This window comes from Congregibacter sp., from assembly GCF_965662665.1.
Classification (GTDB): Bacteria; Pseudomonadota; Gammaproteobacteria; order Pseudomonadales; family Halieaceae; genus Congregibacter.
In genome coordinates this window covers 1-57,082 of record NZ_CBFIIF010000009.1, presented here as the reverse complement: position 1 = coordinate 57,082, position 57,082 = coordinate 1, and the positions used below count along the sequence as shown (strand labels likewise).

The window sequence follows — 57,082 nt, the reverse complement described above, 5'->3', positions numbered from 1 at the left end:
GCCTTTGGCTATCAAAACCTGCGGGTAGGTTTGCAACGGGCAGTCCGGGAATGCTGCCGGGGATCACGACTTCCATCCAACGATGGTAGGTATCCATTGTGCGACCACCAACTGTCGTGGGCCAATGCACATTCTTGTCGAAGGGAAAGACCTGCGCACTCGGCAGTAGAATAAAATCGTAAGCTTCAAACAAGCGTTGGAGTTCGGTATACCAGCGCGACCGCGTTGCCTTGGCCCTGCTGATGTCTTCGGCGCTCAATGTATAGGACTGCTCGATCTCCCATTGCAGTTCGGGTTTAAGGAGTGGCCGCTTTTCTGGATCCTCGTACCACTCCCGCATACCCACGCGCGACAGATTGCGAAGCGTCAACCAACAGTCCCAGAGATCAGCCATATCGAACCGGGGGGTTACCTTCTCGATAGTAGCCCCCGCATCACTAACCTTTGAAAGCGCAGACTCACACAAGGGGAGAACGCCAGACTCCATAGCGAGATAGCCATCGAAGTCACCTAACCAAGCTAGCTTAAGATCCTTGAACCTCAGACGAGCCGGCGCTGCTACGTTTTCTGCAGCGGACCACAGAGCCTGGGGTGCATCGAGCCCGGGCTTTGGCATGATGGTATTGAGCAATCGCACGGTGTCGCGCGTGTTCCGTCCCATGGGTCCCACCGTGGCGAGGTCGCGAGTAAAGGCATTGCCGCTTCCCATTAAACCAGCACTGGGCCTAAACCCGATGACATTGTTAAACGCACCCGGATTGCGAAGAGACCCCATCATGTCGCTGCCGTCTGCTACCGGTAGCATATGGGTGCCTAAACCGGAGGCTGCGCCGCCGCTGGAGCCCCCGGCAGTGAGATCCGGGTTCCAGGCGCTTCCGGTTGAGCCATAAACCGGGTTGTAAGATTGCGAACCGAGTCCAAATTCAGGTGTATTGGTTTTACCGATAAAAATAGCACCGGCGCGGCGGATGCTGGCTGGAAGAGGGTCATCTGCCTCGGCGATATAGTCCTCAAACAGCGGGGAGCCATAGCTCACGGGTAGCCCTTTTACCGCTTCCAGATCTTTTATCGCGTGGGGCATACCGTGCATCCATCCGTGATAAATGTGCTGAGCGAGTTCTTGGTCTGCGGTCCGTGCTGCCTCCAACAGTAGATCGTCCTCCTGGAGCGCGACAATCGCATTGTAAGTCGGGTTGTAACGATGAATGTGCTTTAGATACGCCGCCATGACTTCTTCACAGCTCAGCAGCTTCATACGTATCGCCAAAGAAAGTTCAGTGGCACCAAGGTCTGTGATTTGCGCGGGAAGACTCGCTGCGAAGGACTGGGCAAATACCTTGCCGGGCTGGGCTGTTAAAGCAAAGAGGCTCGCACTACGGGCTAAAAACTGTCGTCGTTTCATGGTAGTGCCTCTTTGGAAATATCGAGCCTACAGTTCAACAATCTGCTGAAAGCCGCCATAGATAAGTCGGCTACCATCGAAGGGCATCGGGTTCTTTTCAGTATTCAATCGATCGTCCTGAAAATCGTCCGCCATCATCGTCGCCATTGCGGTTTCACGCGTGTCTTTGTCTGGCCACTCGACCCAGGCGAACACGATGGATTCTTCTGCTTCCGCGTGAACCGCTTTTCGCATATCCGTCACGCTTCCCTCGGGGACATCGTCACCCCAGCACTGAACGACGCGCGTGGCCCCCATTTCGACAAAGATGCTGTCGCTGGATTGCGCGTAATCGATATAAGCTTGTTTGTTTGCAGTAGGCACTGCGATTAGATAACCGTCGATATAGCTCATGGGCTTTTCCCTAACTCTGGCTCTTCGAGCAAACCTTGTATTTCTTCAATGGCCTCCAGGACGTACCGGTACTCGTCCAGCGTATGGTTCATGTTGGCATAGCGATACTCAAGGGTCGTACAGTAGGCCCGATCTTTGAATAGCAGGGTGAAAGCCTCGGAGTTCGGGTTTGAGGGCTTTGTTGCTATGGGCCAGGGAGTGCCGCCCTTGTCGGTATTGCCATGGGCTAACCCTATTCCGTGCTTCGCGTAGTAGGGCAGGAGTTGGTTTCTTACGAGATCAGCGCTATCCAACTGAGTATCTGTTAGCTCGTCAAGATATCTGTCCCAGTCGGCGAGCTTCTTACGCAGTTCAACGTTGCTGATGATTTCGATTCGTCCAGAGTTGATCAGGGAATCGCGAACGCTGGACCCAAGATCCGTAGTCACCGGTACCAGGGAGGCCCACACGGCGTCGTCGATGCTTACTCCTGCCTCTTCATAGCTGCCCACAGAGCAAGCTCGGAGCAATGTGGCGATACCCCCAAGAAGCTGTTCGTGAAAGTCTATCTGCCAGCTAATGTCTTTGTAATGTTCGTCATACTCTGCCTTGAGTCCCAGCAAAGTGTCTTGCTCGTAGCGCCGTTCTTTGCGCTCGTCCCACCAGGCATCAATGGCAAACGCAAGGAGAATGCTGGCGACAATCGCGGCTGATTCCGCTAATAGCTTTGGCCACTTGATGGGCTCTGATTTGCTCACGCGGATTTGAGTACCGCCGGTTCAGCCGCTTGACCCATCGCTTGAGCGAGTAGCTCATAGGAGCGCACCCTTGCACTGTGATCCCAGATTGCTGCCGAGACCATAAGCTCGTCAGCAAGCGTTGCCTCGACCAAGGGCTGGATTTTTGCGCGAATCGTTTTCGGAGATCCATAAAATGAGCAAGCCAGCATCGACGAAACCTGTGCTTTCTCGGCGCTCGACCAGAAGGTTTCGATGTCGTCGATGGGCGGTGGAAGTTTGCCTCTGCCCCCTCGCACCATGCGGGTGAAGGTTTGCTGCGATGAGGTGAATAGCCGCCTTGCCTCGTCATCAGTGTCGGCAACGATGGCGTTGCAACTCACCATCACCTGGGGTTTGGCAAGTTGCGCGGACGGTTCGAAGCGCTCGCGGTAGATCTTTATAGCCTGGTGCAGCGCCTGCGGTGCGAAATGCGAAGCAAAAGCATAGGGCAGTCCCAGCATGGCGGCGAGCTGTGCGCCAAAGAGGCTGGACCCGAGTATCCATAGCGGCACGTTTGTGTTTTCGCCGGGTATGGCATGCAAAGATTGACCTTCTTGCGGCGGGCCCAGCAAGGCCTGTAATTCCAATACGTCCTGGGGAAATTGATCCGATGAGTTCGCACTGCGACGCATTGCGCGCATGGTGTTTTGATCTGTGCCCGGCGCGCGGCCAAGGCCGAGATCGATGCGATCCGGATACAGGGTCGCGAGGGTGCCGAATTGTTCTGCAATCACCAACGGCGAATGATTGGGCAGCATCACGCCGCCCGCACCTACCCGAATGGTGTTGGTGCCACCGGCAACATGACCGATGCACACCGCCGTGGCGGCGCTGGCAATGCCATCCAGATTGTGATGCTCGGCAAGCCAAAAACGATGATAGCCCGCTGCCTCCGCGTGCTGTGCCAGGTCGAGAGCGTTGGCAAGCGCATCTGCGGGAGTAAAGCCTTCGCCGATGTTGGCAAGGTCGAGTACAGAAAGTTTAGTCATGCATGGAGTCTAGCGCAGGCGTGGCCACAGGTCAGGAAGATTGTGCCCCGGCCTGTTTAATCAGCAGTGGGTCTCAAAGCCAGAGAAAGCTAGGGCTGTAGGACTGTCAACTTAGACCGCCAATTCTCAGAGTGAATACGGCTATCAGCACGTAAGCTAAGGGAAAAACAAACCTGCACACGCCGTCGATACTGTAGGCAAGAGTATCGGTTCGACTTTGAGCCAGCCGCGATGTGATCACCACTTCGAGGAGCGCCAAAAACACCAACATAGTCGAGCCGAACAGGAACAGGTCCATACGCGTTAGATAGGGAATGTCGGGTAGCTTGCCTGACAGTGCAATGTGATACGCGATGAGCGTTAGCGCTGCGGTGACAGCGACGCTGAGCTGGCTGCCACTTTCCTTGGGGTCCATCCAGAAGACGATCCAGGACATCATCACGATCAGCACCAGAGGAATAATGAACTTAATGACGTGGTGGTCGTAGTAGCGTTTTGCGTGAAAGGAAAAAACAAATCCCGGGCCCGCGTCGCCGGGAGTGAGCTGTATCTCACTGGCCTCTGCAGTCCACTGCGTGATCTCCCAATCCGCCACGGACAACTCACTGGATATTAAAGAGCTTGCTTCGGTGTCAAGCGCCATGGGGACTGGCCCGCCATCCGGGTAAAGCGCCAGAGTCGGGATCGAAAAGGTATGGGCGTCGAAGGGGAAGTCATCCAGGCGCAGCGGTTGTGAGAAATCTCCCCAAAGACGCTGTCGAAAGGTCGCCTCTCCATCGGGGGATATCTCCACTACGTCGAGTAAGCTGGACCAGGCACGCTGTTGATTGATCAGCAGGAAGCGTGGCGCAACAATGAATCTGCGGCTTGAGCGCTTGTTGCGGAGCACAGGAGTCCTACAACCAGCGAAAGAGCAAGAATGGATAGCTGTAACCCCGCGCTCAAGCAACGGCTAGCTGTGGCGAATTTCAACATGCTCTGGTAGCCATTAAGCGAATGCCTTGTCACTTCCTGAATTTGTCATCAAAACATATAGCCGAATGATGACTCCAGTTATATGTTCTTGCATAGCTCAGTTTAGGGGAAGCTCGGAGGTCTGTTTAATGGTCTCCATGACGAAGCTGGCAGTGACATCGAATAGATCTGCCTTGATCAGCTGTTGATAGAGGGCGTCATAACCCGGCATGTCTGGGACCACAGCTTTGATGAGATAGTCGACGTCGCCACCTAAACGATGTACCTCCATTACTCCCGGGATCTCTTCTACAACTTCTCGGAACTGTGTGGCCCACTCAAGGTTGTGCTGGTTGGTCCGTACAGAGACAAAAACGGTGAGAGTTAGCCCCAGAGCCACAGGGTCCAGCAAAGTGACACGCCCGCGAATAACCCCCGACTCTTCCAGCTTTTGAATGCGTCTCCAGCAGGCGGACTTGGAAACCCCTACCTGATCTGCAAGGTCTCCCACCGATACAGACGCGTCTTTTTGGAGCCGCGTTAGAAGCAAACTATCAATTCTGTCCATTTCCAGTGGTCCTAAGCCAGTGCCCGCAGGATAGAGCTTTTTGAAACAATATCCCAATAAAAAGAATTATTGTAGAACATTTTGTCATTTTTAAGCGATATAGCGCTCTATATAGGCACCAATTTTCTCCTTGATCAGGATACTATTTTTCGCAGTTATCTAAGGACTGCGACAATGAACCCGCTCATTAACAAGATCAGAAACTCTGTCATTGGTGCGCGCCAGCCAATCAGCACGCCCTTTGGACTTAAGCCTCTGATTTATGCGGATTACACGGCGTCCGGTCGTTCGCTGACGTTCATTGAGGATTACATCCGATCGCAGGTGCTGCCGTGGTATGCCAATACGCATACCGAGACCTCCTTTACCGGCGCCCAGACCACGGCATTGCGCGAGCAGGCGCGGGACGAAATCCGTAAGGCGGTAAATGCAGGAACCGATGATCAGGTGATCTTTTGCGGCCCTGGCGCTACCGCCGCGATCAATAAGATGATGGACATATTGCAGATGCGTCTGCCACGGGATCTCGATGACCGTTTCCATCTGAGTGAGCAGATTCCCGCAGGCGAGCGGCCAGTGGTTTTCATTGGACCTTACGAGCATCACTCCAACGAGTTGCCCTGGCGTGAGTCCATCGCGGATGTTGAATCTATTCCGCTCACCGAGGCGGGTCAGTTGTGTCTGAAAACGCTAGAGCACAAGTTGAAGGAGTACGGCGAGCGACCCCTAAAGATTGGGAGTTTCTCGGCGGCCTCCAATGTCACCGGTATAAAGACTGACATCAACGCGGTGACGCATATGCTGAAAGACCATGGCGCCCTGTCGTTCTGGGACTATGCAGCGGCGGCGCCTTATGTCGGCATCGATATGAGCGGGTCCCCAGCCATCGACGCGGTATTTATTTCTCCTCACAAATTTGTGGGCGGCCCCGGAACACCGGGGGTTTTGGTGGCAAAGCAGCAAATTCTCACTAACTCAGTTCCTGCAGTCGTCGGTGGCGGTACCGTGAAGTACGTAACCCCCGAGGATCATTGTTACACCGAGGATCATGAACGACGAGAGGAAGGGGGCACTCCTGCGATTGTGGAGTCGATCCGCGCGGGGCTGGTATTCAAGCTTCAGCAGGCAGTGGGAACCCAAGAAATAGAGCGTCGTGAAGCGGACTTCATGGAGCGTGCTGTAAGGTTTTTTAGGGATTGTCCGAATATTGAGATTCTGGGCGCTGCCGATACCCCCCGCTTGTCCATTATGTCTCTGCGCTTAATGCATGGAGATAAAGACCTCCACTATGGTTTTGTTGTGTCCTTACTCAATGATCTGTTTGGAATACAGGCTCGCGGTGGATGCTCCTGTGCCGGGCCTTACGGGCACAGCCTGCTCGATATGGACATGGATTACAGCCGAGCTATCGAGGCCGAAATTCAAGGCGGCGCCATGATCCTGAGACCCGGCTGGGTACGACTTAACTTCAACTACTTCATCGATGAAGCGGAGTTCCAGTATTTGTTGAATGCTATTGCCTTGGTTGGCGAGCACGGCTGGCGCATGCTGCCCTACTATTACTTTGACGAAGCGCTGGGTGTTTGGCGTTATCAGGGTCAGGCTATGAACCTGCCGGCGGATATCAGCCAGTACAATTTTCTTGAAACTGTCCCAGAGGCAGATTTGAGTGTCCCCCTGGCATTCGATGACCTCTTAGCCGCGGCTCGGAGAGAGCTTCTTCGTGTAGATCGGAAGCGGGTTCCCGCCGAACTACTACTCAATCCGTCTGCGGAAAAACTTCGGTGGTTTGTGCTGCCGCAGGAGCTGGGTGCTGGAGAGTATCAATGGCGAACCCCTGCTGGATGCAGGGCTTAAGAGTAAAGTTCCGGAGCTGGATTTTGGTGGACCGAACTACACCGGCAGGTGAAATCGCCGTTGCTGGTTCGTTTCACACTAGAGCCAGAGTCTAATTCACAGTGTGAGAATAGCGCGTACGCCCACGATCCAGAGATCGTCTTCGTCTGGTAAGCGAACGGGATTGGTAATCCACTGGATATCCGGTGTCAGCGAGAAGTGCCGCGTCAGTTGAATTTTGTAGGATGCTTCGACCACCCATTCGTCATCGAGTCCAGCGCCATTGGTGTCTGCATTAGGTTCTGACCAGCCCACACCAAAGGCCACGCTGCGTTGCTCCCAGGCTTGATAGGTGAAGCCGGCGCTTGCCGATGCGTCCGCCGCGACACCAGCACCACCATCCGATGCACCGGCCCGAATGAAGGTGAGCAAGTTATCGTTCCATTGTGAGGTGGCGGAAGCTGCCCAGCCCGAGCCAGAGGAAACACCCGCCAGCTCGCGCTCGTCTTTCTCCCAGTAGGTGAATTGCACGCGATCCTTGCCGCGACGGGCAAATTCCGGTGTCCAGCCGATTTCGACGGCTTTTAAAAACTCCCCCTCTTCAATGGTGTCGAAATCAAACTCCCCGTTAGCGGCATTGGCATCATAAATTTGCGCGCCAACCCATACGTTGTCGGTGACAAAGCCTTTGGCAACGGCACCCAGGGCGCCTATCCCCGTCGTTCCAAGGGCCGGGCTATAAACGAAGGCCCGATTGAGGAATCCGCCGTAGGGCGTTTGCACCGCCGAGGGGTCGAGATACACGTCAAAAGCTAAGCGTCCCACCGCATAACCCCAGCGGCTTTTTTCGAAGGTTTGTTTCCAATTAATGATGGCAAGATCGGTTTTGAAGTTATCGCCGTAGGGGAAGCCGGTGTTATTAGTGGCGGTGTAGCCGCCACCCAAGGACTGCGGGGCTACGAGGCCACCCAATTGAGATCGGTGCTCGACCCTAAACTCAACCTTGCCCGAACTGCTCTCATTGGAGAAAGCATCCCAGCTGCCCTGAAAGCGGTATATACCCCCTGCTGCCTTGTCGTCTCCGCCGGCGTTGTCGTCAGATGCCTGGTTGATAGGCCATCAATACGTTAAGCCCTAGTTTGATTCTATTCTTTTGGTTGAGCTCACGTTTCCACGAGCGCCAAGGTTCTAATAGACCGTCGAAACTCCCGGGTTCCAGCAGCTCATCACGATAATCCCCCTGAGATTCAAGTTCCTGGCTAACGCCACTGGGGCCGCCTAAGGTGCCATCTGACGATGGGCTCGAGGGTTTGGCAGCGTCGCTATTTACATTTGCCGCCACTAGAGAAACGCAAATAAGAGCGCCTAGCATTCCGGTAGCACGTCGCCTCAAGCGCGTTTTTTCGATCATCGATTTCTTACTTGAGTGGTGCGTTTTAGCTGCAGGCCAAAAAGCCATAGCACCTCTTCCTCAGGGGTTTATCGGTGGGGATCTTTTACAAATTTTAATATAACAGCTGTCCGCGTAATAGTTGTTAGCGCTTTGTATCGCGGACTCGGACTCGCAAAAGCAATGGGTTTAGACAATAGCGTAAGCTGTAAGTGTGGCTTTGTTCCTGAGCAGCTCGCTTTGTCGCAGACTAACAGCTGGTTCGCGTGAAGCTTATGCACTTTAACAAGAGGGTCTCAATACAGTGGGGATAAAAAGCGGCAGCTGGTTTTCCAGTCTGAGAGAAGGCTTGGTTATCGTTGGCTCCATACTGCTCGCCTTTGCTCTTGATGCCTGGTGGGGCGACATGAGTCGCAAAAATGAACTCAGCTTGCAGCTTACCGGCGTGGCAAGTGAGCTGCAGTCGACGCGCGCGAGCCTGGCAAGTGTCCGGCGTGCGCACGAATATAACGTTGAGTTGACTGAGCGCCTGAGAGCCACACTTGCTTCGGTGGAGGAAGGAGCTGAAGTGGTTGTGAGCGACGAATCTCTGGGCCCATTGCTTCCGCAGGTCACTGCAGATGTCACAACGAATTCTCTCAGTGCTTACATTGCTGCGGGTGGCCTGGAGCTGATCAGTGACCAGGATTTACGCGCCGAATTACTCGCCTGGCCCGCCCAGATTGAGGATCTACAGGATGATGAAATCTACCTCAGGAATTTTGCCGCCGCGGACCTTTCCCGGTGGCTCAGAACGCACGCGGATGTGAGCAACGCCGAGGTCTATAGCGTTCCGGTGGTGCTGGGTCACTTTGGTGTTGCGCCGCCACCCGATCCCGCGCTGCTCGGCACGGTTGTGCTACGACGCGACCGAGAGCTTATGAATCTTATTGCAGCGCGAGAGTCAGGCGAGCGTGCAGTGCTCATTAATATAGAGCAGCTGTTGGTGGTGGTTGACCGGCACTTGGATGCGATAAAGCGTTCACACTAGGCGTGAGGCTACCTGAGGTGTGAGTCCCGCACTGCCTTAGTTGGCCGGCGCTATGTCGCTGGGCCGCCAGCTCTGATCAATCCAGGCTCGCCGAGGGCTGTACATCCGCAGGATGGTAAACCAGCTCTTACCGGGGATCGTCTGTACCCAGTTGTTCTCGTATCCCAGAGGCGATTCCGGAGAGACGCTGCGCCTCGCGGAGAGCAAAACTTATAACTCCTTAGCCGTATGCTCCAGAGGGAGAGCTGTGCGCTGTATGACCCGTCGCAGGACAAAGCTTGAATGCACGCCGGTGACGCCGGGGATTCGCGTCAACTTACCCAACAGAAAGCGCTCGTAATATGCCATGTCAGGCACCACAGCCTGCACGAGATAGTCGGAGTTTTGGCCGGTTACGACGTTACATTCGACAACTTCGGGGTAATCGCTGACCGCCTCTTCAAAGGCCTCAAAGCGGTCAGGGGTATGGCGGTCCATGCTGATACTGATAAACGCCGTGAGATTCAGGCCGAGCTGTTGCTGATCCAGAAGCGTGACGTGGGCTCGAATGAGTCCGCTTTCTTCCAAGCGTCTTACCCGACGGGCGCAGGGTGTTGGCGATAGCCCAATGGCAGCGGCCAAATCCAGATTGCTGATACGAGCATCTTCTTGCAAATGCTGGAGAATGCGTCGGTCAAGGCGATCGAGCTCGGGAGCAGGCAAAGGTGGACCTCCACTAATTGACAGTTAAATAGATAGTTCAGCTATTTATACATTATATCGAAGTGATATTCACTATAAAATGACCAATACAGGCCTTAGTTTGCAGTAATTCCCTAAGGGAAGAGGCCTATACTTTGTCTCTCTGGTGCAAACGTTGTCCCGCCGCTTTCGAGTTACCTCTCAGATCGCGTCGGCGACGCTCACAAGGTATGCCTGCCGGGCAACGTCGCCAGCCTTCGCTTCACTCCCTACTCTGGGTTTGAGGGTTTGCAGTGTTTACGGGCTTGGCAGCGTAGCTGCCTGGCGCTGTTAAAATACCGAAGCAGCCCCGGGCTGCTTATAAGCTTCAACTTGCTAGCCACACTTGTTTGTCACAACGTTTTTGGAATTGAACATGAGCCGCTTTGATCACCGCCGTTATCCTGCTTTTGCCCCAGTCCCCATGTCCTCCCGGCGCTGGCCCGATCGCCAGATCTGCCGTGCGCCGGGCTGGTGTAGCGTGGATTTGCGCGATGGTAATCAGGCGCTTATCGAGCCCATGACCGCCGCGCAAAAACTGCGCATGTGGGACTTGCTGGTAAAGCTTGGTTTTAAAGAGATCGAAGTGGGCTTTCCCTCAGCATCGGGTCACGATTTTGACTTTGTGCGCACTCTCATCGAGGAGAATCGGATTCCCAAAGATGTGACGATTCAGGTGCTCACTCAAGCCCGAGAGGAGCTTATTGCCAGAACTTTTGAGTCGCTTAAGGGCGTCCCCCGCGCAATTGTGCACGTGTACAACTCCACTTCGACCGTGCAGCGGGAGCAGGTGTTTGGTCTGGATCGCGAAGGGATCAAAGCTATTGCAGAGAACGGCGCGCGTCTGGTTAAAGACCATGCAAGTCGATATCCGGATACCGACTGGACCTTTGAGTACTCACCAGAGAGCTTTACCGGCACTGAGTTGGATTACGCCGTAGAAGTCTGTGATGCCGTTACCAGTGTCTGGCAACCCACTCCCGAGAACAAAGTCATCATCAATCTGCCAGCGACGGTAGAGATGAGTACGCCTAATGTCTACGCCGACCAGATCGAGTGGTTTTGTGATCATGTGGCGCGCAGGGACTGCATTATTTTGTCGTTGCACACGCACAATGATCGCGGTTGCGCCGTGGCGGCGGCGGAACTTGGCGTCATGGCCGGCGCTGATCGTATTGAAGGTACGCTCATGGGTAACGGTGAGCGCACGGGCAACATGGACATCATTACCATGGCCATGAATCTGTACAGTCAGGGCGTAGACCCCGAGCTGAATCTTGCGGGTATGGATGAAATTATCGAGACGGTGAAAGCCTGCACTCAGTTACCGGTACATCCCCGGCATCCCTATGCAGGCGAGCTGGTTTTCACGGCCTTTTCTGGCAGCCATCAGGACGCTATTAAAAAGTGTTTGTCGCGTCGAGAAGATGACGATAGCCAGCCTTGGGAAGTGGCCTATCTGCCCATCGATCCGGCGGACATTGGTCGCTCCTATCAAGAGGTGATTCGCATCAACAGCCAGTCCGGCAAAGGCGGTGTTGCCTACGTTATGCAGGCGGATCACGGCTACGACATGCCCCGCTGGCTGCAAATTGACTTTAGCGCCACGGTGCAGGCTTACGCCGAAGACACCGAGGGAGAAGTGGGCTCAGCAGCTATTTACAGCTTATTCCAGCAAACCTATCTACCCGACACGCCGCGTTGGCGCCTTAATGATTATCAGCTTCGTCGCGCCGATGGTGTGGATAATCTGGAGCTGACGATCCAGGACGGCTCGCAGTCACGACAACTCACGGGCACGGGCAATGGTGTTGTAGCCGCATTTGTGGACGCCCTCGAGGGATTCGTGGGCAAGTCTATTGTGCTGGTGGAATACAGTGAGCACGCTCTTTCGCAAAGCGCGGATGCAGAGGCTGTTTGTTACATCCAGCTCAATATTGAAGGCGATCGCAGCTGTGGTGTTGGGCGCAGCCACGATATTGTGCAGGCGTCTCTCCTCGCCATTTTGGGGGCCTTGAGCCGTTCCCCGGCCTTAGCTGAATCCAGCGCTGCGGCGTAACAGCGGAGCGAGGAATAGAGTGAGGAGCAGGGAATGTTGCTTAGCCAGTCGCTCAATAGGGGTGGCGAGCAAAGTAGTCCCGCGCCGCCGCCATGACCCGCGGGGCCAAAACCAAGGTGCTTATCATCGTCGGTATAGCCATAAGCCCGTAAGCGCCTGAGATGATATTGAAGACCATATCGATACTCACGCTGGCCCCTACAATCACCGTTCCTACAAACACCCAGCGAAAATGGTGCTGTAGATGGGCGCCAAACAAAAATCCAAAGCACTTTGCGCCGTAGTACCAGCCGGAAAACATGGTTGTCGTGCTGAGAATCAGGGTGACAAAAGCCAGCGGTATCAACCCGAAGTGGCCCATCTCGCCGACGAAGGCATTGGCTGTGAGCGTGATACCCGATAGTTCTCCGGGCACTTGCCATTGACCGGTGAGCAGAATGACCAGCGCCGTGCAGGTGCACACCAGCAAGGTATCGATCACTGGACCGAGCATCGCCACCAGACCTTCGCGAATGGGCTCGTTCGTGCGCGCCGCCCCGTGGGCCATCACCTCGGTACCAACACCCGCTTCATTGGAAAAAGCGCCACGGCTAATTCCGATTAACAGCGTACCAATGAACCCACCGCCGGCCGCCTGGGGTGTGAAGGCCTCGCTGACTATACTGGCGAGCACCTCTGGCACCATGGATAGATTGTTGATGATTACGTACAGGGTCATCAGCATGTAAATCGCCACCATGATGGGCAATACCGCGACTGCGACCTTGGCCACGCGGGGAAGCCCGCCAAAGATGACCCCCGCGACGAGGCAGGCCACGCAGACGCCGATCGCAGGGCCGCCCCAGGCTGGCATATTGCCGCTAAATACGGTGTCTCCCACAAGCGCGGTTAACTGGTTGGCCTGAAACAAGGGCAACGTACCCACGAGACCAGCGACCGCAAACAAAATTGCCAGAGGGTAAAAATGTTTGGGCAGGGCCTCTCGGATAATGTACATGGGCCCGCCCTGGAGCTTGCCCAGACTGTCTTCGCCGCGATACATCACGCCGAGGGTGCAGGTAAAAAACTTGGTTGCCACGCCCACCAATGCAGATACCCACATCCAGAACACGGCTCCCGGGCCACCCGCAACAATCGCCAATGACACGCCGGCGATGTTGCCGAGGCCCATGGTTCCAGACAGCGCTGCAGCCAGAGCCTGGCCGTGAGAGAGTTCGCCGGCTTCGCCGGGCGTATCGTGACGACCCAGCATAATGCCCAGCGCATGACCAAAGTGGCGGTAGGGAAGCGCTCGGGAATAAAAAAGAAAGAACAAGCCGCCACCGAGGAGCAGCGCCACCAGCGGGGTACCCCAAACCGCATTTACAAAACGCAGGGAAAGTTCTTCTAAACCGAGCATGTTTTGGCCATCATCAGTAAACGCCGCACATTAGCACAGGGAATTTGTCAGTAGCGGCTTCCCCTGGGCAAAAGACTCGCTATGATTCCCTAAGACAGCTTTTTTGCGCTAAATATCGAAACTGGAATTTCTATGCCAAGCACAGCCTTTCATTTAGCACTTCCTGTGGATGACCTGGATGCTGCCGAGACTTTTTACGGCCAGATTCTGAGCTGCCCGCGAGGGCGGGCGTCACCCCGCTGGACCGATTACGACTTTTATGGACATCAGCTGGTTGTGCATAAGGTCGCGAGGGAAGACCTGCCCGCCGTGGCACGTAATCCCGTGGACGGTGAAGCCGTGCCTGCAAGCCATTTTGGTGTGGTGCTGGAGTGGGACGACTGGGATGCACTGCAGGGTCGTCTGGAGGCTGCCGGTGTGGATTATGCGATAGCGCCGACCACACGCTTTGCTGGTCGGCAGGGCGAGCAGCGCACCTGCTTTGTTCGCGATCCTGCGGGCAATCACCTGGAGTTCAAGTGCTTTCGCAACCCCGAGATGCTGTTTGCCACCGAAGGCTTTGACTACGAGTAATCACGCAATGTTCTCGAATGTCAGACAAGGCCTGCGCACCTGGCGATGGTATTTGCTGGGCCCTTTGCTGCTGCTGGTTGTCGCATGCAGCAGCACAACCTTTGTCTACAATCGCCTGGATTTTCTGCTGTCCTGGTATCTCGAGCGCTATGTTGATCTGGACAGAGCCCAGTCCAAGGCCTTTGATGCGCAGCTTGAGGTGCTTCTGGACTGGCATCGCCGAGAAGAGCTGCCGCGCTATTTGGATTTTTTAAACGATGTCGAAGCCGATCTAGCGTCAGACCTGAGCGTAGTCCAGTTACAGGGCTATGCTGATCGCGCCGAGGATGCGTGGCTTCGAGTACGAGAGCCGGCTCTGGAGCAGCTCCTGCTGCTCGCCGAAGATTTGAGCGACGAGCAGCTTCGGGACTTCATGGCGGTGATGGATAAAAAGCAGCGGAAGTACGAGCGCAAGTATCTGGATCGCGATGATGAAGAAATGCGCGACGACGCGGCGGACAGTCTTGAAGACACCCTCAAAGATTATCTGGGACGATTGAACGGCGAGCAATTGGATCGTGTGCGGGCTGCAGCGAACGAGCTTAGGCGATCAGATGCCGTGTGGCTGCGTGAACGCAGTGTCTGGACCGCAGAGCTTGCTCAGATTCTCGAACGGGAGCCGGGCTGGCAGCAGCGGACCAGGTCTCTGGTTGAGGAGTGGGAGAATAATCTCGACCCCGAGGTGCAAGCTTTATATGACCACAACCAGAGGACAGTGCAGGCAGCAATTGTCGACGTGGTGAACGATCGAACTGAGAAGCAGGATGTTCGTTTACGCAAGAAGCTAGCGGCACTGCGCGAGGATTTAGAACTTCTCATCAGTGAGAGCGAGCCGCTGATCAACAGCCCGTTAGCCGCAGCCCGCTAGCATCGCCCTAGGCGTCTTGGGTCAGCGCCTTAAAAAACACCTTCGAGTTGCGTTGCAGGTTGTATAGAGCCTGACGCGCGGGAGGTAGTTGATCCAATGAGCCTTCTACAAAGCCCTGCTCAAGAAACCAATGAGCCGTTTGCGTGGTGAGAACGAAGACTTCGGTGAGACCCTGGGTCAAAGCCTCGTATTCCAGCTCCTGTAAAAGACGGCGGGCTCTTTGCTCCCCGCGATAATCCGGATGCGAGACGATACAGGCGAGTTCGGCGCTTTGTTGCTCGGCAAAGGGATAGAGCGCGGCACAGGCGATGGTGCGGCCATCGCGCTCCAGAATGCGAAAACGCCCAATCTCAGTTTCGAGTAATTCCCTCGAACGCTTGAGCAGGACGCCCGATTCCTCCAGTGGTGCTATGAGCTCCAAAACACCGCCCACATCTCCAATACTCGCCCAGCGCGACTGTTCGTAAGGACGACTGGTCACCAGTGTGCCGCTTCCATCCGTAGTGAAGAGTTCACCCAGCAAAGCGTCGGGGTTATTAAAACTTACGATGTGACTGCGGGGAACACCGGCATGGCATGCGTCGCAGGCAATACTCAGGAGTCGGTTTTCCTCGTCGTCTTGTGATGTGAGAGCGCCTTCCTGATCCACTGCGTATTGCTTGATCAATGCGCCATCGCTGTCGTGAATCCCCTCCCCGCTGGCAAGAATGATCAGCTTGTCGGCTTTTAGATCCCGCGCGGCGCTAATTGCCACATCGCCAAGGCTCAGGTTAAAGGCCTCTCCGGTGGGCGAGTAACCCACAGATGACAAAAGCACGAGGCTGCCGCTGTCGAGTAAAGACTCGATGCCCTCGCAATCGATGCGTCGCACGCGGCCCGTCAGATGATGGTCTATGCCGTCAACGACACCCAGGGGCTGCGCCATAACAAAGTTGCCTGAAGCTGCGCGCAGCTTCGCGTCCTGCATAGGCGAATTGGGCAAGCTGAGCGAAAGCAGGGCCTCGAGCTCAATCCGCTGCGCGCCAATCACCTGAAGCACATGAGGGAGTATCTCGCTATCGGTAATACGCTGATCTTTGTGGAGAGCGCTCTTGATACCGGCCTCTTCCAAGCGGCGGTTTATCTGTGGACGGCTGCCGAAAACCAGTATCAGGCGCACCCCCAGACTGCTAAGTAAAGCGACATCGTGAAGTAGACGCCCCAGAGCATTACTCTCCTGAACGGCTCCGGGGATCACGATCACGAAGGTCGAGCCGCGATGCCTGTTGATGTAAGGCGCGGTGTTTCGGAACCAGGAGATAGGTGAGTTTTGTGGGTCGGTCATGGGTAGAGGATACAGCGCTTGGGCTACAAAAGTGGAGAACGCCGAAGCGGATGGGCCTTAGCCAAAAATCCCGCGCAGGGTAAAGAAGAAAATAATCGCCAGTATGGCGCCGGCGGGGAGCGTGATGAGCCAGCTTACGAAAATGGAGCCGATGACCCGCAGGTCGATGGCCGCGATACCCCGGGCAAGGCCGACGCCCAGCACCGCCCCTACAAGGGTATGCGTTGTGGAGATTGGCAGACCCGTTGCCGAGGCAAACACGACAGTAGAGGCTGCGGCGAGTGTCGCAGCAAAGCCTCGAGAGGGTGTGAGTTCAGTAATTTTGTTGCCTACAGTGGCGATAACCTTCCAGCCATAGGTGGTGAGACCGGCAACGATGCCCAGGGCGCCTATGAGCAGAATCCAGCCGGGCATGACCGCAGTGGCGTTAACTGCCCCACCGGACTGCACAATGCTGGTGACCGCGGCGATGGGACCAATGGCGTTGGCAACATCGTTGGAGCCGTGAGCAAAAGCCATGGAGCACGCGGTAAACATCATGAGTACGCCGAAGACGCGCTCTACGCTGGCAAAGCGATTGTCCTCGTTTGGCTCAAAAGGAATTTTTCTAAGGAGTACCGCGCCAAACACCGCCACCACGAAGCCGATACCGAATGACAGGGGTATCGCGTTAGCAAATTTTGACCCGAGTCCAAAATCCAGTTCCAGGCCCAAATGCTTCAAGCCTTTGAGTAGGGTAACCATGGAGATCATGAAGCCCACGATCCACATATAGACAGGAATGAGTCGCTTTGCGCGGACAAAGGGGTCGTCGTTGTCGAGAATAAACACTTTGACGCTCATAAACAGCGCAAAAGAGATGCTTCCGGCAAGTACTGGTGAGATCACCCAGCTCATGGCGATAGTGCCTACCTGGCTCCAGTTCACCGAGTCTACGGAGATCCCGACCGCGGCGAAGCCTACGATGGCACCGACAATGGAGTGTGTGGTGGAAACCGGCCAACCTCGGACGCTGGCAATTAAGAGCCAGGTGCCCGCGGCAAACAGGGCTGACATCATGCCGTACACCAAAAGTTCAGGAGATCCTTCGAGTAAGCTGGGATCGATGATGCCCTTGCGAATGGTCTCGGTAACTTCACCGCCGGCAAGGTAGGCACCCAGAAACTCAAAAACAATCGCAATGAGAATCGCTTGACGGATCGTCAGCGCGCCAGAGCCCACGGAGGTGCCCATGGCATTGGCTACGTCATTAGCACCAATACCCCAGGCCATGAAGAACCCGGCTATGCAGGCGAGACCCAAAAACTGGGGGCCGTAGGCAGCAATAATTTCCAAGATCGAATACCCGTAGGTTTAGTTCAGACTAGCTTGCCAAGAGCAGTTCAAGCTGCTCGCCCACTTCCCCGCAAGCATCAGCCAATTGGGCTAGTGATGCAGCGATCTGATAGTAAAAAACGGCGTCCAGCACCGGAAAACTGTCTTCGGTCTTGCACAGTTGGCGAACAAGACGCTGCTGCTGCGCGTCACAGCGTCGCACCTGTCGCTCAAGGGAGTTCAGCATCTTCTCCATGATCTTGCGCTCGCGTTTGCCAAAGCCTTCGGTGATGAGCTCGTCGAGCTCCCGGATTGACGTCAGTGCCTGACCGACGGTTGCCGCGAGGAGACTGCAGTGTTTGTCGAGAATGGTCTGGAGCTGGGGTGGGAACTGCATACCCCTCAACGCCACCGGTCGGGCAATGTCATGCACGCAAACGGTGATGCGGTTTTGAATATCAAGGAGCTCCAGGAGATCCGGGCGCGGCATGGCAAGAAGCAGGCCTCGAGGCAGGTGTTGACGTATTTCTCTTAGCAGCTTACGAGCATCCGCGGTGGTACTGTCGATGACGCTATGTATCTCGGCGACGCGCGTCCAGTCCTGATCCGCACTGGCGGCCAACAGCTCACAAAGGAGCTGCACAGTTTCCTGCGCGAGCTGCATATGCTCTTGAATTGGCCGGATAGGTGACCGGCCAATCAGCTTGCCCAAAGGACTCGTCATGAAACCGAAATCTCTAGTCTCGCGAAAGCGCGAAGTATAGGTCTGCTTGCGCTGCCTGTCTTGTCTATAACGGTGAATTATACCCCCATTTTATATAAGGTTATATTGCCCTCTGGGCGAGGTCAGAGCACCGGGCTGTGATAGCATGCGCCTGCGCTATTTGCCGTGAAACTAAGGGTTTTTCGCATGCTTAAGCCGGAGAACATCGAGCCGCTCGAGGGCCGGCTCACGCTAAAAGTCCTTCTGGAGGGGCTGCTCAGAGATGGCCGCATAGCGGCCGGGGATCTCCGTCGTCTTCAGGGCCTGTCTCCCGGCGCCATTCATCCGCTGGTTTTTCTCGCCAAGCAAAAACTGAAGGACCTCGAACACCCCGAGCAGACGTTAAATATGACAGCGCTGCTGGCCTGGTTGAGTCAGCGAACTGGCCAGGCGGTGGTAGAAATCGATCCTTTGAAGATCAAGGTTGCCGAGGTTTCGGAAGTTATGTCCCGGGCCTTTGCCGAGAGACATCGCATTCTCGCCGTGGACGTCAATGATGACGAGGTGGTCATTGCGAGCGCCGAGCCCTATCAGCGCGCCTGGCAGACGAACTTGGAGCAGGTACTGCGTAAGCAGATTCGCCGCGTACTGACAGATCCCCGCGACCTTCAGCGCTATACCGCCGAGTTCTACACCATGGCGGGATCCGTACGCGGTGCTCGGGATGCAGGTAAGGGCGGCACTGCGGGCAATATCGGCAATCTGGAGCAGATGCTTGAACTGGGCTCCATGCGCGAGCCCGACGCAAACGATCAACATATCGTGAGTATTGTGGACTGGCTTTTGCAATACGCTTTTGAACAGAGAGCGAGTGACATCCACATTGAACCCAGACGCGATGTTGGCAACGTGCGCTTTCGCATCGACGGGGTATTGAACACAGTCTACGAGCTTCCTGAGCAGGTCTGCGCAGCTGTGACCAGCCGGATCAAGATTCTGGGGCGCATGGATGTCGCTGAAAAACGCCGTCCCCAGGATGGACGACTCAAGACCCGCACTCCGGGCGGTGCAGAGGTTGAGCTGCGTCTCTCCACGCTGCCTACGGCCTTCGGTGAAAAGTTGGTTATGCGAATTTTTGATCCGGAAGTGCTGCACAAGAGTTTTGAGGAGCTGGGTCTGGCCGCGGATGATCTCGCCCGATGGCATGCCATGACCGGCACGGGGAACGGCATTGTGTTAGTTACAGGGCCCACCGGCTCGGGAAAAACCACGACGCTTTATTCGACTTTGCGCCAGCTCGCGACCTCCGCGGTGAATGTCTGCACCATTGAAGATCCTATCGAAATGGTCGAGGGCGCGTTTAATCAGATGCAGGTTAATCATGGCATTGATCTGGATTTCTCCACCGGGGTGCGAACGCTCATGCGCCAGGACCCCGACATCATCATGATCGGTGAGATTCGTGATCTGGAAACCGCCAACATGGCGATTCAGGCCGCGCTTACGGGTCATTTAGTGCTGTCTACGCTGCATACCAACGACTCTCCCAGTTCGGTGTCCCGTATGCTCGAACTTGGCGCACCCGCCTATCTCGTCAAGGCGACCTTGCGCGGCATTATGTCCCAGCGACTTGTGCGAATTCTGTGTGATGACTGTAAAACTGCCAAAGCGCCGGATGTGCAGGGTTGGCGGGAACTGGTGCAACCCTTTGACGTTCCGCCGCCCGATGTAATTTATGAGCCCGTGGGCTGCAAAAGCTGCCGGGAGACGGGGTATCGCGGACGGCGTGGCATCTATGAGGTCCTGGTGAATAGCCCCGCCGTACAGGAAGAAATTGTCGCGGACATTAATACCGCCCGTCTTCGCAATGTCGCATTTAGCGAGGGTATGCAGTCTCTGCGTGTGAGTGGTGCCGCTCGTGTTGCCCGCGGCGAAACGACCGTAGAAGAGGTTCTGCGAGTTGCCCCAGCGATAAGCCAGTAGGTCTTGAGTTTGTGAATCAACATACGTCTTTGCCGGACGATCTGAAGATAATTGTTGAGCAGGCCTGGGCAGCAATCGTGGATGCGGTGGGTCCTGCCGAGCAAGCTGTGCTGGAGTCGCTGCATGAGCAGACGGGCTTTACAAAGCAGCTGGAAACGGTGCTTGCCGGCTCGCGCTACGCGGCAGAGAGCCTCCGCCGAAGACCTTGGCTCATCGTACAGCTTGTCACTGCGGGTCATCTCGAAACTCCCCTGCGGGAGGGGGAGCTGGAGTCAGAGCTGGGCGAATTACTGTTTCGCAGTGACGATGAGCCCGGCATTGTTATGCGGCGTTTCAGGCAGCGCCAAATGCTGCGCATTATCTGGCGTGATCTCAATCGACTCGCGTCCACCCTCGAAACCACGCGAGACGTTTCCTGGCTGGCAGACGCCTGTATTTCCCTCGGCCTTAAACACTGCACCGATGAACTGAAAGCTAAGTTCGGTGAGCCTATCGGCAGTCAAAGCGGTGAACCGCAAAACCTGGTCGTGTTGGCCATGGGCAAACTTGGCGCCCATGAGCTCAATCTTTCCTCGGACATCGATCTGATTTTTACCTATCCCGAGGGCGGAAAGACCGAGGGAGCTCGACGCTCTATTAGTAACGAGGAGTTCTTTACGCGAGTGGGGCGCGCGTTGATCGCGCTTCTGGATCCGGTCACTGCCGAGGGCTTTGTTTTTCGTGTGGATATGCGCCTGCGGCCTTACGGCGAGAGTGGCTCTCTCGTGCAGAGCTTTCCGGCTCTTGAGGCTTACTATCAGGAACAGGGGAGAGACTGGGAGCGCTACGCGCTGATCAAGGCTCGGCCTGTTACGGGGCGCGACGTCGATCGACAGGCGCTCATGGCATGTCTCCAGCCCTTTGTTTATCGCCGCTATGTGGATTACTCCGCTATCGAAAGTCTGCGCTCCATGAAGCAACTGATCGTGGCAGAAGTTCGCCGGCGAGGATTGCAGGGGAATGTAAAGCTCGGCTCCGGCGGTATTCGGGAAATCGAATTTATTGGCCAGTGTTTTCAGCTGATTCGCGGTGGACGAGACACAGCTCTGCAACACCGGGAGCTATCGACGGTTCTGGTGGAGTGCGGCCGACTGGGTTGCCTTCCGGAATCAGTGGTGGAGGAGCTGCAGACAGCCTATTTATTCCTGCGGGATGTGGAGCATGCAATACAAGCCTGGGAGGACCGCCAAACGCAGGAGCTTCCAGACAACCCCACAGCGCAGGTTGCGCTTGCGCACGGTATGGGGTTTGCCCAATACCCGGAGTTCCTGAGTGTCCTGGATGGGCATCGCGAGCGTGTTGCTGGACACTTCGCCGCGCTTATTGCCGAGGCAGAGGACGCTCCGGCAACCCCCGAAAATAGCAACTTATGGCAGGCAGATTGCGACCCCGAGCAGTTAGCGAGCCTTGGCTATCAGGATTCGGAAGGCCTTGCCCAGAGCCTGCGCGCGCTGTTTGAGTCCAAGCGGATACAGACGCTGCAAACAGAAGGACGGGAGCGCCTCGATCGCTTTATGCCTATGCTGGTGCAGGCCTGCGCAGACTCTGAGCACCCGGATCTGGCTCTGGAACGTGCTTTGCCTTTGGTTAACGCGGTGGCCCGGCGCAGCGCCTACTTGTTATTACTGATTGAGAATCCACCGGCACTGGCTGATCTTGCAGCACTCTGCGGGGCGAGCCCCTGGATTGCTGAGCAGCTCACCAGTCGTCCAGCGCTGCTGGATGAATTACTCGACCGCGCGAGCCTGTACACCGCACCTGAACGTGAGGTCCTGCAGTCTGAGTTGCGTCAACAGTTGGCGAGACTGACCGTTGATGACCTGGAAGGGCATATGGATGCCCTGCGCTACTTCAAGGCCTCGCAGGTTCTGCGGGTGGCGGCGAGTGAATTGTCCGGTCGTCTCCCGCTGATGAAGGTGAGTGACAAACTCAGTTTTATTGCGGAAGTGTGTCTGGAGCAGGTATTGGCACTGGCCTGGGCACAGCTATCTCTGCGCTACGGTGAGCCATCGAGAGAGAGTACCGGCCGGGGGTTTGTGGTCCTGGCCTACGGCAAGCTCGGCGGCATTGAGCTGAGCTATGCCTCTGATCTCGATTTGGTTTTTATCTACGACGCGACCAGCGGTGGCTACACCGACGGCGATCGGTCCATTGATAACGCGACCTTTTATCTCCGATTGGGCCAAAAAATGATCCACATCCTCGAGACCCGAATGGGCCTAGGCCAGCTCTATGAAATCGATATGCGACTCCGTCCCTCGGGTGCGTCGGGGATGCTGGTATCCACGCTGGCTGCCTTCGAGCAATATCAGAGGAACGAAGCCTGGACCTGGGAGCATCAGGCACTGGTTCGCGCGCGGCCGGTTGCAGGTGACGAGGTGCTGGCAGAAAAAGTGGAAGTTCTTCGGCGGATTATTCTTTGTGAGTCCCGAGACAGAGATGCTCTGGCCCAAGAAGTGGTGTCGATGCGTGAGAAAATGCGCGCTCACGCCCATGTGGGTATCGAGGACTCGGACCTGGACCTCAAGCAGGGCTTCGGCGGTATCGTGGATATCGAATTTATGGTGCAATACGCCGTCCTCGCCTGGGCGTCGCAAAATCCGACCTTGGCTGATTGGTCAGACAACGTCCGAATTCTCGAAGTACTGGCACAAAGCGGCTATTTGCAGAAGGAACAGTGTCAGGCTCTGGTACAGGCCTATCTCGAGTTGCGGAGCGCTACTCATCAGTTGGCGCTGCAGCAGCAGTCACGGACAGTAGATGCGTCGCAGTTTGCGACACAGCGGAATGATGTACAGCTTGCCTGGGAATCGCTGTTTGCGACCGTCCAGAGAGGCGACGACGAAGATATAGCACCGATGAATGCTGAGCGTCCGTTTGGGCCCATCGGAAAACACGAAGAGTGAGTAGGAGAACAACATGAATTTTGCGGATCGCGACGGCACTATCTGGCTCGACGGGGAGATGATTCCCTGGCGCGAGGCCAAGGTGCACGTGCTGACGCATACGCTGCATTATGGTCTGGGTGTATTTGAGGGCGTTCGTGCCTACAACACTCCCGATCGGGGCAGCTGTATCTTCAAGCTTAATGAGCACACCAATCGCCTGTTTAACTCTGCAAAAATCCTCACCATGGATATGCCTTTTGATCGGGAAACCCTGAACGAGGCGCAGCGCGCTGTGGTTCGGGAGAACAATCTGGAGGAAGCCTACCTGCGGCCCATGTGTTTTTACGGTTCCGAAGGTATGGGTCTGCGCGCGGACGGGCTTAAGACACACGTGATGGTTGCCGCCTGGGAGTGGCCGTCTTACATGGATCCCGAAGCCGTGGCACGGGGAATCAAAGTGCGAACGTCGTCCTATACTCGCCACCACGTGAATATCACCATGTGTAAAGCCAAGGCCAACGGCAACTACATCAACTCTATGCTGGCATTGCGGGAGGCGCTGGATTCCGGCGCTGAAGAAGCACTCCTTCTGGATAACGAAGGCTATGTTGCCGAAGGCAGTGGTGAGAACGTGTTTATAGTCCGTCGAGGAAAAATCCACACGCCGGAACTCACCTCCTGTTTGGACGGTATCACCCGAGGCACGGTGTTCGCCTTTGCACAGGAACTGGGCCTGGAGATAGTTGAGCGTCGTATCACCAGAGACGAGGTCTACGTCGCGGATGAAGCGTTCTTTACGGGCACGGCGGCAGAAGTTGTTCCTATTCGGATGCTAGACGGGCGCGAAATCGGTAGCGGCAGCCGTGGTCCCATTACGGAACAGATGCAGTCGATGTACTTTGATGCGGTGCGCGGTAATCGACCGCAGAATGCAGATTGGCTGACTCCCGTCGCCTGAGCGCATAAATCAAAATAGAGATAAAGCTATGAGTGAAAACGCCGAGCTCCCGGTAACGGAACTAAGCCTGGACAGCGGTGTTTTCTATCGCCGCTGGGATGTGGAGTCCCCTCGCGCTGTCGCACTCATTGTGCACGGCCTTGGCGAGCATAGCGGTCGCTATCAGCATGTTGCCGAGGCTTTGGCCGCACGCAATATTGCCAGCTTTGCGCCGGATCACCCTGGCCACGGCCACAGCCCGGGACACCGTTGTTTTATCAGCAAGTTTGCGGACTTTTACCCTGCCCTCGATGCTCTGCGAGACATGATAGCTATGGACTACGAAGGGGTTCCCTGCTTCATTATCGGGCACAGCATGGGAGGGTTGATTGCCGGCAATTATCTCCTTGAGAGGCCGTCCCGGTTTGCAGGCGCCGCCTTTTCTGGCGCTGCTTTCGAGGTGCCTGAGCCTCCCAGTGGTCTAGAGATTTTTATCAACAAGATTTTGGCGACCATCGTGCCAAAATTTGGTGCTTTGCAGTTGGATGCCAGTCAGGTGAGCCGCGATGCAGAGGTTGTGCGTCGCTATCAGGAAGACCCTCTGGTGCATAGCGGCAAGACCTCGGCGCGCTTGCTGGCGGAGCTGTTTGACGCCATGGGGAATCTGGAAAAGCGCCGCGGGGAAATTTCGCTGCCAGTGCTCGTGATGCATGGGGAAGGCGATGTCATGGCCGCTGCGAGGGGATCTCAGCATTTCTTTGATAGCGTAGGGAGCAGCGATAAGACCCTGCGTTTGTATCCGGGCCTTTATCACGAAATATTTAACGAGCCAGAGCAGGCCAAAGTGCTGGGCGAGCTCTGCGACTGGCTGGATGCTCACATAAAGGCGGACTAGCCATGACGCAATTTTTTGGTAGCGCTGCGTATGTCTGAGGGTCAACCCTTGAAGGTATTGGTGACGGGCGCAGGGGGGCAGCTGGGCGCCGCCTTGAGTGCGACTGCTCCTGACTCTACAGAGCTTTGCGCCCTTCGCAGGGACGACTGCGACATTTCTGATCCTGCTGCGGTCGAGGCGGTGCTCGAAGCCCAGATGCCACAGCTCGTTATTAATGCCGCTGCCTACACTGCCGTTGATCGTGCAGAAGATGAGCCAGACGCTGCATTTGCGGCGAATGCCGAGGCCCCGGGTTTACTGGCCCGAGCCTGCGCTGCTCGCGGAATTCGGTTTTTTCATGTTTCTACGGACTTTGTATTTGATGGTTCGCGCAGTGCCCCTTATCCCGTTGATGCTGTCACTGCGCCCCTGGGCGTGTACGGCGAGAGTAAGCGGGCAGGCGAGCAGGCCGTGTTGGAGTCCCGCGCTAACGCCCTGATTCTTCGCACGGGCTGGGTTTATTCTCACGACGGCCAGAATTTCATGCGCACCATGCTTCGGCTCCATGGTTCCCATGACCACATTAGCGTTGTATCGGACCAAGTGGGCACGCCGACGGATGCCTTCTCTCTAGCTGCGGCACTTTGGGCTGCGGCGGCACATCCTGCCCTCACGGGGATTTACCATTGGAGTGATGCGGGTGTTTGCAGCTGGTATGACTTTGCGCAGGCGATTGGTGAAGAAGCCATCGCTATGGGCTTGTTACAAAAAATGGCGGTGGTAACTCCCATCCGCACCGAGGACTACCCGACACCGGCATCGCGCCCGGCTTACAGCGTGCTGGACAAAACTCTGAGTTGGCGGGATTTTGAGCTTCAGCCGACGCACTGGCGCAGCCAATTGCGCGCCGTTCTCACACGACTTAAGGAGACGGATCATGGCTAAGACTCTACTGGTAACCGGAGCTGCGGGATTCATTGGATCTAATTTTGTGCATTACTGGCTCGGCGCTCACCCCGAGGATCGAGTGATTGCCTACGATGCGCTGACCTACGCGGGGAATCGCGCAAATCTTGCTGCCGTCGAAGACAAGGATAACTTCAGTTTTGTCCACGCCGACATTTGTGACGAGCCCACAGTGACAAAGCTCATGCGCAACGAGGCGGTGGATACCGTCGTGCACTTTGCCGCTGAGAGTCATGTTGATCGGTCCATTAGCGGTCCTGACGCCTTTCTCGAAACCAACATCATGGGTACCCATAGTCTGCTCAAAGCCGCGCGGAACGTTTGGTTAGAGGGCGATGGAAAACCCCATCGCTTTCATCATGTGTCCACGGACGAGGTCTATGGCTCACTCGCTCCGGATGCGCCGGGGTTTTTCGAAGCCCAGCAGTATCAGCCGAACTCACCCTACTCTGCGAGTAAGGCCGCGTCGGATCACCTGGTGCGCGCTTATCTGCATAGCTACGGATTACAGGTAAGCACCAGCAATTGCTCCAACAACTACGGTCCTTTTCACTTCCCCGAAAAACTGATTCCCCTGTGCCTGACCAATATTCTTCGGGGACGGGAGCTGCCCGTTTATGGCGATGGCAGCAATATTCGCGATTGGCTCTACGTCGAGGATCACTGCCGGGGTATCGAGCTCGTGCTGGATAAAGGCGAGGTGGGTGAGTGCTACAACATCGGTGGTAACAACGAGTGGAACAATCTGGCGATTGTGAATTTGCTGTGCGAGCGTCTGGACGCGAGGTTTGCTGCGGATCCCGATTTGCAGCAGCGGTTCCCTGAGGCACCCCAAAGCCGCGGTGAGTCCGCCGAGAGTCTTATTCGATTTGTCACGGATCGAGCCGGACATGACTGGCGCTACGCTATTGATGCGAGTCGGATCATGAACGAGCTGGGGTACTCCCCCGCCGAGACCTTTGAGACGGGTATTGAGCGCACCCTGGACTGGTATCTAGCGAACGAAGACTGGTGGCGGCCTTTAGTTCAGGCCTGAAGGCGCAGAAAGAGCAGAGACACCGGGCGGTTTACTGATGCTCTCCCTCCCTGAAACGTGAGTACCTCCCCTGGCTCGGCGAGTACGGTGTGTCTTGAGCACGCGGATCTGCGAGCGGAGATTGATCCTCGGGCGGGAGCGGCGCTCCTTGTGCTTCAGTCGCAACGCGGCGGCCATTGGCAGGATTGGCTTGTGGACGAAGGTCTCGCTGCATCAATAGGAACACCGGCGTGCTTCCCTCTCATACCTTTTGCCAATCGCGTCGCTTATGGGGCGCTTGAGCAAAGTAGTGCGAGACTTGTTGCTAATCGTCCGGACCTGTCCGCCCACCCCATCCATGGTTATGCCTGGCAAGCACCGTGGCAGGTTGATGACCGAGATGCTCAGTCACTGCAGTTAAGTTATGACGGCAGTGATGATCCCTGGCCCTGGCAGTACCGAGCAGCTTTGAGTGTCGTCCTTGCACCTCGGGAACTGCGGATACAAATGAGTCTGATAAATCTCGGCAGCGAAGCGATGCCGGCGGGCCTGGGTTTGCACCCTGCGTTTCCCAGCAAAGATTTACTCGGCGTAACGGCCGAGACCACGGCGTTTTTACCGGTGACTGACACGGGCTTGCCGGATGCCTATATGGCAGGGGCGCAGGAGTGCGCGGACCTAGCCGCTGGAGTTTTGCCTTACGCAGGTATGGATAGCGATTTCGACGGCTGGCGAAACAGCGTGCGGATGGAGTGGAGCGATCGAGTTCTTGAGCTTTCTTCGGATCCGGTTTTTGCTGCGCTCCATGTCTTCAGGCCTGTTGCTAAGCCCTTGCTGTGCCTTGAGCCTGTGACGCATTTGACCGGGGCGATGGCAACACAGCGTTTACCAGATATCCCAGCGCCGCCCATGTTAAAGCCCGCAGAGGAGTTGGCAGGGAGCATAATCTTTCGGCTTTTGCAGCCCTGAGGCTTAGCCCCAAGTTGGAACCTCCAGAAGTGCTAGCGAAGTCGCGGCGCGTCCCCAAATGACATTCCCGTTTGATCCTTTGCAGACAGTGACGGTGGCCGTCCGTCCACCAAGGGCCATTCGATAGCAAGGCTGGGGTCATCCCAGGCAATAATGACTTCGTTGCCCGGATCGTACTTGTCTGTGCATTTGTACTGAAAATCAGCGTACTCGGATGTGACATAGAAGCCGTGGGCAAACCCCGGCGGGACCCATAGCATTTGCTGATCTTTGGCATCCAGGGTGACGCCGTACCATTGGCCGAGGGTAGGTGAGTCTTCTCGGAGGTCCACAGCGACATCGTAAACACTGCCGGCGGTGACTCGCACCAGCTTTCCCTGAGTGTGCTTGGTTTGATAGTGCAGGCCGCGGAGAATGCCCTGGGCGGAGCGGCTGTGATTGTCCTGGACAAAATTCAGATCAAAACCCGCGTTCCGAAACTCTTCGGCGTTCCAGCTCTCTATAAAAAATCCGCGCTCGTCGCCAAACACTTTGGGCGTCAGTAAATAGACGCCAGGAAGACTGGTGGCCTCAAACTGCATTGCGAACCGCTCCTTCTTCGCGAAGCAGACCCATCAAATATTCTCCATAGCCACTCTTGATGAGAGGTGCAGCCAGGGCCTGGAGGCCTTCGGCATCAATGTATCCCATGCGATAGGCGACTTCTTCGGGGCAGGCGATCTTGAGTCCCTGCCGTTCTTCCACGACGCGGATAAAGTTGGCCGCGTCTAAAAGAGAGTTGTGAGTGCCCGTATCCAGCCAGGCCGTGCCGCGACTCATGACCTCGACGTGGAGATCGCCGCGTTTCAAGTAGGCGAGGTTTACATCGGTAATCTCGAGCTCCCCTCGCGGCGACGGTTGAATGTTTTTAGCGATGTCGACGACATCATTATCGTAGAAGTACAGGCCGGTCACCGCATAGTGCGATCGGGGGTTTGCCGGTTTTTCTTCGATATTGCTGGCTACTCCGTCGCTGTCAAAATCCACCACACCGTAACGCTCGGGATCATTGACATAATAGGCAAAGACCGAAGCACCGTTTTTGCGCTCTGCCGCATGACGCAGGCTTTTCGAAAAACCGTCGCCATAGAAAATGTTGTCGCCCAGTACCAGGCTTACGGGATTGTTACCCACGAAGTCGGCGCCGAGAATAAACGCCTGGGCCAGACCATCGGGGCTGGGTTGCACCGCATAGCTGATGTTAATGCCCCACTGTTCTCCGCCGCCAAGCAAATCGGCAAAGGCTTTTTGGTCCCGGGGGGTGGTGATGATCAGCACGTCGCGGATCCCGGCTTCCATGAGCGTCGCCAGGGGATAGTAGATCATTGGTTTGTCATAAACCGGCATGAGCTGCTTACTTACCGTGCTGGTAAGTGGGTGAAGTCGCGTACCTGAGCCGCCGGCGAGAATGATGCCCTTGTAGGCTGTCTCGCTCATAGTTTTACGTCCATGACTGTTATTAAGACGCTTAGTATATCCGCGACCCTTGGGGTCTGTCGTGTGAGCTGAGTCCCGGTCCCTAAAGTTTTAGTCCGCACTGGGATGCGAGTCACAGGACGGACAAATACGAGGGCCCTCGCCTGTTCTTTCAGGCGTTTTGGCAATGCTTGTACCAATGCCTGCGGTGTATACAATGCGCGGCTGTTTCAAACTTCTTCATCTCCCTCGGAGCTTCATGTCCGGTCGTTTGCACATTGCCTTGCTTGGCTATCGCAGCCAGCCCCACGGTGGGGGCCAGGGCATCTATCTGCATTACCTGAGCAAGGCCCTGGTCGAGGCAGGGCATGAGGTTGATGTCATTTCGGGTCCACCCTACCCCGAGCTCGACCCCCGCGTGCGTCTGATCCACATACCCAGTCTGGACCTGTTTACCCATGGTCTTGGCTCTTTGCGTCCGCGACACCTGCTTTCCCTAAGCGATATGATCGAGTGGATGAGCAAGCTCACAGGAGGGTTTGCCGAGCCTTATACCTTTGGACGGCGCGTAAGGAAGTACCTCCATAAAGAAGGTCGGCACTACGACCTTATTCATGACAACCAAAGCCTCAGCTATGGCGTGCTCAAGTTACAGAGTGAGGGCTTTCCTTTGGTCACTACCGTGCACCACCCGATCACCCACGACCTGCGCATTGCACTTAGAGCGGCGCGGACCTGGCATGAGCGCTTGTTAGTGCGTCGCTGGCATTCGTTTTTGACTATGCAGGGTAAGGTCGTGCGCAAGTTGCGCCATGTGATTACCGTATCCCAGCAGTCTCGCGACGACATCGCCGCAGATTTTGGATTGTCGGAAGATAAGATTGACCTGGTGTACAACGGCATCGATACGGCGGTGTTTCGACCCCATGGCGAGATACAGCGCCGTCAGAATCGCTTGATGGCCACTGCCTCGGCGGATGCCCCGCTCAAGGGCTTGCGCTACCTGCTCAAGGCCTACGCTTCACTACTTGCAGACTATCCCGATCTGGAATTGTTGGTTGTGGGTCGGCCCCAGCCCGGTGGTAAAACAGAACAACTGCTGGATCGGCTTAACATTCGGGAGCGCGTACGATTTATCTCCGGCATCAGTACGGGAGAGATGGTGCGACATTACGCCGAAGCAACGGTGGCGGTTATCCCGTCGATTTATGAAGGTTTTGGTCTTCCTGCGGGAGAAGCGATGGCCTGCGCGGTTCCCGTGGTCTCCACCGATGGTGGGGCTCTGCCGGAGATCGTCGGGGACGCGGGGGTAGTGGTCCCTAGTGCTGATGCGGATGCTTTGGCGCAGGCGATCTCAGCGCTGCTGGAAGATGCCGAGGAGCGCGAACGATTGGCTCAGGTCGGGCGTCAGCGCATTCTTGATACCTTTAGCTGGACTGTCTGTGGCGAACAGATGGTTCGCTATTATCGGGGGGTAATTGCTGATGCAAACCCTTGATCGCAATTTTTTCCCCATGCGGCCTGGGCAGCGAGTGCTGGACCTTGGCTGTGGCGAAGGGCGACATGTGATTGCTGCCTGTGCGCTCGATGGCATGGATGCGGTGGGTGTAGATCTGTCTCTCAAAGACCTCGCAACGGCCCGGGAACGCATGGCAGAGTTTCGCGGTGAGCTTGGGGAGGCGGGTTCCGAGGTAAGGTCGGAGAATTCGGCGATGTTTTTGCTTCTCGTCGGGGATGCGCTGCGACTCCCCTTTGAAGACGCAAGCTTTGATGCGGTCATCTGTAGTGAAGTGCTGGAGCATATTCCTGACTATCGCAACGCATTGGCAGAGATTTCGCGCGTTCTGAAGCCCGGTGGACGGTTTTGTGCCAGTGTGCCTCGTGCCTGGTGCGAGAGAATCTGTTGGGCCTTATCGCGGGAGTATCACCAGGTGCCTGGCGGCCATCTGCGCATTTTCGATAAGGGTCGCCTGCGCTTTGAGATAGAGAAGCACGGCTTTTCTGTCTATTACGAGCATGGGGCCCATGCACTGCACAGCATCTACTGGTGGCTGCAGTGTTTGTTCTGGAAATCGCGGGAGCGTAACTGGCTGGTGCGTCAATATCATCGTTTGCTGGTCTGGGATATGATGAGCCAACCAGCGTTTACGCGCGTGCTTGAGCGCGCTCTCAACCCCGTTCTTGGTAAAAGTGTCGTCATGTATTCTCGTAAGGGCAGCGAGTGAGCGGCCCCTATTTCACCACCGGACTATTTCCCCGGGATTTTCTTGCGCCGACCATTGCGTCGATTCGTGATGCCCAGCTGTTAAATGGAGAAATACCCTGGTCACCCGGTAACTATGCGGACCCCTGGGATCATGTCGAAGCCGCCATGGGGCTATCCATAGGCGGTGAATGGGAGGCAGCAGAGCGGGCTTATCGCTGGCTGGCCGAGCAGCAGCTTGGCGACGGCAGTTGGTGGGCCGCCTACAGAAATGGCGTGCCAGATAATCGCGAACGGCGCGAAACGAATTTTGTTGCCTATGTAGCCACCGGTGTCTGGCACCACTATCTCATCAGCGAGAACCGCGACTTTTTGGCTGAGCTTTGGCCTGTCGTGGATGGGGCAATGCGCTTTGTGATGTCATTGCAGTCCGCGTACGGAGATATCGACTGGGCGGTGGATGAAGATGGCACGCCGCGTAGCGACGCGCTCATTACCGGCTGCAGTTCGATTTATAAGAGTCTCGAATGCGCTCACAATATAGCCGTCACCATTGGCGAAGATCGACCGGAGTTTCTCGAAAGTCGCAAAGCCCTCGGTGAGGCCCTGCGCCATCGTCCTGAGCGTTTCGATCGAACCTGGGAGAGCAAGTCTCGCTACTCCATGGATTGGTTTTATCCCGTGCTTACCGGCGTTGTTACCGGCGCAGAAGCCCGAGAGCGCTTGGCCTCCCGTTGGGATGAGTTTGTAGAAGACGGCATGGGCTGTCGATGCGTAGTTGAGGAGCCCTGGGTAACCGTCGCAGAGTCCTGCGAGCTGGTGATGGCCTTGCTAGCTTCGGGGGATCGGGCGCGGGCCGCAGAACTTTACAGTTGGCTGCATCAGTGGCGCAGCGATGAGGGCGATTACTGGACCGGTTATCAGTTTGCAGAAGACCTGCTTTGGCCCAACGAGCGACCCACCTGGACTGCCGGGGCTGTACTGCTGGCCGCCGATGCGCTTACGCAGCACACCGCCGCTGCGAATCTGTTTACACAGGTGACACTGCTCGACACTGCGTCAGGCGAGTTGGTTCGTCGCGCTAAGTAAGTCAGTGGTAGATAGCCCGGGGGCGGCTGCCAGCGGGCGTTTCGACTCACAAACGAATAAAGTCAGTGCTTACTTCCCTACAAGCGCTCCAGAATTCTCAAGCTGTCCACAGCGACAATTTCTTTAAACAGGCCTGAGGCCAGCGCAAGTCGATAGACGGTGATGGGTGCCTGCCCACCGGCTTCGGCGCCGGGATATACATCGTGAATAGCTAATCGCCCTTTGGATGCAATCGAGCCAACCCAGCTTCGGTAGTCCAGCAGAGCTGCATCCAGACTGTGTCCTCCATCGATAAAGACCAGCCCTAAACTGCCCCGCCATGCTTGCGCAAACTGCGCCGAGCTGCTCAAAACCGCTATGACCGTATCATCAAGCCCGGCGGCGCTAATCGTTCGTCGGAAGCTTGCAAGGGTACTAAAGGCCCCCTGGTCATCAATGAGTGCGGAGTCGTGAAACATTTCGCCGGGTTGATGCTCCTCGGAGCCGCGATGATGGTCTACCGCGAATAAAGTGCTGTTGGTCGCCTTGCAGCCAAGACCGAGGTACACCGTTGATTTTCCGCAGTAGCTGCCGATTTCCACGGCGACCGCGCCTGACTCCAACTCGCTTGCACAGCGAAACAAGGCTTCTCCCTCTGCATGGGACAGAAAGCCTTTCACCTGGTCGATATCGATAGGCAGCGAAAGTTCGAAATGCTGGGGCACAGTTTTTAGCTCGGCTTTGTCGGGGCGTCGAAGTTACCGATAGCGGCAGTCACTGGCAAGCTGTGGTCTGCGTTGGTTTTGATCGTTATGCTGCAACTCTTTCGGGAGCCTGAGCGTCAGCTGTGATTCGTATTGCCTACAGTGCGCTGTTCATAGTGCTGCAACCCTTTATCGTGTTGCGCATGCTTCTGCGTTCGCGCCGGGCACCTGCCTATCGAGAGCGGCTCGCAGAGCGATTCGGTTTTTTTACAGCGCCGGACGATGTCAGGCCTTGCATCTGGATTCATGCGGTTTCCCTGGGTGAGACCCTTGCTGCAAGGCCTCTTATTGAGCGCGTTTTGGAGCAATATTCTGACCACCGGGTGGTGATTACAACCACTACGCCCACGGGCTCTGCACAGGTTGGGCGCCTGTTTGGGGACCGGGTTTTTCATGTCTATGCGCCTTGGGACACCCCCGGGGCCGTTAAACGGTTTTTGCGGCGAGCTAATCCGCAGTTACTCGTTTTGATGGAGACTGAGTTATGGCCCAACCTCCTGCATTACACCCGTCGATCGGGATGCAAGGCACTCTTGGCGAACGCCCGTTTGTCTGCGAAGTCCGCTGCAGGCTATGCACGAGTACCGCGGACCACCCGAGCGATGCTCGAAGCATTGGATTGGGTCGGTGTGCAAAGCGCTGCGGACGCTGATCGCTTTGTGCAGTTAGGCTTAGATCCCGGGCGTTTGCAGGTCACCGGCAGTATCAAGTTTGATGTTCAGCTTGATGAGAAGATTCGTGCGCGGGTACAGGGCTTGCGAGAACAGTGGGCGGTGTCAGAGCGCCCGGTGATTATCTTTGCCAGTACGCACGAGGGTGAAGAGCAGTTAGCCCTGTCGGCATTCGCTAATCTTCGCGGACAGTATCCCAATGCCTTGTTAATGCTTGCGCCCCGACATCCCGAGCGCTTTGAAACAGTCTATGAGCTTTGCTTGGGCACAGGGCTGCGGATAGCACGTAGATCCCGCGCAGATGCGGTTGATACAAATACTGACCTTTTGTTACTCGACTCTTTGGGCGAACTGTCCCAGCTTTTTGGCGTTGCAGATGTTGCGGTGATCGGTGGCAGTTTTATCGAAAGAGGCGGCCATAACCCTTTGGAGGCGGCCGCATGGGGCATACCGGTGCTGTGCGGGGCGTCGATGTTCAATTTTGAGGACATCACTGCTCGCCTCACGGAGGCCGGTGGACTTTGTCGTTGTGCAAACGAGGCGGAGCTCATCGCCCAGTTAGAGCTGCTGGTTTCACAGGAGAACGAAAAACGCCGCCGGGGTGCGGCGGCGCTTGCTGTCATGGAGAGTAACCGGGGCGCTCTGAACGCCCTGTTTAGCGGTTTCCAGGGTTTACTTGGGGGTCATTCCTGAGCTGGTAGGTGCGGCCGCAGCCTCAAGATAGCTATCCAGAGTGATCACGTCTTCCGGACTCAGAAGGCCAGCCTGCTCCTTAAGGAGCAGTGTATTGACGATGTAGTCATAGCGGCTGTTGGCGTAATCACGAAGCGCGCCAAAAAGGGTGTTTTGTGCGTTGAGTACATCGACAATGTTTCGAGTCCCCACCTCATAACCCGCCTGCGTGGCATCCAGAGCGCTTCTGGAAGACAGAATACTTTGCTTTCGTGCGGCAACCCTGGCCACGTCATTGACCACGGTCATGTGCAGTGAGCGGGCATCCGTGACCGTCTGGCGAGTGAGATTGATTCGCTCCTCTCGAGCCTGGTTGAACAACTGAGCCGCGCGTCTGCGCTCGGCACTGATTGCTCCGCCGGTATACAGCGGCATAGATAGTTCTACGCCCCACACGGTCTGGTCACGCTCGGAATTGGGCGGAAAGTTAAAAATGCCCGCAGGGTCCTGAAAACGCGTACCGTCGGTTTCTGACTCCAGATACTGTGCCGTGCCGCTAATGGTTGGGGCGTGGGCGAGTCGCCGCGCCTTAGCATTTTGCCGGGCAGCTTCCTCTGCATACTGCGACGCTTTCAAATTAAAGTTGTTTGCCAGGGCAAACTCTACCCAGGCGCTGCGGTCCGCAGGCTCAGGTTTGTTTACGTCAAAGGACTCGACCAGCACATCGAGTGTGTCGTGTCGCTTGCCGGTGAGGACGCTGAGATTTTCCAGAGCAACGGCAACGGAGTTTTCATCCGAGATTCTATCGACCTGAGACAGGTCATAGGCAGCCTGGGACTCATAGACATCCGTGATGGCGATGAGGCCCACTTCAAAGCGCTGTTGGTTTTGCTCAAGTTGTCGACCAAAGGCTTCTTCTCTGGCTACCGAGGCGCGGAGGTTGTCCTGCGCTCGTAACACCGCCAGGTAAGCCTGAACAACGCGAACAATGAGATTTTGCTGGTTTGCAGCGAAAGTTGCTTCAACCTGCTTTGACAACTCCTTGCCACGCTGGAAAGAGAACCAGGCCGGAAGATTGAAAATCGCCTGCTGGAGCGACACCTGATAGGTGTCCGTATCTACGTCTGTGTTGTCAAAGGTATTGCCAATAACGGGACTTCCGTTGGGATCAAAGCCAATAATGCCGGGGCTGGTGGTGTCGGTGTCCGAATTTTGCGTACCCGCGGTAGCGGTCACTTGGGGCAGGAGTACAGAAAACGCTGCGTTTTCATCCTCAAGACCGGCAAGGTACTGGGCCTGCTGGGCTTTGAGGGTCGCGTCGTTTTCCAGCGCCAGTTCGTAGATATCACGCAAGGACTCAGCGCTGGCAGGAGTACCAGTGACTGCGGTCGCAAATAGCGTCATAGAGGCGAGGAAGACCTTGCCGGGGATATGCATAATAAAATCCTTGGGTGTGCGGAATAATGCCGCGCAAATATTACCAGTTATGTCGACTGCTTCGCAGTGCTGAATTGTCACCAAAGCTGCGCTAGTCTGGGTAGCAATCTTAGGTGATACACTCGATTTAAGACTAGCGGCTCCCATGCGGCCTATCGTGTTTTAGGCGCAACTGATCGATTTTAGTGATCGTTAGCTGTCTCTTTGACAACAAGTACGTGCAAACCGCCGGCATTGGTTCAGGGCACCGCCCCAAATTAATACCGAATTTGCCGAGAGGTCGGAGAAGTTTGAGAGGTCGCTTGGTTCGGCCACATGGCATTGATGGGCGGCGCTTGGGTCCATGCGATTAGGGAATTGGTACGAGTAGTGATTAAAGGCTCTTACAAAGTGGATTTGCGCGCGTTGCATGCCCTCTGCGAAGCTAACTATGCACGGCTTTTACGCCTGTTTTCTGATTATGAGAGCTGTAACAGCAAACGCTTCTCTGTGGATGGTGTACAGGTCCATATCGAAGTACTGGAACGCAGCCGCTACACCACACTTTTTTGTTTGAAGAGTTATCGCAGTGCTGGTAGTGAAAGAGAACAAGGTGCAGCGCCGGGTTGGCTGACGCCTCTGGTCATGGAGGCTCGGGCATACCATGACGCGGGCATGATCGAAGTCGTGCGTTTTCAAACCGCGGGTAAAACTCAGGGACGCTACGCTTATCCCAATCCGTCTATGCATCAGCAGGACGAGAAAAATCAGCAAAACCGCTTTCTCACGGAATGGTTATCGCACTGTCTCCATCATGGTCAGGCAGACATCGAGGGCCTCTTGAAACCTGGGGCCGAGCACGCCTAAGGGCGGTCTAGTCATGAGTGACCTCAAGGACAGTGTTGTCGAACTGAGTGTGCAGAGCGAGACCATCCGCTTGGTGCAACTCACCGATACCCATCTCAAAGCCTTTAGCGGGGGAAAGTTGCTCGGTCTGGATACAGACTACTCATTACAAGCCATTGTCGATCTGGTTAACAGAGAGTATCCGAGCCCCGATTTTGTGCTTGGCACAGGGGATCTTGCCGATTCTGGTGCCGGAGACGCCTACCGCAGACTTATCGGCTATTTTGATCAGGTTTCCACGGAGCACTTTTGGCTGCCCGGAAACCACGATCTTCGCGACATCATGCTCGATGTTGGTGGTGCTCGGCGCCTCTCCGGCGAAATTCGTGTGGGCGCCTGGCAAATCGTTATGCTCGACTCCCAATTGCCCGGAGAAGTGGGCGGCCACCTGGGGCGCCCGGAGTTACAGCGTCTGGAAGAATGTTTACAAGCCAGCGCAGTGGCGGGTTTGCATACACTGATATGTTTGCATCATCAGCCTGTGCCTGTGGGTTGCGACTGGCTGGACGAGCAGAAGGTTTCCGATGCGGATTCGTTCTTTGAGATCTTAGGGCGTTATTCCCATGTGAAGGCGGTACTTTGGGGGCACGTGCATCAAGAGCTTGATCAACAGTGTGATGGTCTTCGGTTGCTGTGTACCCCGTCTACCTGCGTGCAGTTTCTTCCTCAGCAGGTGGATTTTGCGGTTGATGGCCGCGCGCCGGGCTATCGCTGGATGGAACTGGACCCCGACGGTTCAATTCGTACCTCTGTCTCCCGCGCAGAGTCACAAATCTTTCCCGTCGACAAAGAGACCTCCGGCTACTTGTGAGCCGTGATGGCAGCCTTGGCATCCCAAGGCTAAACCGCATAATCTGTCTCTAAGTTCTCTCTAATTGGTGTTTCGCCATGTCCGCGGTCCATCGCAATCTCCCATGTGCCCTCATGGGCTTTTTTGTCATCGGTGGTTTATTGATCGCCCAGGCGGCGAGGGCAGAAGACGCTCCAATCGAAATACGAGTAACCGTTCTCGTAAACTTTGAAGTCGGCCAGGATACGGGCGATGCCCCGGGCGAATTTCAGGCTTGGCGTGAACGCGGGCTCGACGATCAGCCTTTGGACGACTGCTTTGATCTGCCCTACAGCACCCACGCGGCCTGCGTGGATCGCGACCGAGGCTTGCTGGTTACCTTTACGGGCCTGACTCAGGATCGGGCCGCGGCCAGTGTGATGGCTCTGGGCCTGGATGAGCGCTTCGACTTTTCCAACAGTTATTGGATTATTGGCGGCATTGCTGGCATCGACCCGGCAGATGGCACCCTGGGTTCTGCGGTGTGGGGTAACTACGTCGTCAACGGTGACTGGGCTCACGAGATCGACGCGCGGGAGATGCCAAAGGATTGGAAGACTGGCTACTTTCCCTTCATGACAGGCGAGCCTTATCCACAACCGCGGGCCGATGACACCGGCAAGGTCTTTGCGTTGAATCAGGATCTTGCTGGCTGGGCATTCAAGGAGAGCGCAGGGGTTGAGCTCTTTGATAACGCAGCTGCGCAGGCCTTGCGAGCAGAGTACAAAGGCTTCCCAAGCGCCTTAGGCCCACCAAAAATCATGCGCGGCGACAACCTTTCTGCCAGCACGTTTTGGCACGGAAAGTACCTAAATGAATGGGCCAACGACTGGGTCAGCTATTGGACCGAAGGTGATGGCGAGTTTGTTACCACGGCTGTAGAAGACAGCGGGATTCTTGAAGCCCTCCGCTTCCTGGATGGTGGTGGCCGTGTGGATTTCGACCGAATCATGCTTTTGCGTACCGCGAGTAACTTCTCCATGCAGCCTCCCGGCATGACTGCAGTTGATAGCCTGACCCGGGAGACTGAAGGCTTCGGGGGTATGCTCCCTGCCGTTGAGAATCTCTGGCGGGTAGGTAGCAACGTCGCTCGTGTCCTTATCGAGAACTGGGAGCAAAGCCGCTCTGCGCCGCCGGGAAGCTAGGACAACGGGCCAGTTTTGTTGCATCAAATTGCCCCTCTCCAGGCCTATTGCTCGGTGTTTTGTGATCCTCCCGTGTACAATGCCGCGATCTATCTAATCAGGCGATTTCTACCGCAGTGAGCGATTATTCTTCTGAATCTATTGAGGTCCTAACGGGCCTTGAACCGGTGCGTAAACGCCCCGGAATGTACACCGACACCACGCGCCCCAATCACCTTGCCCAGGAGATTATCGATAACAGTGTCGATGAGGCTTTAGCGGGCTTTGCGCGGCAGATCGATGTGATCCTCCACACGGATGGCTCCCTGTCGGCCAGCGACGATGGTCGAGGCATGCCGGTGGACATGCATCCGGAGCAAAAGAAGCCGGGTGTTGAAGTAATCCTCAGCACCTTGCACGCCGGCGGTAAGTTCTCCAGCAAGAATTACCAGTTCAGCGGCGGACTCCATGGCGTTGGCGTGTCCGTGGTCAACGCGTTGTCAAAACAGCTCACGGTAACCATTCGCCGAGATGCACAAGTCCATGAGATGAGCTTTGCCGGCGGTGAGAAAACCTCAGAACTCAAAGTGATAGACAGCTGCGGCAAGCGCAACACGGGTACCACCGTGCGCTTTACGCCGGATCCCCAGTATTTCGACTCCATTAACTTTTCGGTGCCCAGACTCAAACATGTACTGCGAGCTAAGGCCGTATTGTGCCCGGGTCTGCGGGTGACCTTCCTGGATGAGAAGAAGAGCGAGAAAGAGGAGTGGTTCTACGAAGACGGTCTGACGGACTATTTGCTGTCCGCAACCGACGGTTTTCCGACCTTGCCTGCTGAGCCCTTCACTGGCAGTTTCAGTGGCAGTACCGAGGCCGTAGATTGGGCTGTGCAGTGGCTGCCCGAAGGCGGTGAGCTGATTACGGAATCCTACGTGAACCTGATTCCTACGGCACAGGGTGGCACCCACGTAAATGGTCTGCGCACAGGCTTGCTGGATGCCATGCGCGAGTTTTGTGAGCTTCGCTCCCTCTTGCCTCGCGGCGTCAAGCTTGCGCCCGATGATATTTGGGAGCGCTGCAGCTATGTGCTCTCGTCTAAATTAGAAGACCCGCAGTTCTCGGGTCAGACCAAAGAACGATTGAGTTCTCGCGAGGCCGCGGCTTTTGTGTCCGGCGTGGCCAAAGACGCATTTAGCCTCTGGTTGAACCAGCACACCGGTGACGCCGAAGCTCTTGCAGAGCTGTGCATCAACACAGCACAGCGACGTTTGCGCAGTGCTAAAAAGGTGGTGCGCAAGAAGGTCAGCGCGGGGCCTGCTTTACCTGGCAAACTCGCTGATTGTTCTGGTGAAGACATCTCTCGCACCGAGCTTTTTTTGGTCGAGGGTGACTCTGCGGGCGGCAGCGCCAAGCAGGCGAGGGATCGGGAGATTCAGGCGATCCTGCCGCTGCGCGGCAAGATTCTCAACACCTGGGAGGTGGACTCGCAGGAGATCCTTGCCTCTCAGGAGGTTCACAATATTTCCGTCGCTCTGGGTATCGATCCCGCGGATGATGATCTGTCTGGTTTGCGTTACGGCAAGGTTTGCATCCTTGCCGACGCAGACTCCGATGGTTTGCACATCGCAACGTTAATCTGTGCCCTCTTTGTTCGGCACTTCCGCGCTCTTGTTTCTGCGGGCCATGTTTTTGTCGCTATGCCGCCGTTGTATCGCATCGATATTGGTAAAGAAGTTTTTTACGCGCTGGACGAGGCTGAAAAACAAGGCGTCCTTGACCGCATTGAGGCCGAAAAGAAGCGAGGCAAAGTTAATGTGCAGCGATTCAAGGGTCTTGGGGAGATGAACCCCTTGCAGCTGCGTGAGACGACTATGAGTCCGGATACCCGACGTCTGGTTCAACTGCGGCTTGAGGCCGGTGACGAGACGAATGAAATGCTGGACATGTTGCTGGCCAAGAAACGCGCAGGGGATCGAAAGTCCTGGTTAGAGACTAAAGGCGACTTAGCTGAGGTTTTGTAGCTTTCGCGCGCTCCGTGCCCAGCCAGCAACTGGCCTAGAGCAGCCGGGTACTGCCTTCCTGCCCCGAGAGGTGAATGTCCGCGTAATCGCAACTTCCTTCGAGACGCTGGAAAATACTGTTCGCGATAAACCAAACCCGGGTGATGCGCGCCGGAGGTTCGCCCATGTATTTCTGGTAGTCCTCGTAAAGGTTGCGGCGTTCGTCCAGCCACTCTCCCAGACCTTTTTGGCCGCTGCGCACGACAACGTGGTACTCGATTCCCTGCCAGTTCGGTAGTGGGCAGTCATAGCCGTAGCCTTCGGGCAGAGTCGCGGACCAGTAGTAGGTAATGTCTCTACCGTTGTCGAACTCTACGGCTATGCTCAGGTAATCGTGGCTAGGTAGGGTGTCTTCGCGAAGAGTCGACGGTAGATTGTTCACACACCAACGCCAGCTGATTTCGCTTTCTGGTGTTAGCGGCTGATCTACGTCACGCTGAAGAATGCCAACGTCCTCGTGGGTTCGGCAATGTATGCAGGGCGTGCCATCGCCACTGCTGTGGCCGCTGCGGAAAATTTCCGCAGGTCCGACATGCCAAAGATACGTCCAACCCTCTGGCGTTGTAGCGCCCTGCTCAATACGTGACAGCTCATCGCTAAGATTCGCTTCGGTCTTGTCTCCAAGAAGCTTGCGAATACTCTCTTCGGCAGCGCCCCCCCAAACCACAACCAGAATCCGAAAAAGACCGCGGTTAGCTTTATACACATCGGTGTCGGTAGCGAGCTCGCCCTGCGGGTTTTTCCATGTGGATGGAAAATAGTTGCCGAAGTAAACCGGACCGGCGCTCTGTGCTTTAAAGCTGTGGCTGCCGCGGGTGCCCCGGAAAATCTCACCGGAATCGCCTGTTCGGCACCAGACTTGGAGGCTTGGCTGAAACCGGAGATCTAAGGGTTTGTTGGCAAAGACCTGTCCTGCAAGGAAATAGCTGACCTCATCTCCCTCATCAGCAGTGACGCCGCTATCTGTCCAGGGCGGTTGGTCTGCCGGCATATCCAGCCAGGCCATCTGTCTGATCAGTCCAGGCTCTGCCGCTTGCAGCAAGGGGTCAATGGATGAGCGAAAGGCGTCAAGGTCGGGAGCCGGCGATTGTTGGCCTTTGATACGGCGACTGGTGGCTTGCATCAGCAGCCGCGCTGCGACAGAGAGATCGGCTAATAGACCTGTCATTGGAAGCTCCTCGAAGCACTTAGTGTGTATAGAAAGTCATGGCTTGAAAACCAAGGCGATTTGGCAAAAGTACTCTAGAGGCGAATGTGCGCATCTTTCGGTCTTTTACGCGCGAATACAAGCGTAAAGAGAATCCGGTAAAAGTGGATTTGAGTACCTACTTATTGTATTTCTTGTCCCATGAGTCAGATTACATCACTGTATGTGTACAAGGTTGTCGCTCAGGCTAGTTCGGGTGTCGACGTCCGCGATTTGTTTGAGGCTCTGGATCTCGATCCCGCGGGGCCCATTGACCCCGGTCTTAGCTGGAGGACGCTCCGGGTTTCTAGCGTGGCGGATGCTGCAGCATCGCGGTCTAGCGAATCTTGGGAGTAAAGACAGTGAGCACTTACATCGTACTCCTGAGAGGCGTCAACGTGGGGGGCAAAAACCTCCTCCCCATGAAAGCCCTGAAAGCCTTGTTGGAAGGCGCCGGCTACCTCAACGTTCAGACCTATATTCAAAGTGGCAATATCGTTTTAGACGCGCCGGTACATCCGGGTGACGAGCTGGGATCGTTAATCAAGGACAGCTTTGGTTTCGAGCCGGGCATCATGTTGTTCACACAGGACGAATTTGCCGCGGCGGTAGCTGCCAATCCTTTTAGCGGGGCGGGGAACACCATCCATTTCTACTTTTGCACAACACCACCGCATTTAGATACAGCGTTGCTGGAATCACTTCGGGCCTCTTCCGAAAATTATGCGCTTGTGGGCAACGTGTTTTATCTCCATGCGCCGGATGGCATAGGGCGTTCAAAGCTGGTCGCAAAAATAGAATCTTGCCTAGGCGTTTCTGCTACGGGGCGCAACTTGAACACGGTCAGCAAGCTTCAGTTAATGCTGGATGACAAGCCCTAGTGAAAAAAACCGACAAGAAAACGGAACGAGCACTCAGCGCCGCCCTCACTCGTATTTGTGATTCGGCGCTCAAGGCTATTCCCGGCTTTGTATGGATTACCCACTTTGTTAACTACAAGGACTTTCCCAATTCGCTGGTGATCGTGAGTGTATTTGGTACCGATGACGAGTTGCGGGAGGTATGCGGCGCTCAATTGGATCTGCGCTTGTCCGCGTCGATTCAGGAGGAGTTGAAGATGCTGGATGCGCCGATCAACGTGAAAGCCCACCAGATACGCTGTGATACCGAAGAAGCCTGCGAGCGGGACAACAACGGCAACTGGCAGGAACGCTACCGCTACTCGCAGCTGCACTAAGGCTCTCAGTGGCTTAGCTTTGAGAAAGCGCCACTCCCAAGGCGATACCAATGGCGATACCGGCACCGAGGTTGCCTATTCCCGCCCCTATGGCAGCACCGAGAGCGATACCCACGGCAATGCCTGCAACTGGAGAGGGCTTCTTCATGGTCTAATTCCCAAGCCGAGTAAACATCGGTGTTCGCCAAATCCCTGTCGATACGTTATTTTCAGCGGAGCTAATTATCGCGCAAAATCTGAAACAAAGCGCGGGGCTGATATGACAGCTGTATCGAACAGCTAACAAACAGGAGAGATTTAAGTGGGTGATGACCTCAAAGCACGATTCCACGGTTTGAATTTACAGTCCCTGGCGCGATCTGTAGGTGGGGGTTTGCTCGCGATTTCCTTGTTTGCGGCCCTGCCAGCTGTTGCCCAAAGCCTTGATGACGAGGCGGTGAGCTGGCTGCAGGCCTTTCTAAAAATCGACACCATCAACCCTCCCGGTAACGAATACCGCGCCGTGGAGTTCTACAGCAAGATTTTTGATGCCGAGGGTATCTCCTGGAGCTCAGCAGAAAGTGCACCCGGACGCGGCAATATCTGGGCGCGCATCGAAGGCGGCGATGAGCCCGCTTTGATCCTTCTTCAGCACACCGATGTGGTACCCGCTGACCCAAAGTATTGGACCACTGATCCTCTGTCTGGAGAGATTCGTGACGGATACATTTGGGGGCGCGGTGCCATCGATATGAAGGGCACGGGTATTACCCAGCTTGCCACTTTCCTTAGCTTGCATCGCGCAGGCAAACCCTTGAACCGGGATGTAGTGTTTGTGGCTACTGCAGACGAGGAGGCTGGCGGACTGTTTGGCGCGGGGTGGTTGCTCAAGAATCATCCTGAAGTTTTCGACAATGCAGGTCTCCTGTTGAATGAGGGCGGCAGCGGTCGTCTGACCGCAAAAGGAGAAACCATATTTTCTGTAGAGCTGACGCAAAAGGTCCCGGTGTGGCTAAGGCTCACCAGTGTGGACAAACCTGGGCACGGCTCTATGCCTTATCCGACCTCTTCGGTTACGCGTGTCGTTCAAGCATTGGAGTTGGTACGAACCAACCCTTTCCCGGCGCGCATCATTGCTCCGGTAGATGCGATGTTTCGCAGTATTGCGCAAAGCGCGGAGCCCGAATGGGCACCCGCATTTGCAAACATGGCCGAAGCTATTGAGGAGCCTGGTTTCTTAACCCGCCTGCAAAAGTTCTCACCACCCATGCACGCGTTAACCCGTGACACCTGCTCGATCACGCGAATGTCAGCATCCAACAAGATTAACGTTGTGCCGCCTGAGTCTTGGGGCGAGATTGATTGTCGGATTCTCCCTGACAAGCCGGTCGATGAGTTTGTGGAAGAGATGCGCGAGCTGGTCGCGCCCAGCGGTGTAGAAGTCGAAGTGTTGATGGCTTTCTCGCCAGCGATTACCGATACAGGATCCCGCCTTTATAGTGCGATTACAGACATCACGGCTGAAAGGCACCCGGGTTCTCGAGTGATGCCATCGGTGTCAACGGGGTTTACTGATAGCCACTTTACGCGGGACGCCGGCATCGCCAGCTATGGCTTTACGCCCACGATTATTCCGGAGTCCGAAATGGTTCGGATTCACGGGAACGATGAGCGAATCAGTGAAGCAGCGTTTCGCGCCGGGGTCGATGATCACTTAGCGATCATCGAGGCCGTGGTTTACGACTGACGACGACGCCACAGTATCAGTGCGCCGACTGCCATGAGGGGCAGTGAGCCTGGTACGGGAACGGCATTAACTTCCAGCGTAGCCCACTCGGAGGTATTACCTACGGGTACTTGTGGGCCACCTTGACTAAATAGGGAGATCTGCGGCGTTTTCCAAGTGCGATACTGGGCGGAGTTGATGCCGTCGCAGCAGCCCTCGAAACCAAGGAGCGTGAGAGAAAAGTCGCCAGTGTCGGCGAGAACGTAGCTCTTTACGTCAGAGTTGTTCCAGTTCTTGGACCACCAAATATCTTCATTGAAGTAGTCTACAGCTGCGTCTGTTGAGTCCGCAGAGGTAAAACCACCGCGGCCCCAGTCGAGTCCGAACTGAAACTCGGCGCCTCCGGTCAGGCTGCCAGTGATCGTGTATAAAGCACCGTAATTTCTCTTACCGCCGCCACAGGTGCCGCGATAGCTAACATCCTCGAGGGCCTGGAGGTCTTCACTACATACGGCCCCTTCGCTGGATTGGAAAGCATTCAGCGCTGCTGCATAGTTTTCTTCGTTAGACTCGGCCATGTTTCTGGCAGAAAATGAGGTGCTCACCATCTCTACGTTGATCGAATCGATGACGAGTCCTGCACTTGCCAGACCTGAAAAGGTCGCAAGAGTGATACCGGCAACAAACTTTGAGTAGCGCATGATCTAGTATTTCTAACGTGGTTTGGATCGTATTGAGCCTTACAAGCAGTGTTAGCGCAGCCTCGCGGCTGTTTGTATGTGATCGGTGTCACTTTCAAGGCTCCGTTGGCCGACAAACCGTGAGCTGCGTCACATTGCCTTGTGTGTGCAAACGATCTTTGACCTTAGATTCGTTGCAGCTGAGAATGCGCTGGAAACCTTTACTAAGCCTGGAAACCCAATGAGTTCGACGAAGCAGTGGCAGCTCCATCCTACGCTCGCCAGGGACTGCCACCTGCTGGCGAGCCTGCCTTTTACGGAGTTGTTGCTGCATCGCAATGCGGCTCTGCACTGGTTCATTCTCGTGCCCCACACGGATGAGGCGGATTTGCTGGATTTACCGGTGGGCGAACGCGAAGCCTTGCTGGATCTGGCGAGCAGGGTCAGCCACTATCTGAAGGGTACGCTGCACTACCCCCGCGTAAATGTCGGCGCTTTGGGTCTGGTAGTTCCGCAATTACATTTGCACGTAATCGGTCGTCGGGAGAATGATCCCTGTTGGCCGGCGCCGGTGTGGGGAAACCTTGAGGATCAGGGCCACTACTCTGAGATTCAAATTCAGGAGCTCCGCGATGGGGTGGTAGAGCTTCTCCGCAGTGCTTGAAACTTTCTGCCTGCAGCCTGATTATGGCGATCCGAGATTAATAAAAACGAGAACCCACCATGCTCATAGTTGAGTCCTATACCATCGCCGTTGCGATGTGCCTGATTACCATGCTGTGCTGGGGATCCTGGGCGAACACCCAGAAGCTCGCCAGTAACGAATGGCAGTTCCAGCTCTTTTACTGGGATTACTCTCTGGGCGTGTTGCTCCTGACATTGCTCTTCGCGTTTACCATCGGCTCCTCTGGCGAAGAAGGCCGGGCCTTTATGCCCGATATCTCACAGGCAGGGTCCGAAGCGGTTCGCTCCGCATTCATTGGCGGTGTGGTATTCAATCTCGCCAACATTCTTCTGGTGGTGGCGATTGATATTGCGGGTATGGCAGTAGCCTTCCCCGTTGCGATTGGTTTGGCGCTGGTGATCGGCGTGGTGACCAACTACATCGCGGCCCCCGTGGGTGACCCCGTGTATTTGTTTGCCGGTGTAGGTCTGGTCACCGCCGCAATCGTTGTCTGCGCATTGATCTACGCACGCTTGCCCCAGGATGAAGGGCGCTCCGTGGGCAAAGGCCTGGCGATCTCGGTGATCGCGGGTATCGCCATGGGCTTCTTTTATCGTTTTGTTGCGGCCTCTATCTCCATGGATTTTGCAAACCCCGAGGCGGGACTCATGACGCCCTACAGTGCTGGCGTGGTGTTTGCCGTAGGTCTACTCGTATCCAATATCATTTGGCTGATACCGCTGATGTACAAGCCCCTGTCCGGAGAAGTCGCCCCCATCGGCGAATACTTCAGTAAGGGAACGCCTCGCCTGCACCTTGTAGGCATCCTCGGTGGCGCGATTTGGTGTGTTGGCTTTTCCTTCAGCTTTATCGCCTCGGGAGCGGCTGGACCCGCTATTTCCTACGGACTTGGTCAGGGCGCCACCATGGTTGCCGCCTTCTGGGGCGTGTTTATCTGGAAGGAGTTCAAAGACGCGCCCGAAGGTACTTCCATGATGATTACGGCGATGTTCGCACTGTTCTTCGTGGGACTCGGGCTGATCGTTTACTCGAGATAGAACACACAGCATAGTTTTAGACGCAGCGCCGCACCGCATACAGCGCTGAATTCGGGAGACGCAAAAAGCGCCATCCCTGGCAGCTCGGCGGCGTCCATTTATGGACGCCGACGCTCCCTCATTTCAGCACTGTATGCAGTGCGGCGCTTTTACGTAACGATGAAGTGATCTGCTTTAGTAAGCCTCAGCCCCAACCCCTCCGGTAACAATCGCAACCCCTGCACTGCAACCCAAACGGTTAGCCCCTGCGTTCAGCATGGCTACCGCAGTTTCACGGTCGCGAATACCCCCCGATGCTTTTACGCCTATGTCGGGACCGACAACGCTGCGCATTAGCGCAACGTCTTCGATGGTGGCGCCGCCCGTGCTGAATCCAGTGGACGTTTTAACAAATGCAACGCCGAGGTCGCGGCAGATCTCGCAGGCCAGGCGTTTATGTGAATCTGTGAGTAAGCAGGTCTCAAGGATCACTTTAAGGGGAACGTCTGCGCAGCTGGCTAGAATTTCTGCGATCCCCGCCTGCACAGCCTCCCAGTTACCTTCCAGTGCCTCGCCTACGGACATCACCATGTCGATTTCTTGAGCGCCGGCGTCGATAGCGATACGTACTTCAGCCGCCGTGGCGCCGGGTAACGAAGCGCCCAAGGGGAACCCAACGACTGAGCAGGTCTTTACAGAGCTGCCCTCGAGTCGCTCGGCAACTTTTGGTACCCAGAGGCTGTTAACGCAAACGGCGGCAAAGCTATGTTCCAGCGCCTCGTCGCAGATACGATCGACATCGACGGCATGAGCTTCCGGTTTTAGCAAGGTGTGATCAATGGCTGCTGCGATAGTCGCATTGTCATAGTTGTCCATAGAATGGGCCCTGATGCAGTCGAATTTAAGGTCGGTTAGGCTACACTGTCGCGCATCGAATAAGAACGGAAGCACTGCTATGAAAATTGCTGTTATCGGGTCCTGCATGGTCGACCTTATTGCCTATACCGACACGGTTCCCAAGGCGGGAGAGACCCTGGTGGCCAATGAATTCGCCATGGGTTGTGGAGGAAAAGGCGCTAATCAGGCTGTCGCTGCTTCGAAGCTGGGAGCGGACGTTTTGATGATGGGCCGCGTGGGTGATGATGCCTTTGCGGACAAGACCCTCGCCAATTTTCAGGAGTACGGGGTCAGTATTGAGCACGTAACAAAAGTGCCCGGCGTGTCCAGCGGCGTTGCGCCTATATGGGTCGATGCTGACTCTCAGAACCGTATTCTGATTATTCCCGGCGCCAATATGCATCTGTTACCGGCGGATATTGACGCAGCCGCCGATCGATTAAAGCAGTGCAATATGATTATTCTGCAGCTGGAGATACCGTTGAAGACCGTGTATGCGGCCATCGACTTTGGCAATAGCAACGGTATTCCCGTGCTTCTCAATCCTGCGCCTGCGAGTACCGAGCTGGATATCGACTACGCCTGTCGCTGCGATTACTTCGTACCCAACGAAACAGAGCTGGAGATTCTTACGGGCATGCCCGTGGGCGATGACGATGAGATCGCCGCAGCGGCCAGTTCGCTGTTAGCAAAGGGCCTAAAAAATCTCATCGTGACCCTTGGCGATAAAGGCGCACTTTGGATGCACGGTGATGAGCGCACGCATATCACTGCGCCGACCGTCAGTGCGGTGGATACCACGGGTGCTGGTGACGGATTTATTGGCTGTTTTGCAGCCCAGCTCGCGGCGGGTGCCGAGGTAGAAGTCGCTCTAGGTCGCGCGGTGAGCTATGCCTCCCACAGCGTCACCGGTAAAGGAACGCAGACCTCCTATGCCACTGCAGAAGAGTTCGCTCAGTGGCAAGCTTCGAACGCATAGTAAGGCGGACCTGTGAATGCCCGTGGAAGCTGCTAGCCTTGGGTAAAGTACGAATGTTGAATCATTGCTGAGTCGGCTGTAGAAGCGGCCACTCAACTCGTTAGAAATTATGAGAGAGAGCTGGATGAACGTCTTGTTAAAAAATTTCGCCGCACTTGGCGGCGCGATCTTCCTCGCTGCGACGAGCACCGCGGCGCTCGCAAGCTGGGAGCTCGATGGCGAGCGATCTGCTGTGCAGTTTATGTCGGTCAAAAACGCCAGTGTGGCAGAGCTACATCATTTTCGGGCGATCACCGGGGGGATTAGCGATACTGGCGCAGCACAAGTCGCTTTGGATCTAGACAGTGTTGAGACGCTAGTGCCCATTCGCAATCAGCGAATGCGTGAATTGCTGTTTGAGACCGTGCGTTTTCCTGCGGCGCTTCTGAATGCTGAAGTACCCCAATCACTCACCGAGCTGCCTATAGGTCAAAGCCGCGATACTGCCATAGAGGTAGAGGTCGATCTTCATGGAGTAAAGCAGGCTTACATCGCCGAGGTGTTAGTTACGCGACTCAGTGATGGCGGTCTGCAGGTGGTTATCAGTGAGCCAATCGTCGTGAAAGCTGCCGACTTTGGCCTCGACGGCGGGATCGAGATACTCCGCGAGGTCGCCGGTCTAAAGAGCATCAGCACTGCTGTACCCGTTTCCGGCCAGTTGGTATTCGTCCCAGAGAGCGACTAAGCCGCTTTGATCAGTTTGTGAGTCCGAGGCTCGCTGCCAGCTGTTGATAGTTGGGGTTTCGGGGAGCCAGTATCAGGAGTTTTTTGGCGTAGCGCTTGGCGATATCGGCGTTACCGTTTTCCGCACTGTAGTTAACAAGGGCAAGGAGCACCTCCTCGTCTGCAGGCAACGCGCTGTGGAGTTGCCTGAGGGTTTGCAGCGCCCCGGTCATATCGCCAAAGTCATGCTGGGCGACGCCATAAACAAAGCGGTGCCGTGAACCGACAGTCTCCAGGGCCGCGGCCTTAGCTAACCAAGTGAGGGCAATGTCTCGATTGCCTGCCCGAGCTTCCAGGAGACCCAAAGCGTGCATGGCATCGCCACTTTGAGCGTTCACACCGAGCGCCGTCACAAGCTGCGCCTTAGCTTCGTCTTCACGACCCTGACCGCGGAGCAGGTCTGCCAGGTTCAGATAAGCTGATATGAGCTGCGGGTTGAGCGCCAGCGCCTCCCTATAGGCGGATTCAGCCGCCGGAAAGTCGCCGCGTGTGACATTGAAGATTCCCAGCTGCATATTGATCGCTGGCATATCGCGATGTTGCCCTTGCACTGCTTTGTACTCATCGAAGAGCGCCAGCAGGGCCTTTTGTCGAGGAGGATCCAGTTCGTTGAGAGGGACGGAGGCAAGGCTCATGGCGACTTCCATGCGAACACCGGTAACGGGGTCTTTTATGAGAGGAGCCAGAGCCAGGTAGCGCCGTGCTACCGGCAGCTGCTGCATTGCTCGGACCGCTGATATGCGCAGCAGCGGATCGTCGGATATGAGCAGTCCCTGAGCGACGTCCAACGCGGCCTGGGAGCCGCTGCTTGAGACGCGGTCCAGCGCTGTTGCCCGCCAGATTGCGGCGGCGGTGTCGTCGTTGGCCAGGTCCAATAAGCTGGGAACCGCGCGGCTATCGCCCCTTTGCAGGGCTGCCATCGCTACCGCTGGATGCTTGCTGCTGTTTCCAAAGTCAGTGCCCCAGTCTCGCAGTGCGTCGAGGGCCCACTGTGATGATTGATCGCTGTGGCATTGAGAACAGGCGTTTGGCGTGCCAATCATTACGCTCAGATCAGGACGGGGTATCCGCATGGAATGATCCCGCCGCGCGTCCACGCCCATGTAGGTTTGCGCAGGCATATGACAGTTAACACACTGGGCGCCGGCGGATGATGCGGGATGATTGTGATGTTGCGTCGAGTCGTACACTTCGGCTTTGTGGCATTGGGCACAGACACCATTGCCCTGGGCTCGCAGTTTATTGGAATGCGGTTCGTGACAGTTGGAACACACGACACCCGCCTGAGACATCTTGCTCTGCATGAAAGAGCCATAAGCGTACACTTCATCCAGAATCTGACCATCGTGGTGATATAGCGGCTCACCCAACAGTGAGAGCCGATGCGTATCGGCTAGCGGTTTACCGTGCTCATAGTCGCCTAAAGTACCGCGCCGCGCGTGGCAGCGCGCACAGCTGTCCACCTGTTGCTGATTATTAAGAGCAGTTTTGCGACGGGCAATAGATTCCCCCTCCGGAAAGTACCACTGCCCCCGCGCGCTTAAGTCGGTTTGCAGTCCCGAAGCTGAGTTTGCGCCGAGTCTGCCTGACTGTGCGAGCGATACATGCTTGCTCCCGGGTCCGTGGCAAGCCTCGCAGCCCACATCCTCTTCATAAAACTTTGTGGCGAATGTACGTGTGCTGGCGTCATAGTTTTTTTGCACATCTGTACTGTGGCACTCGGCGCAGCGGGTGTTCCAGTTCAGATAGGGACCGGTCCAGTGCAGCGGATCATCAGAGAGAATCTCTTCATCGGGGTACAGGTGATACCAGCGCTGACCGCCCTGTGCAGCGTCCCGAGTGTCCCAGGCAATGGCCAGTGCCTGAAGACGGCCGTCTTCCATAGGCAAGAGATATTGCTGGAGCGGGTCTACACCGAATACCCAGGCGACCTTGTACTCGGTAACGCGACCATCGGGTCCATCCGTGCGCACAAAGTAGTTGCCGTCGCGGGTGAGAAACTGCGTTTGTGCACCAAAATAGTCAAAGGAAGCATTGTCAAAATCCCCCAACACCGTGGCGCTGGTGGGTCTTTGCATCGCCAAGTCATGATGGGAGTTCTGCCATTGGGCATGCGCGCTCTGATGGCAACTGGCGCAGGTCTCAGTGCCCACAAAGCCTTTATGAGGTTCTTCGTCGGCCGCGCTGGCGTCGACACCGATAAGAAGAGCGCCGAATAGCAGCAAGCTAGCGAGGCCTGAGGCAACGCTATTTTTCGACCCAGGGGAGCGGAAATTTTTCATTTGCGCATGGTAACGCAATCTTGGGCTCCCTCTGGTGGGATATAGACAGGGAGTCGCAGGGGTTCGTAGACTCTCTCCTTGTTTTTTGTCGGGAATCAATTCGTGAAACTTGGAATTCTAAAAACAGATGCCGTGCGCGAAGAGTGGGTGGGCAGTTTTGGTGAATACCCGGACATGTTTATGTCGCTGCTGGGTACAAGAGATCCGAGCATGGAGTTTGTGGTGTATGACGTCCGTTTGGGCGAATACCCCACTGACATTGATGAAGTAGATGGCTATTTAATTACCGGTAGCCGTCACAGCGTTTATGACGAACTTCCCTGGATAGCACCGCTGATGAGCTTTGTTCAGGAGTTGGATGCTCGGCGCAAAAAGCTGGTAGGTATTTGTTTTGGTCATCAGCTCATCGCGCATGCGCTGGGTGGCCGCACCGAAAAGGCGAGCGTGGGCTGGGGCGTTGGCATACATCACCATCGCTTCTCCGAACGCCCGGCATGGTTCGATGATGGAGATTTGGAGTTTCCGATACTGGTGACGCATCAGGATCAGGTAACTGTGAATGCGACGGGAGCCAAAGTGCTCGCAAGCAGTGATTTTTGTCCCAATGCCGTGTGTCAGATCGGAGAGCATATTTTGACTTTGCAAGGGCATCCCGAATTCGTGAATGAATACTCACGGGCAATTATGGAGTTTCGGCGCGAGATCATCACCGAGCCCGTTTACCAGTCAGGTATCGCGTCCCTCTCAGAGGAAGCGGCAACGGACCGCATGGCAATGTGGATACTGGAATTTCTCAAAAACTAGGGCCCTGGATCAACTCGCTGGGTCACTAGTTGATTTAGAAAGCGTCCGGGTTGCGAACTTTGGCCTGCATGGCGTCGAGGTACTCATCTAATTCGGCATCGTTAGAAAACACTTCCATATCAGGAAGTGCTTGCAGAATCTCGAAGACTTTTTCGATTTGTGGCTGACGATTTGCGACAGCGAGACTGCGCCCAGCGCTTTTGAGTTGTTTCGCAGCTTTAAAAATCACCCGTAAACCTGCCGAACTCACATAATCCAGGGCCTGCATGTCGAGGAGAACCATTTTCCAATCCTCGGCAATGGCGCCGGCGAGGATGCTTTCAAAGCCCGGGGCGGTGTCCGTATTGAGACCGCCAATCATGCTCACTCGCAACAACGACTTGGCGTGATCTTCGTGGAGCTGGGTGTCGAGGTTCATTATTCAATCTCCGGTGACGGTATTTTGATCGTCCTGCGACGGGGGCGCTATGTCGAGTCGTAAGCGAAGTATATTGCGACCCTCTTCCCGGCGATAGGACTGTCGAGTGGTTAGCTTGGTTATCAAATGTAGTCCCAAACCACCGATGCTCACGTCTTCGGTATTCTCACCAAGCTCTGAACGATTGGCCTCTGTGAGGGGATTGTAGGCTTGACCCGGGTCAACGCACTCTAGCTCTACGCGATCTATGAAGCGCTCGAGACCCAGGCTCAGCGTGGCATTGTCTTCTGTTTGTGCATGGTCGCGAACATTACAAATGAGCTCCTCAAGGACAAGCTGCATATCGAAGAGTGCTCCGCTGGGGAGACCCTGGGCCTGCCATTGCTCTTCGAGCCAGCGAGCCGCTTGTCCCGGCAGGCTCTGATCAATTGTCAGACTGCTGTGCTCAGCCTGCAGGGCTGCGCGACGCTGACCGGGTACCTCAAGAAGCATCAGCGACATATCGTCAAATTGAGGTGCTCCATCGGTAAACGTATCTACGGCAGCAAAAATCGCGTCCCCTGCCTCGGCCAGTGGCAGATTGTCGGGACGAGCGAGGATTTCGCAAAGTCGGTCTTCTCCCAGCAATTCATCTGCAGTGTTCTGAGCTTCATCAAATCCGTCGGTGTAGATGACCAGGCGATCATCGGACCGCAGTTGAAGCTCGTTAACCGGAAAAGTTAGCCCCTCCTGCAGTCCCAGTGCCGGCCCGCGATCTTGCTCGAGGATCTTTGGCTGGCCTTCGCGAAGAAGCACGGGGGCGCTATGACCTCCGCTAGCGTAGCGCAGCGTGAGAGTGTCCAGATTTAGCACGGCGATAAACAGGGTGAGGAACATGCAGTTATCGTTATCCCTCGTCAGACCCTCATTGAGCTGCAGCAGGGCGAGGTCGGGAGGCACCGTTGCCGGCTGGACTTCCCACTGCTGGATAAGACTGATGGCCCGGGCCATAAACAGCGCCGCAGGCACGCCTTTATCAGACACATCGCCAATACTGATGAGTAACTGTCGACCCGTTTGGTGGAGCGAGTAAAGGTCGCCTCCCACCGCCCGTGCGGGGCGCACCCGAGCCCACAAACTTATCGCCTCATCATCAAGCACCGCTTGGCCACCCTGAGGCAGCATTGCCATCTGAATCTCTCGGGCAGCGCTGAGCTCACCGTCCATTCTGCTGCGCTGCGCTGCTGCGGATTCGAGGTCGCGTATGTAGCTGCCTAAGTCGTGGCGCATGCTGTCAAAGGAGTTGATCAGCTGACTAACTTCGTCGTCTCCAGTGGGTGTGGGAAGCTCTACGTCCAGCTCTCCCCTAGCGATGGATCCACTCGCCCTTGAGAGTGCCAAGAGAGGTGCGGTCAGTCGTCTGGCTACTACGCTAACTACCAGTGCCATGAGCGTTAGCATTCCTGTACCCATGATGAGCATGCGCACTTGGTAGTCGCGTAAGGGCCGGAGAAAGGCATACTCCGAATAGACAAGACCCAGAGACCATTGGTTGTTGCCTGCCCCGGCAAGTAGGAGTTCGCAGGGTTCTTCGCTGTCAGGACAGCGAACCTCAGTCTGTCTGGGACCTGCGCTATCCGCTTGGAGCCAGCTTTCCCAATCCGAAATGTTGTCGCTTTCAAGTATTTGATCGATGGGGCTGCTTATCACCACACCATCCGGGGCACCGACCAGCGTTCCCTGGGCGGTGAGGAGAAATCCAAACCCCCGTTTGTCGATACGTAAATCGTCCAGATAGTCATGCAAATCCCTTAGCCGTAGATCGATGGTGGCAACGCCGATAAATCGTTGCTGACCATCGCAGCCACTGCGGTATAACGGTGCCGAAAATGTCGTAATCTCGGTATTTGCACCGGTGTCTTCATAATAAGGTTCCACCCAGGCGGCGCGGCCCAAATCCCGAATAGCGGCGAACCAGGGTTCCTCCCAATAGGGTGCTGCCGCTTTCGTTAAATCCGTTCTTACCAGACTGCCGCTCTTGCGGTAAATGTAGGGTGCCAAGCCTGCAGGGGACTTCGTGACCGACGGGTCAAGGGCTATGGCGGCAGCGAACACGTTTGGATTCCTGTCGATGACGCTGCGCAGGACGGAATCCATTCGGCTTTCATTGGGAACCTCGTCAATGGCTTCTCCAAGAAAGAGCACAGAGGCTTCGAGCCCGGTGGTTAGTTCCCGAATGCGTAAAACGGCAGCGGCGATAGAGCTGCGCGCGCCCTCCTCAAGATCTGTAACGATCCGTTCCCGGGAGATCCGATAATCTATAAACAGGCCTATAGAGATAATTGCGGCGGCAACCAGAGTTACCGCAACAACCAGTCGCGCTGTGAACGAGCGACTCACAGTCTAAATTTACCAGCTGCCGGTATTGGGCATGGACGCCCAGGGTTCTTGAGGCTCCAGAGACTCGCCGGCTTGTAACAGTTCAATAGAAATACCATCGGGAGAGCGTACAAAGGCCATGTGACCATCTCGAGGAGGACGATTGATGGTGACGCCGCCATCCATAAGCTGCTGGCAGGTCGCGTAGATATCATCCACACGATAGGCAAGGTGCCCGAAGTTACGTCCACCGTCGTATTCTTCCGGGTCCCAATTGTGCGTGATCTCTACCATGGGCACGTTAGTGTCCCCGGACTTTGCCACGTCGCCAGGCGCGGCAAGAAACACCAGGGTAAAGCGACCTTGCTCGCTGTCGTAGCGACTGGTCTCTACAAGACCGAGTTTGTTGCAATAAAAGTCCATTGTTTCGGTAAGGTCTCGGGCGCGAACCATGGTGTGCAAATACTGCATACTGATTATCCGTCAAAAATTGAGCTTCGATACTAGGCAGCTCCCTGCTCCGCGGCAAGCCCGATCTTCTGCCGCAGCCTAGGAGAGCGATTTCTCCCACCGACAGACATGGTATTGGCAGTTTGCTTGTGTAGAATGTGCCGCCCTTTCGCCGGATATTCCTATTTATGTGGTTCAAAAATCTGCGGGCATACCGCATGACCCGTGGTCTTGAGTTCTCTGCCGAGCAGCTCGAAGACAAGCTGTCTGATCGAGGTTTTAAGCCATGCACTCCAGCGCAGCCACTCTCTGTGGGCTGGGTGCCAGCGCTTGGCGAAGGCGCGCAAACACTGGTGCACGCAGCAGATGGGCGTTTTATGCTGTGCCTGCGCAGAGAAGAAAAAATCCTCCCCCCTTCCGTGGTTCGGGATCTGGTGAAAGAGCGTGTAGAAGCTATCGAAG

Annotated in this window: 55 protein-coding genes (1 of these 55 cut by a window edge); 30 read left to right on the top strand and 25 right to left on the bottom strand. The window is 55.8% G+C overall.

Annotated features, from left to right (window positions below; translation table 11 throughout):
- The 6 genes from ACTG39_RS05795 to ACTG39_RS05770 form a co-directional block, all read right to left on the bottom strand.
- On the bottom strand, positions 1-1,402 hold the 5' portion of the coding sequence (locus ACTG39_RS05795) for an amidase (RefSeq protein ID WP_439106596.1). The gene continues 125 nt to the left of window position 1, outside the view; only the first 1,402 of its 1,527 coding nucleotides appear in the window; the start codon lies at positions 1,400-1,402; its stop codon lies beyond the left edge, outside the window.
- A gap of 27 nt (positions 1,403-1,429) precedes the next feature.
- Positions 1,430-1,795, bottom strand: a complete 366-nt coding sequence (locus ACTG39_RS05790) for a DUF1428 domain-containing protein (RefSeq protein WP_439106595.1) — start codon at positions 1,793-1,795, stop codon at positions 1,430-1,432.
- Positions 1,792-2,532 carry a hypothetical protein gene (locus tag ACTG39_RS05785; protein ID WP_439106594.1) on the bottom strand — a complete coding sequence of 247 codons (741 nt, stop codon included), beginning with the start codon at positions 2,530-2,532 and terminating at the stop codon, positions 1,792-1,794. The genes ACTG39_RS05790 and ACTG39_RS05785 overlap by 4 nt, the downstream gene beginning before the upstream one ends.
- Complete coding sequence (locus ACTG39_RS05780; RefSeq protein ID WP_439106593.1) at positions 2,529-3,542, bottom strand: LLM class flavin-dependent oxidoreductase; 1,014 nt, start codon at positions 3,540-3,542, stop codon at positions 2,529-2,531. Before ACTG39_RS05780 ends, ACTG39_RS05785 begins: the two co-directional genes overlap by 4 nt.
- Positions 3,543-3,648: 106 nt before the next feature.
- Positions 3,649-4,431, bottom strand: a complete 783-nt coding sequence (locus ACTG39_RS05775; RefSeq protein ID WP_439106592.1) for a hypothetical protein — start codon at positions 4,429-4,431, stop codon at positions 3,649-3,651.
- Positions 4,432-4,614: 183 nt separating this feature from the next.
- Positions 4,615-5,064: an Lrp/AsnC family transcriptional regulator gene (locus ACTG39_RS05770; protein ID WP_439106591.1), complete on the bottom strand. Its 450-nt coding sequence runs from the start codon at positions 5,062-5,064 to the stop codon at positions 4,615-4,617.
- A gap of 174 nt (positions 5,065-5,238) precedes the next feature.
- Between ACTG39_RS05770 and ACTG39_RS05765 the strand changes: the two genes are divergently transcribed.
- On the top strand, positions 5,239-6,921 hold the full coding sequence (locus ACTG39_RS05765; protein WP_439106590.1) for an aminotransferase class V-fold PLP-dependent enzyme: 1,683 nt from the start codon (positions 5,239-5,241) through the stop codon (positions 6,919-6,921).
- Between the two features lie 96 nt (positions 6,922-7,017).
- Here the strand turns inward: ACTG39_RS05765 and ACTG39_RS05760 are convergent, their stop codons facing one another.
- Positions 7,018-7,872, bottom strand: coding sequence for a carbohydrate porin (locus ACTG39_RS05760; RefSeq protein ID WP_439106589.1), 855 nt, complete (start codon positions 7,870-7,872; stop codon positions 7,018-7,020).
- Between the two features lie 722 nt (positions 7,873-8,594).
- Between ACTG39_RS05760 and ACTG39_RS05755 the strand changes: the two genes are divergently transcribed.
- Positions 8,595-9,320: a hypothetical protein gene (locus ACTG39_RS05755; protein WP_439106588.1), complete on the top strand. Its 726-nt coding sequence runs from the start codon at positions 8,595-8,597 to the stop codon at positions 9,318-9,320.
- Between the two features lie 36 nt (positions 9,321-9,356).
- Here ACTG39_RS05755 and ACTG39_RS05750 read toward each other — a convergent pair whose 3' ends face one another.
- Both ACTG39_RS05750 and ACTG39_RS05745 read right to left on the bottom strand, forming a co-directional pair.
- Entirely contained in the window at positions 9,357-9,527 is a 171-nt protein-coding gene (locus tag ACTG39_RS05750) for a DUF1214 domain-containing protein (protein ID WP_439106587.1), read from the bottom strand.
- Positions 9,528-9,530: 3 nt separating this feature from the next.
- Positions 9,531-10,022 (bottom strand): Lrp/AsnC family transcriptional regulator, encoded by a 492-nt coding sequence (locus tag ACTG39_RS05745; RefSeq protein ID WP_439106586.1) that lies wholly within the window; start codon positions 10,020-10,022, stop codon positions 9,531-9,533.
- A 394-nt stretch (positions 10,023-10,416) separates the two neighbouring features.
- Here ACTG39_RS05745 and leuA point away from each other — a divergent pair, with 394 nt between their 5' ends.
- Positions 10,417-12,099 (top strand): 2-isopropylmalate synthase, encoded by a 1,683-nt coding sequence (gene leuA / locus ACTG39_RS05740; RefSeq protein WP_439106585.1) that lies wholly within the window; start codon positions 10,417-10,419, stop codon positions 12,097-12,099.
- A 52-nt stretch (positions 12,100-12,151) separates the two neighbouring features.
- On the opposite strand, the gene ACTG39_RS05735 is transcribed toward leuA, so the two are convergent.
- Positions 12,152-13,498, bottom strand: coding sequence for an alanine/glycine:cation symporter family protein (locus tag ACTG39_RS05735; protein ID WP_439106584.1), 1,347 nt, complete (start codon positions 13,496-13,498; stop codon positions 12,152-12,154).
- A gap of 132 nt (positions 13,499-13,630) precedes the next feature.
- On the opposite strand from ACTG39_RS05735, the gene ACTG39_RS05730 reads away from it, so the two are divergent.
- Together ACTG39_RS05730 and ACTG39_RS05725 are read left to right on the top strand one after the other, a co-directional pair.
- A complete protein-coding gene (locus ACTG39_RS05730) occupies positions 13,631-14,071 on the top strand; it encodes a VOC family protein (RefSeq protein ID WP_439106583.1) in 441 nt (146 codons plus the stop codon).
- 7 nt (positions 14,072-14,078) lie between these two features.
- Positions 14,079-14,978, top strand: coding sequence for a DUF6279 family lipoprotein (locus ACTG39_RS05725; RefSeq protein WP_439106582.1), 900 nt, complete (start codon positions 14,079-14,081; stop codon positions 14,976-14,978).
- Between the two features lie 7 nt (positions 14,979-14,985).
- On the opposite strand, the gene argA is transcribed toward ACTG39_RS05725, so the two are convergent.
- The 3 genes from argA to ACTG39_RS05710 are packed head-to-tail and all read right to left on the bottom strand — an operon-like array spanning position 14,986 to position 18,340.
- The gene (gene argA, locus ACTG39_RS05720) at positions 14,986-16,302 is read right to left on the bottom strand and encodes an amino-acid N-acetyltransferase (protein WP_439106581.1); all 1,317 of its coding nucleotides are present in this window, start codon (positions 16,300-16,302) and stop codon (positions 14,986-14,988) included.
- A 57-nt stretch (positions 16,303-16,359) separates the two neighbouring features.
- Complete coding sequence (locus ACTG39_RS05715; protein WP_439106580.1) at positions 16,360-17,637, bottom strand: inorganic phosphate transporter; 1,278 nt, start codon at positions 17,635-17,637, stop codon at positions 16,360-16,362.
- Between the two features lie 28 nt (positions 17,638-17,665).
- Positions 17,666-18,340, bottom strand: coding sequence for a DUF47 family protein (locus ACTG39_RS05710; protein WP_439106579.1), 675 nt, complete (start codon positions 18,338-18,340; stop codon positions 17,666-17,668).
- Positions 18,341-18,526: 186 nt separating this feature from the next.
- On the opposite strand from ACTG39_RS05710, the gene ACTG39_RS05705 reads away from it, so the two are divergent.
- The 7 genes from ACTG39_RS05705 to ACTG39_RS05675 are packed head-to-tail and all read left to right on the top strand — an operon-like array spanning position 18,527 to position 27,990.
- The gene (locus tag ACTG39_RS05705) at positions 18,527-20,302 is read left to right on the top strand and encodes a GspE/PulE family protein (RefSeq protein WP_439106578.1); all 1,776 of its coding nucleotides are present in this window, start codon (positions 18,527-18,529) and stop codon (positions 20,300-20,302) included.
- A gap of 11 nt (positions 20,303-20,313) precedes the next feature.
- Entirely contained in the window at positions 20,314-23,247 is a 2,934-nt protein-coding gene (glnE, locus tag ACTG39_RS05700; RefSeq protein WP_439106577.1) for a bifunctional [glutamate--ammonia ligase]-adenylyl-L-tyrosine phosphorylase/[glutamate--ammonia-ligase] adenylyltransferase, read from the top strand.
- A gap of 13 nt (positions 23,248-23,260) precedes the next feature.
- Positions 23,261-24,187: a branched-chain amino acid transaminase gene (locus tag ACTG39_RS05695; protein WP_439106576.1), complete on the top strand. Its 927-nt coding sequence runs from the start codon at positions 23,261-23,263 to the stop codon at positions 24,185-24,187.
- Positions 24,188-24,215: 28 nt separating this feature from the next.
- The gene (locus tag ACTG39_RS05690) at positions 24,216-25,061 is read left to right on the top strand and encodes an alpha/beta hydrolase (RefSeq protein ID WP_439106575.1); all 846 of its coding nucleotides are present in this window, start codon (positions 24,216-24,218) and stop codon (positions 25,059-25,061) included.
- Between the two features lie 30 nt (positions 25,062-25,091).
- The gene (gene rfbD, locus ACTG39_RS05685; RefSeq protein WP_439106574.1) at positions 25,092-25,985 is read left to right on the top strand and encodes a dTDP-4-dehydrorhamnose reductase; all 894 of its coding nucleotides are present in this window, start codon (positions 25,092-25,094) and stop codon (positions 25,983-25,985) included.
- A complete protein-coding gene (gene rfbB / locus ACTG39_RS05680) occupies positions 25,978-27,042 on the top strand; it encodes a dTDP-glucose 4,6-dehydratase (RefSeq protein WP_439106573.1) in 1,065 nt (354 codons plus the stop codon). The genes rfbD and rfbB overlap by 8 nt, the downstream gene beginning before the upstream one ends.
- A gap of 57 nt (positions 27,043-27,099) precedes the next feature.
- Positions 27,100-27,990 carry an aldose 1-epimerase gene (locus ACTG39_RS05675; RefSeq protein ID WP_439106572.1) on the top strand — a complete coding sequence of 297 codons (891 nt, stop codon included), beginning with the start codon at positions 27,100-27,102 and terminating at the stop codon, positions 27,988-27,990.
- 32 nt (positions 27,991-28,022) lie between these two features.
- Here the strand turns inward: ACTG39_RS05675 and rfbC are convergent, their stop codons facing one another.
- Together rfbC and rfbA are read right to left on the bottom strand one after the other, a co-directional pair.
- The gene (gene rfbC, locus ACTG39_RS05670; RefSeq protein WP_439106571.1) at positions 28,023-28,571 is read right to left on the bottom strand and encodes a dTDP-4-dehydrorhamnose 3,5-epimerase; all 549 of its coding nucleotides are present in this window, start codon (positions 28,569-28,571) and stop codon (positions 28,023-28,025) included.
- Positions 28,561-29,466, bottom strand: a complete 906-nt coding sequence (gene rfbA / locus ACTG39_RS05665; RefSeq protein WP_439106570.1) for a glucose-1-phosphate thymidylyltransferase RfbA — start codon at positions 29,464-29,466, stop codon at positions 28,561-28,563. Before rfbA ends, rfbC begins: the two co-directional genes overlap by 11 nt.
- A 238-nt stretch (positions 29,467-29,704) precedes the next feature.
- On the opposite strand from rfbA, the gene ACTG39_RS05660 reads away from it, so the two are divergent.
- Genes ACTG39_RS05660 through ACTG39_RS05650 form a run of 3 tightly spaced genes read left to right on the top strand, consistent with a single transcriptional unit; the run spans position 29,705 to position 32,737 of the window.
- Positions 29,705-30,943 (top strand): glycosyltransferase family 4 protein, encoded by a 1,239-nt coding sequence (locus tag ACTG39_RS05660; protein WP_439106569.1) that lies wholly within the window; start codon positions 29,705-29,707, stop codon positions 30,941-30,943.
- Entirely contained in the window at positions 30,930-31,670 is a 741-nt protein-coding gene (locus ACTG39_RS05655) for a methyltransferase domain-containing protein (protein ID WP_439106568.1), read from the top strand. The genes ACTG39_RS05660 and ACTG39_RS05655 overlap by 14 nt, the downstream gene beginning before the upstream one ends.
- A complete protein-coding gene (locus ACTG39_RS05650) occupies positions 31,667-32,737 on the top strand; it encodes a prenyltransferase (protein WP_439106567.1) in 1,071 nt (356 codons plus the stop codon). Before ACTG39_RS05655 ends, ACTG39_RS05650 begins: the two co-directional genes overlap by 4 nt.
- Positions 32,738-32,814: 77 nt before the next feature.
- On the opposite strand, the gene ACTG39_RS05645 is transcribed toward ACTG39_RS05650, so the two are convergent.
- On the bottom strand, positions 32,815-33,441 hold the full coding sequence (locus ACTG39_RS05645) for a class I SAM-dependent methyltransferase (RefSeq protein ID WP_439106566.1): 627 nt from the start codon (positions 33,439-33,441) through the stop codon (positions 32,815-32,817).
- Between the two features lie 122 nt (positions 33,442-33,563).
- Between ACTG39_RS05645 and waaA the strand changes: the two genes are divergently transcribed.
- Positions 33,564-34,844 (top strand): lipid IV(A) 3-deoxy-D-manno-octulosonic acid transferase, encoded by a 1,281-nt coding sequence (gene waaA / locus ACTG39_RS05640; RefSeq protein WP_439106565.1) that lies wholly within the window; start codon positions 33,564-33,566, stop codon positions 34,842-34,844.
- On the opposite strand, the gene ACTG39_RS05635 is transcribed toward waaA, so the two are convergent.
- Entirely contained in the window at positions 34,824-36,260 is a 1,437-nt protein-coding gene (locus ACTG39_RS05635; protein ID WP_439106564.1) for a TolC family outer membrane protein, read from the bottom strand. The genes waaA and ACTG39_RS05635 overlap by 21 nt on opposite strands.
- A gap of 315 nt (positions 36,261-36,575) precedes the next feature.
- On the opposite strand from ACTG39_RS05635, the gene ACTG39_RS05630 reads away from it, so the two are divergent.
- The 4 genes from ACTG39_RS05630 (at position 36,576) to parE (ending at position 41,122) form a co-directional block, all read left to right on the top strand.
- Positions 36,576-37,106 (top strand): DUF1249 domain-containing protein, encoded by a 531-nt coding sequence (locus ACTG39_RS05630; RefSeq protein WP_439106563.1) that lies wholly within the window; start codon positions 36,576-36,578, stop codon positions 37,104-37,106.
- 13 nt (positions 37,107-37,119) lie between these two features.
- The gene (gene cpdA / locus ACTG39_RS05625) at positions 37,120-37,956 is read left to right on the top strand and encodes a 3',5'-cyclic-AMP phosphodiesterase (RefSeq protein WP_439106562.1); all 837 of its coding nucleotides are present in this window, start codon (positions 37,120-37,122) and stop codon (positions 37,954-37,956) included.
- 77 nt (positions 37,957-38,033) lie between these two features.
- Positions 38,034-39,119: a purine nucleoside permease gene (locus tag ACTG39_RS05620; RefSeq protein ID WP_439106561.1), complete on the top strand. Its 1,086-nt coding sequence runs from the start codon at positions 38,034-38,036 to the stop codon at positions 39,117-39,119.
- Between the two features lie 116 nt (positions 39,120-39,235).
- On the top strand, positions 39,236-41,122 hold the full coding sequence (gene parE / locus ACTG39_RS05615) for a DNA topoisomerase IV subunit B (RefSeq protein WP_439106560.1): 1,887 nt from the start codon (positions 39,236-39,238) through the stop codon (positions 41,120-41,122).
- A gap of 34 nt (positions 41,123-41,156) precedes the next feature.
- On the opposite strand, the gene ACTG39_RS05610 is transcribed toward parE, so the two are convergent.
- A complete protein-coding gene (locus tag ACTG39_RS05610; RefSeq protein WP_439106559.1) occupies positions 41,157-42,329 on the bottom strand; it encodes a DUF3047 domain-containing protein in 1,173 nt (390 codons plus the stop codon).
- Between the two features lie 180 nt (positions 42,330-42,509).
- Here ACTG39_RS05610 and ACTG39_RS05605 point away from each other — a divergent pair, with 180 nt between their 5' ends.
- From ACTG39_RS05605 to ACTG39_RS05595, 3 genes are read left to right on the top strand one after another with little or no spacing between them, the layout of a single operon-like run.
- Complete coding sequence (locus ACTG39_RS05605; RefSeq protein ID WP_439106558.1) at positions 42,510-42,704, top strand: hypothetical protein; 195 nt, start codon at positions 42,510-42,512, stop codon at positions 42,702-42,704.
- Positions 42,705-42,709: 5 nt separating this feature from the next.
- Positions 42,710-43,228: a DUF1697 domain-containing protein gene (locus tag ACTG39_RS05600; protein ID WP_439106557.1), complete on the top strand. Its 519-nt coding sequence runs from the start codon at positions 42,710-42,712 to the stop codon at positions 43,226-43,228.
- Positions 43,228-43,584 (top strand): hypothetical protein, encoded by a 357-nt coding sequence (locus tag ACTG39_RS05595; protein WP_439106556.1) that lies wholly within the window; start codon positions 43,228-43,230, stop codon positions 43,582-43,584. Before ACTG39_RS05600 ends, ACTG39_RS05595 begins: the two co-directional genes overlap by 1 nt.
- Positions 43,585-43,597: 13 nt before the next feature.
- Here ACTG39_RS05595 and ACTG39_RS05590 read toward each other — a convergent pair whose 3' ends face one another.
- Positions 43,598-43,732 (bottom strand): hypothetical protein, encoded by a 135-nt coding sequence (locus ACTG39_RS05590; RefSeq protein WP_439106555.1) that lies wholly within the window; start codon positions 43,730-43,732, stop codon positions 43,598-43,600.
- A gap of 153 nt (positions 43,733-43,885) precedes the next feature.
- Between ACTG39_RS05590 and ACTG39_RS05585 the strand changes: the two genes are divergently transcribed.
- Positions 43,886-45,310 carry a M20/M25/M40 family metallo-hydrolase gene (locus ACTG39_RS05585; RefSeq protein ID WP_439106554.1) on the top strand — a complete coding sequence of 475 codons (1,425 nt, stop codon included), beginning with the start codon at positions 43,886-43,888 and terminating at the stop codon, positions 45,308-45,310.
- Here ACTG39_RS05585 and ACTG39_RS05580 read toward each other — a convergent pair.
- Entirely contained in the window at positions 45,301-45,990 is a 690-nt protein-coding gene (locus ACTG39_RS05580; RefSeq protein WP_439106553.1) for a PEP-CTERM sorting domain-containing protein, read from the bottom strand. The two genes, ACTG39_RS05585 and ACTG39_RS05580, sit on opposite strands and share 10 nt — an antisense overlap.
- A gap of 220 nt (positions 45,991-46,210) precedes the next feature.
- Here ACTG39_RS05580 and ACTG39_RS05575 point away from each other — a divergent pair, with 220 nt between their 5' ends.
- Both ACTG39_RS05575 and ACTG39_RS05570 read left to right on the top strand, forming a co-directional pair.
- On the top strand, positions 46,211-46,633 hold the full coding sequence (locus tag ACTG39_RS05575; protein WP_439106552.1) for an HIT family protein: 423 nt from the start codon (positions 46,211-46,213) through the stop codon (positions 46,631-46,633).
- A gap of 59 nt (positions 46,634-46,692) precedes the next feature.
- On the top strand, positions 46,693-47,691 hold the full coding sequence (locus ACTG39_RS05570; protein WP_439106551.1) for a multidrug DMT transporter permease: 999 nt from the start codon (positions 46,693-46,695) through the stop codon (positions 47,689-47,691).
- Between the two features lie 174 nt (positions 47,692-47,865).
- On the opposite strand, the gene deoC is transcribed toward ACTG39_RS05570, so the two are convergent.
- The gene (gene deoC / locus ACTG39_RS05565; RefSeq protein ID WP_439106550.1) at positions 47,866-48,546 is read right to left on the bottom strand and encodes a deoxyribose-phosphate aldolase; all 681 of its coding nucleotides are present in this window, start codon (positions 48,544-48,546) and stop codon (positions 47,866-47,868) included.
- 79 nt (positions 48,547-48,625) lie between these two features.
- Between deoC and rbsK the strand changes: the two genes are divergently transcribed.
- Positions 48,626-49,546, top strand: coding sequence for a ribokinase (gene rbsK / locus ACTG39_RS05560; RefSeq protein ID WP_439106549.1), 921 nt, complete (start codon positions 48,626-48,628; stop codon positions 49,544-49,546).
- 124 nt (positions 49,547-49,670) lie between these two features.
- Positions 49,671-50,270 (top strand): YceI family protein, encoded by a 600-nt coding sequence (locus ACTG39_RS05555; RefSeq protein WP_439106548.1) that lies wholly within the window; start codon positions 49,671-49,673, stop codon positions 50,268-50,270.
- A 10-nt stretch (positions 50,271-50,280) separates the two neighbouring features.
- On the opposite strand, the gene ACTG39_RS05550 is transcribed toward ACTG39_RS05555, so the two are convergent.
- The gene (locus ACTG39_RS05550; protein ID WP_439106547.1) at positions 50,281-52,533 is read right to left on the bottom strand and encodes a tetratricopeptide repeat protein; all 2,253 of its coding nucleotides are present in this window, start codon (positions 52,531-52,533) and stop codon (positions 50,281-50,283) included.
- A gap of 159 nt (positions 52,534-52,692) precedes the next feature.
- On the opposite strand from ACTG39_RS05550, the gene ACTG39_RS05545 reads away from it, so the two are divergent.
- Positions 52,693-53,394 carry a glutamine amidotransferase-related protein gene (locus ACTG39_RS05545; RefSeq protein ID WP_439106546.1) on the top strand — a complete coding sequence of 234 codons (702 nt, stop codon included), beginning with the start codon at positions 52,693-52,695 and terminating at the stop codon, positions 53,392-53,394.
- 34 nt (positions 53,395-53,428) lie between these two features.
- On the opposite strand, the gene ACTG39_RS05540 is transcribed toward ACTG39_RS05545, so the two are convergent.
- From ACTG39_RS05540 to ACTG39_RS05530, 3 genes are read right to left on the bottom strand one after another with little or no spacing between them, the layout of a single operon-like run.
- Positions 53,429-53,812: an STAS domain-containing protein gene (locus ACTG39_RS05540; RefSeq protein WP_439106545.1), complete on the bottom strand. Its 384-nt coding sequence runs from the start codon at positions 53,810-53,812 to the stop codon at positions 53,429-53,431.
- A 3-nt stretch (positions 53,813-53,815) separates the two neighbouring features.
- Complete coding sequence (locus ACTG39_RS05535) at positions 53,816-56,191, bottom strand: SpoIIE family protein phosphatase (RefSeq protein ID WP_439106544.1); 2,376 nt, start codon at positions 56,189-56,191, stop codon at positions 53,816-53,818.
- 9 nt (positions 56,192-56,200) lie between these two features.
- Positions 56,201-56,641: a VOC family protein gene (locus ACTG39_RS05530; protein ID WP_439106543.1), complete on the bottom strand. Its 441-nt coding sequence runs from the start codon at positions 56,639-56,641 to the stop codon at positions 56,201-56,203.
- A gap of 167 nt (positions 56,642-56,808) precedes the next feature.
- Here ACTG39_RS05530 and rdgC point away from each other — a divergent pair.
- The coding region (rdgC, locus tag ACTG39_RS05525) for a recombination-associated protein RdgC (RefSeq protein ID WP_439106542.1) at positions 56,809-57,082 on the top strand (274 nt) is incomplete at its 3' end.

What these genes read in the sequence shown, in the direction of transcription:
- ACTG39_RS05790 (WP_439106595.1), bottom strand. Translation starts at nt 1,795, where the DNA reads ATGAGCTATATCGACGGTTATCTAATCGCAGTGCCTACTGCAAACAAA.
- ACTG39_RS05780 (WP_439106593.1), bottom strand. Translation starts at nt 3,542, where the DNA reads ATGACTAAACTTTCTGTACTCGACCTTGCCAACATCGGCGAAGGCTTT.
- ACTG39_RS05770 (WP_439106591.1), bottom strand. Translation starts at nt 5,064, where the DNA reads ATGGACAGAATTGATAGTTTGCTTCTAACGCGGCTCCAAAAAGACGCG.
- ACTG39_RS05765 (WP_439106590.1), top strand. Translation starts at nt 5,239, where the DNA reads ATGAACCCGCTCATTAACAAGATCAGAAACTCTGTCATTGGTGCGCGC.
- leuA (WP_439106585.1), top strand. Translation starts at nt 10,417, where the DNA reads ATGAGCCGCTTTGATCACCGCCGTTATCCTGCTTTTGCCCCAGTCCCC.
- ACTG39_RS05735 (WP_439106584.1), bottom strand. Translation starts at nt 13,498, where the DNA reads ATGCTCGGTTTAGAAGAACTTTCCCTGCGTTTTGTAAATGCGGTTTGG.
- ACTG39_RS05730 (WP_439106583.1), top strand. Translation starts at nt 13,631, where the DNA reads ATGCCAAGCACAGCCTTTCATTTAGCACTTCCTGTGGATGACCTGGAT.
- ACTG39_RS05725 (WP_439106582.1), top strand. Translation starts at nt 14,079, where the DNA reads ATGTTCTCGAATGTCAGACAAGGCCTGCGCACCTGGCGATGGTATTTG.
- argA (WP_439106581.1), bottom strand. Translation starts at nt 16,302, where the DNA reads ATGACCGACCCACAAAACTCACCTATCTCCTGGTTCCGAAACACCGCG.
- ACTG39_RS05710 (WP_439106579.1), bottom strand. Translation starts at nt 18,340, where the DNA reads ATGACGAGTCCTTTGGGCAAGCTGATTGGCCGGTCACCTATCCGGCCA.
- ACTG39_RS05705 (WP_439106578.1), top strand. Translation starts at nt 18,527, where the DNA reads ATGCTTAAGCCGGAGAACATCGAGCCGCTCGAGGGCCGGCTCACGCTA.
- ACTG39_RS05695 (WP_439106576.1), top strand. Translation starts at nt 23,261, where the DNA reads ATGAATTTTGCGGATCGCGACGGCACTATCTGGCTCGACGGGGAGATG.
- ACTG39_RS05690 (WP_439106575.1), top strand. Translation starts at nt 24,216, where the DNA reads ATGAGTGAAAACGCCGAGCTCCCGGTAACGGAACTAAGCCTGGACAGC.
- rfbD (WP_439106574.1), top strand. Translation starts at nt 25,092, where the DNA reads ATGTCTGAGGGTCAACCCTTGAAGGTATTGGTGACGGGCGCAGGGGGG.
- rfbB (WP_439106573.1), top strand. Translation starts at nt 25,978, where the DNA reads ATGGCTAAGACTCTACTGGTAACCGGAGCTGCGGGATTCATTGGATCT.
- rfbC (WP_439106571.1), bottom strand. Translation starts at nt 28,571, where the DNA reads ATGCAGTTTGAGGCCACCAGTCTTCCTGGCGTCTATTTACTGACGCCC.
- rfbA (WP_439106570.1), bottom strand. Translation starts at nt 29,466, where the DNA reads ATGAGCGAGACAGCCTACAAGGGCATCATTCTCGCCGGCGGCTCAGGT.
- ACTG39_RS05660 (WP_439106569.1), top strand. Translation starts at nt 29,705, where the DNA reads ATGTCCGGTCGTTTGCACATTGCCTTGCTTGGCTATCGCAGCCAGCCC.
- ACTG39_RS05655 (WP_439106568.1), top strand. Translation starts at nt 30,930, where the DNA reads ATGCAAACCCTTGATCGCAATTTTTTCCCCATGCGGCCTGGGCAGCGA.
- ACTG39_RS05635 (WP_439106564.1), bottom strand. Translation starts at nt 36,260, where the DNA reads ATGCATATCCCCGGCAAGGTCTTCCTCGCCTCTATGACGCTATTTGCG.
- ACTG39_RS05630 (WP_439106563.1), top strand. Translation starts at nt 36,576, where the DNA reads ATGGCATTGATGGGCGGCGCTTGGGTCCATGCGATTAGGGAATTGGTA.
- cpdA (WP_439106562.1), top strand. Translation starts at nt 37,120, where the DNA reads ATGAGTGACCTCAAGGACAGTGTTGTCGAACTGAGTGTGCAGAGCGAG.
- ACTG39_RS05620 (WP_439106561.1), top strand. Translation starts at nt 38,034, where the DNA reads ATGTCCGCGGTCCATCGCAATCTCCCATGTGCCCTCATGGGCTTTTTT.
- ACTG39_RS05610 (WP_439106559.1), bottom strand. Translation starts at nt 42,329, where the DNA reads ATGACAGGTCTATTAGCCGATCTCTCTGTCGCAGCGCGGCTGCTGATG.
- ACTG39_RS05605 (WP_439106558.1), top strand. Translation starts at nt 42,510, where the DNA reads ATGAGTCAGATTACATCACTGTATGTGTACAAGGTTGTCGCTCAGGCT.
- ACTG39_RS05590 (WP_439106555.1), bottom strand. Translation starts at nt 43,732, where the DNA reads ATGAAGAAGCCCTCTCCAGTTGCAGGCATTGCCGTGGGTATCGCTCTC.
- ACTG39_RS05580 (WP_439106553.1), bottom strand. Translation starts at nt 45,990, where the DNA reads ATGCGCTACTCAAAGTTTGTTGCCGGTATCACTCTTGCGACCTTTTCA.
- ACTG39_RS05575 (WP_439106552.1), top strand. Translation starts at nt 46,211, where the DNA reads ATGAGTTCGACGAAGCAGTGGCAGCTCCATCCTACGCTCGCCAGGGAC.
- ACTG39_RS05570 (WP_439106551.1), top strand. Translation starts at nt 46,693, where the DNA reads ATGCTCATAGTTGAGTCCTATACCATCGCCGTTGCGATGTGCCTGATT.
- deoC (WP_439106550.1), bottom strand. Translation starts at nt 48,546, where the DNA reads ATGGACAACTATGACAATGCGACTATCGCAGCAGCCATTGATCACACC.
- rbsK (WP_439106549.1), top strand. Translation starts at nt 48,626, where the DNA reads ATGAAAATTGCTGTTATCGGGTCCTGCATGGTCGACCTTATTGCCTAT.
- ACTG39_RS05555 (WP_439106548.1), top strand. Translation starts at nt 49,671, where the DNA reads ATGAACGTCTTGTTAAAAAATTTCGCCGCACTTGGCGGCGCGATCTTC.
- ACTG39_RS05540 (WP_439106545.1), bottom strand. Translation starts at nt 53,812, where the DNA reads ATGAACCTCGACACCCAGCTCCACGAAGATCACGCCAAGTCGTTGTTG.
- ACTG39_RS05530 (WP_439106543.1), bottom strand. Translation starts at nt 56,641, where the DNA reads ATGCAGTATTTGCACACCATGGTTCGCGCCCGAGACCTTACCGAAACA.